The sequence below is a fragment of the Photorhabdus sp. RW14-46 genome, assembly GCF_963887965.1.
Classification (GTDB): Bacteria; Pseudomonadota; Gammaproteobacteria; order Enterobacterales; family Enterobacteriaceae; genus Photorhabdus; species Photorhabdus laumondii.
Genome location: NZ_CAWPHH010000012.1, coordinates 1 through 57,671, shown reverse-complemented (window position 1 = coordinate 57,671; position 57,671 = coordinate 1). Strand labels below are relative to the sequence as shown.

Annotated in this window: 43 protein-coding genes and 1 pseudogene (1 of these 44 running past the window's edge); 33 read left to right on the top strand and 11 right to left on the bottom strand. The window is 39.4% G+C overall.

Annotated elements, in window-relative coordinates; all coding sequences use genetic code 11:
* The 9 genes from AACQ38_RS12120 to AACQ38_RS12080 form a co-directional block, all read left to right on the top strand.
* On the top strand, window positions 1–25 hold the final stretch of the coding sequence (locus tag AACQ38_RS12120; protein WP_242685580.1) for a non-ribosomal peptide synthetase. 9,791 nt of this gene lie to the left of the window's left edge; only the last 25 of its 9,816 coding nucleotides appear in the window; its start codon lies beyond the left edge, outside the window; the stop codon is at window positions 23–25.
* Between the two features lie 2 nt (window positions 26–27).
* Complete coding sequence (locus AACQ38_RS12115) at window positions 28–3,429, top strand: non-ribosomal peptide synthetase (RefSeq protein WP_207631853.1); 3,402 nt, start codon at window positions 28–30, stop codon at window positions 3,427–3,429.
* Window positions 3,426–13,241 (top strand): non-ribosomal peptide synthetase, encoded by a 9,816-nt coding sequence (locus AACQ38_RS12110; protein ID WP_165578228.1) that lies wholly within the window; start codon window positions 3,426–3,428, stop codon window positions 13,239–13,241. The genes AACQ38_RS12115 and AACQ38_RS12110 overlap by 4 nt, the downstream gene beginning before the upstream one ends.
* Window positions 13,242–13,276: 35 nt before the next feature.
* The gene (locus AACQ38_RS12105; protein ID WP_165578227.1) at window positions 13,277–15,115 is read left to right on the top strand and encodes a thioesterase domain-containing protein; all 1,839 of its coding nucleotides are present in this window, start codon (window positions 13,277–13,279) and stop codon (window positions 15,113–15,115) included.
* 40 nt (window positions 15,116–15,155) lie between these two features.
* Window positions 15,156–16,832, top strand: a complete 1,677-nt coding sequence (locus tag AACQ38_RS12100) for a cyclic peptide export ABC transporter (protein WP_011147710.1) — start codon at window positions 15,156–15,158, stop codon at window positions 16,830–16,832.
* A 148-nt stretch (window positions 16,833–16,980) separates the two neighbouring features.
* Window positions 16,981–17,724 carry an aspartyl/asparaginyl beta-hydroxylase domain-containing protein gene (locus AACQ38_RS12095; protein WP_041380267.1) on the top strand — a complete coding sequence of 248 codons (744 nt, stop codon included), beginning with the start codon at window positions 16,981–16,983 and terminating at the stop codon, window positions 17,722–17,724.
* Window positions 17,725–17,913: 189 nt separating this feature from the next.
* Complete coding sequence (locus AACQ38_RS12090) at window positions 17,914–18,894, top strand: TauD/TfdA family dioxygenase (RefSeq protein ID WP_011147708.1); 981 nt, start codon at window positions 17,914–17,916, stop codon at window positions 18,892–18,894.
* Window positions 18,895–18,896: 2 nt separating this feature from the next.
* Window positions 18,897–21,320, top strand: coding sequence for an acylase (locus tag AACQ38_RS12085; protein WP_165578226.1), 2,424 nt, complete (start codon window positions 18,897–18,899; stop codon window positions 21,318–21,320).
* Window positions 21,321–21,439: 119 nt separating this feature from the next.
* Window positions 21,440–22,282 carry a cupin-like domain-containing protein gene (locus tag AACQ38_RS12080; protein ID WP_242685577.1) on the top strand — a complete coding sequence of 281 codons (843 nt, stop codon included), beginning with the start codon at window positions 21,440–21,442 and terminating at the stop codon, window positions 22,280–22,282.
* Between the two features lie 174 nt (window positions 22,283–22,456).
* On the opposite strand, the gene AACQ38_RS12075 is transcribed toward AACQ38_RS12080, so the two are convergent.
* Window positions 22,457–22,705 (bottom strand): hypothetical protein, encoded by a 249-nt coding sequence (locus AACQ38_RS12075; RefSeq protein WP_165578225.1) that lies wholly within the window; start codon window positions 22,703–22,705, stop codon window positions 22,457–22,459.
* Window positions 22,706–22,949: 244 nt separating this feature from the next.
* On the opposite strand from AACQ38_RS12075, the gene AACQ38_RS12070 reads away from it, so the two are divergent.
* The 6 genes from AACQ38_RS12070 to AACQ38_RS12045 all read left to right on the top strand — a co-directional run bounded on the left by AACQ38_RS12070 (window position 22,950) and on the right by AACQ38_RS12045 (window position 27,791).
* Window positions 22,950–23,072 (top strand): hypothetical protein, encoded by a 123-nt coding sequence (locus AACQ38_RS12070; protein ID WP_258152180.1) that lies wholly within the window; start codon window positions 22,950–22,952, stop codon window positions 23,070–23,072.
* A 258-nt stretch (window positions 23,073–23,330) separates the two neighbouring features.
* Window positions 23,331–24,068: a cobalamin-dependent protein gene (locus AACQ38_RS12065; protein WP_165578224.1), complete on the top strand. Its 738-nt coding sequence runs from the start codon at window positions 23,331–23,333 to the stop codon at window positions 24,066–24,068.
* 17 nt (window positions 24,069–24,085) lie between these two features.
* On the top strand, window positions 24,086–25,099 hold the full coding sequence (locus tag AACQ38_RS12060; RefSeq protein ID WP_165578253.1) for a radical SAM protein: 1,014 nt from the start codon (window positions 24,086–24,088) through the stop codon (window positions 25,097–25,099).
* Between the two features lie 40 nt (window positions 25,100–25,139).
* A complete protein-coding gene (locus tag AACQ38_RS12055) occupies window positions 25,140–26,003 on the top strand; it encodes a multinuclear nonheme iron-dependent oxidase (RefSeq protein WP_165578223.1) in 864 nt (287 codons plus the stop codon).
* Window positions 25,972–26,523, top strand: a complete 552-nt coding sequence (locus tag AACQ38_RS12050) for a hypothetical protein (protein WP_165578222.1) — start codon at window positions 25,972–25,974, stop codon at window positions 26,521–26,523. Before AACQ38_RS12055 ends, AACQ38_RS12050 begins: the two co-directional genes overlap by 32 nt.
* A gap of 2 nt (window positions 26,524–26,525) precedes the next feature.
* Window positions 26,526–27,791, top strand: a complete 1,266-nt coding sequence (locus AACQ38_RS12045) for a hypothetical protein (RefSeq protein ID WP_165578221.1) — start codon at window positions 26,526–26,528, stop codon at window positions 27,789–27,791.
* A gap of 553 nt (window positions 27,792–28,344) precedes the next feature.
* Here the strand turns inward: AACQ38_RS12045 and AACQ38_RS12040 are convergent.
* Together AACQ38_RS12040 and AACQ38_RS12035 are read right to left on the bottom strand one after the other, a co-directional pair.
* A complete protein-coding gene (locus AACQ38_RS12040; RefSeq protein ID WP_207631848.1) occupies window positions 28,345–28,761 on the bottom strand; it encodes a hypothetical protein in 417 nt (138 codons plus the stop codon).
* A gap of 194 nt (window positions 28,762–28,955) precedes the next feature.
* Window positions 28,956–29,930 carry a family 43 glycosylhydrolase gene (locus AACQ38_RS12035; RefSeq protein WP_165578219.1) on the bottom strand — a complete coding sequence of 325 codons (975 nt, stop codon included), beginning with the start codon at window positions 29,928–29,930 and terminating at the stop codon, window positions 28,956–28,958.
* A gap of 997 nt (window positions 29,931–30,927) precedes the next feature.
* On the opposite strand from AACQ38_RS12035, the gene AACQ38_RS12030 reads away from it, so the two are divergent.
* Complete coding sequence (locus tag AACQ38_RS12030) at window positions 30,928–31,434, top strand: DUF2946 domain-containing protein (RefSeq protein WP_112872045.1); 507 nt, start codon at window positions 30,928–30,930, stop codon at window positions 31,432–31,434.
* Between the two features lie 144 nt (window positions 31,435–31,578).
* Window positions 31,579–33,672: a TonB-dependent copper receptor gene (locus AACQ38_RS12025; protein WP_445260623.1), complete on the top strand. Its 2,094-nt coding sequence runs from the start codon at window positions 31,579–31,581 to the stop codon at window positions 33,670–33,672.
* 47 nt (window positions 33,673–33,719) lie between these two features.
* Here AACQ38_RS12025 and AACQ38_RS12020 read toward each other — a convergent pair whose 3' ends face one another.
* From AACQ38_RS12020 to AACQ38_RS12010, 3 genes are all read right to left on the bottom strand, one after another.
* The gene (locus tag AACQ38_RS12020) at window positions 33,720–34,514 is read right to left on the bottom strand and encodes a glycoside hydrolase family 16 protein (RefSeq protein WP_058588901.1); all 795 of its coding nucleotides are present in this window, start codon (window positions 34,512–34,514) and stop codon (window positions 33,720–33,722) included.
* Window positions 34,515–34,721: 207 nt separating this feature from the next.
* The gene (locus AACQ38_RS12015; RefSeq protein WP_165578218.1) at window positions 34,722–34,859 is read right to left on the bottom strand and encodes a hypothetical protein; all 138 of its coding nucleotides are present in this window, start codon (window positions 34,857–34,859) and stop codon (window positions 34,722–34,724) included.
* A 142-nt stretch (window positions 34,860–35,001) separates the two neighbouring features.
* The gene (locus AACQ38_RS12010; protein ID WP_011147697.1) at window positions 35,002–36,276 is read right to left on the bottom strand and encodes a bifunctional O-acetylhomoserine aminocarboxypropyltransferase/cysteine synthase; all 1,275 of its coding nucleotides are present in this window, start codon (window positions 36,274–36,276) and stop codon (window positions 35,002–35,004) included.
* 681 nt (window positions 36,277–36,957) lie between these two features.
* Here AACQ38_RS12010 and AACQ38_RS12005 point away from each other — a divergent pair.
* Window positions 36,958–38,319, top strand: a complete 1,362-nt coding sequence (locus AACQ38_RS12005; RefSeq protein ID WP_165578217.1) for an MATE family efflux transporter — start codon at window positions 36,958–36,960, stop codon at window positions 38,317–38,319.
* A 233-nt stretch (window positions 38,320–38,552) separates the two neighbouring features.
* Here AACQ38_RS12005 and AACQ38_RS12000 read toward each other — a convergent pair whose 3' ends face one another.
* Window positions 38,553–38,675: a hypothetical protein gene (locus AACQ38_RS12000; RefSeq protein WP_278249243.1), complete on the bottom strand. Its 123-nt coding sequence runs from the start codon at window positions 38,673–38,675 to the stop codon at window positions 38,553–38,555.
* Between the two features lie 531 nt (window positions 38,676–39,206).
* On the opposite strand from AACQ38_RS12000, the gene AACQ38_RS11995 reads away from it, so the two are divergent.
* The 5 genes from AACQ38_RS11995 to AACQ38_RS11975 all read left to right on the top strand — a co-directional run bounded on the left by AACQ38_RS11995 (window position 39,207) and on the right by AACQ38_RS11975 (window position 45,565).
* Window positions 39,207–39,953, top strand: a complete 747-nt coding sequence (locus AACQ38_RS11995; protein WP_011147695.1) for a Slam-dependent surface lipoprotein — start codon at window positions 39,207–39,209, stop codon at window positions 39,951–39,953.
* A gap of 94 nt (window positions 39,954–40,047) precedes the next feature.
* Complete coding sequence (locus AACQ38_RS11990) at window positions 40,048–41,535, top strand: surface lipoprotein assembly modifier (protein WP_165578216.1); 1,488 nt, start codon at window positions 40,048–40,050, stop codon at window positions 41,533–41,535.
* Entirely contained in the window at window positions 41,532–41,720 is a 189-nt protein-coding gene (locus tag AACQ38_RS11985) for a hypothetical protein (RefSeq protein WP_165578215.1), read from the top strand. Before AACQ38_RS11990 ends, AACQ38_RS11985 begins: the two co-directional genes overlap by 4 nt.
* A complete protein-coding gene (locus AACQ38_RS11980) occupies window positions 41,713–44,715 on the top strand; it encodes a TonB-dependent receptor domain-containing protein (RefSeq protein WP_242685576.1) in 3,003 nt (1,000 codons plus the stop codon). The genes AACQ38_RS11985 and AACQ38_RS11980 overlap by 8 nt, the downstream gene beginning before the upstream one ends.
* Before the next feature lie 85 nt (window positions 44,716–44,800).
* Window positions 44,801–45,565 carry an energy transducer TonB gene (locus tag AACQ38_RS11975; protein WP_242685574.1) on the top strand — a complete coding sequence of 255 codons (765 nt, stop codon included), beginning with the start codon at window positions 44,801–44,803 and terminating at the stop codon, window positions 45,563–45,565.
* Window positions 45,566–45,631: 66 nt separating this feature from the next.
* Here the strand turns inward: AACQ38_RS11975 and AACQ38_RS11970 are convergent, their stop codons facing one another.
* Window positions 45,632–46,087, bottom strand: coding sequence for a GNAT family N-acetyltransferase (locus AACQ38_RS11970; protein ID WP_041381049.1), 456 nt, complete (start codon window positions 46,085–46,087; stop codon window positions 45,632–45,634).
* Between the two features lie 439 nt (window positions 46,088–46,526).
* Between AACQ38_RS11970 and AACQ38_RS11965 the strand changes: the two genes are divergently transcribed.
* Window positions 46,527–48,476, top strand: a complete 1,950-nt coding sequence (locus tag AACQ38_RS11965) for an autotransporter outer membrane beta-barrel domain-containing protein (RefSeq protein ID WP_058588897.1) — start codon at window positions 46,527–46,529, stop codon at window positions 48,474–48,476.
* 125 nt (window positions 48,477–48,601) lie between these two features.
* Here AACQ38_RS11965 and AACQ38_RS11960 read toward each other — a convergent pair whose 3' ends face one another.
* From AACQ38_RS11960 to AACQ38_RS11950, 3 genes are all read right to left on the bottom strand, one after another.
* On the bottom strand, window positions 48,602–49,057 hold the full coding sequence (locus tag AACQ38_RS11960) for a GNAT family N-acetyltransferase (protein WP_011147689.1): 456 nt from the start codon (window positions 49,055–49,057) through the stop codon (window positions 48,602–48,604).
* A gap of 207 nt (window positions 49,058–49,264) precedes the next feature.
* Window positions 49,265–49,540, bottom strand: a complete 276-nt coding sequence (locus AACQ38_RS11955) for a FaeA/PapI family transcriptional regulator (protein ID WP_011147688.1) — start codon at window positions 49,538–49,540, stop codon at window positions 49,265–49,267.
* A gap of 1 nt (window position 49,541) precedes the next feature.
* On the bottom strand, window positions 49,542–49,739 hold the full coding sequence (locus AACQ38_RS11950; protein ID WP_165578213.1) for a hypothetical protein: 198 nt from the start codon (window positions 49,737–49,739) through the stop codon (window positions 49,542–49,544).
* 461 nt (window positions 49,740–50,200) lie between these two features.
* On the opposite strand from AACQ38_RS11950, the gene AACQ38_RS11945 reads away from it, so the two are divergent.
* The 9 genes and pseudogenes from AACQ38_RS11945 to AACQ38_RS11905 form a co-directional block, all read left to right on the top strand.
* A complete protein-coding gene (locus AACQ38_RS11945) occupies window positions 50,201–50,605 on the top strand; it encodes a hypothetical protein (protein WP_011147687.1) in 405 nt (134 codons plus the stop codon).
* A 1,047-nt stretch (window positions 50,606–51,652) separates the two neighbouring features.
* Complete coding sequence (locus AACQ38_RS11940) at window positions 51,653–52,138, top strand: bactofilin family protein (protein WP_228957339.1); 486 nt, start codon at window positions 51,653–51,655, stop codon at window positions 52,136–52,138.
* A gap of 334 nt (window positions 52,139–52,472) precedes the next feature.
* On the top strand, window positions 52,473–53,003 hold the full coding sequence (locus tag AACQ38_RS11935; protein ID WP_011147685.1) for a GNAT family N-acetyltransferase: 531 nt from the start codon (window positions 52,473–52,475) through the stop codon (window positions 53,001–53,003).
* A gap of 79 nt (window positions 53,004–53,082) precedes the next feature.
* The gene (locus tag AACQ38_RS11930) at window positions 53,083–53,565 is read left to right on the top strand and encodes a YhfG family protein (RefSeq protein ID WP_011147684.1); all 483 of its coding nucleotides are present in this window, start codon (window positions 53,083–53,085) and stop codon (window positions 53,563–53,565) included.
* Between the two features lie 7 nt (window positions 53,566–53,572).
* Window positions 53,573–54,157 (top strand): putative adenosine monophosphate-protein transferase Fic, encoded by a 585-nt coding sequence (locus AACQ38_RS11925; protein WP_113025041.1) that lies wholly within the window; start codon window positions 53,573–53,575, stop codon window positions 54,155–54,157.
* Between the two features lie 1,021 nt (window positions 54,158–55,178).
* Window positions 55,179–55,466 carry a gp53-like domain-containing protein gene (locus tag AACQ38_RS11920; protein ID WP_165578212.1) on the top strand — a complete coding sequence of 96 codons (288 nt, stop codon included), beginning with the start codon at window positions 55,179–55,181 and terminating at the stop codon, window positions 55,464–55,466.
* Between the two features lie 648 nt (window positions 55,467–56,114).
* Entirely contained in the window at window positions 56,115–56,285 is a 171-nt protein-coding gene (locus tag AACQ38_RS11915) for a hypothetical protein (protein WP_165578211.1), read from the top strand.
* Between the two features lie 673 nt (window positions 56,286–56,958).
* A complete protein-coding gene (locus AACQ38_RS11910; RefSeq protein WP_165578250.1) occupies window positions 56,959–57,366 on the top strand; it encodes a type II toxin-antitoxin system YafO family toxin in 408 nt (135 codons plus the stop codon).
* Between the two features lie 70 nt (window positions 57,367–57,436).
* Window positions 57,437–57,671: pseudogene (locus AACQ38_RS11905) on the top strand (hypothetical protein); the annotation flags it as partial.

Sequence of the window (57,671 nt, the reverse complement as noted above, 5' to 3'; positions counted from 1 at the left end):
AGAATATGAGGTAACCGAGTGGTGATTATGAACCTAAAAGGCTTTATTGATAGATTGTCCGAGCAGGAAGTTCGTCTTTTTGTTGAAAATGGGGCGCTAAAATCTCAGTCTGCTCCGGGTGCCATCACACCTGAACAGGGAAAATTTATTAAACAAAACAAACAAGCAATTATTGATTTTCTCTCTCATACAGAGGTGGCGGGGCAACAGAAGTTTTCGTTATTACAACGTCGGCACCTTACCAAGGCACCATTATCCTTTGCCCAGCGCCGTTTTTGGCTGGTCGAACAGGTTTCTACAGTTGAACGTCAGCATAAGATTTCAACTGCATTCAATTTATATGGTCAATTTTCCTTGGAAGCCGCGAGTCAGGCGATAGATGCCATTCTTAAGCGACATGAAATTTTACGAACGGTTTATCAGGAATCACAAGGCATGCCCGCACAAGTCGTGTTGAACGACTATGTTTTCCAGATTGACAAAGACACCCTTGCCGATGGTGTTGACCAACAGCAACACATAGAGGATTGGCTGGAGAGACAGAGACAGAGGAAATTTGATTTAAGTAGGGATTTACCGCTAAGAGTGGCCTATTTGGCCTCTGATCTAAAACCAGATACCTCAGATAAGCCGTTGACCGGCGTATTGTTTTTTGATTTGCACCATATTGCTGCTGATGGCTGGTCGCTGGCGATATTAGTTGATGAATTTACCCTTCTTTATCAACAAATTGTGCAGGGTAAACCCGCCTTACTGACTGAGCTTGAATTGCAATACTCGGATTATGCTTACTGGCAGAATCAAGCTGAAACTCAGCAAATGTTTGACGAGCAGTTGCAATATTGGCAACAACAGTTGGCTAACCTGCCATTGGTTCATGAATTGCCGTTAGATTATGCTCGCCCGCAAAAATTGGATATGCGTAGTGCAATGCACACGCAAAAGATACCAATGGAGACGGTGAGTAAACTTAAGCGATTAGCTGTAGATGCAAATGCCACTTTATTCATGTTGTTGCATACCGCTTTTGCGGTGATGCTGGCTCGCTACAGTGATAACCCGGATGTGGTTATTGGGACACCTATTACAAGTCGGCCGGTACAGAAACTGGAGTCGCTCATTGGCTGTTTCCTCAATACGCTCGTATTGCGTTTGGATTGTACACCGACGCTGACATTCAATGTGTTGTTGAACAATGCAAGGCAGGTGCACCTTGATGCACAGAGCAATCAGGCCATTCCATTCGAATTATTGGTCGAGAAATTGCTCGCTGAACAAAGCACCGCGTTTACTCCCTTATTCCAAGTGCTTTTCTCAATGCAAAATTATGAATCTCAACCGTTGGAACTTGCTGATGTTGAATTTAAAGAGCTTATGGAACAAAGGGGACAAACGCAGTTTGATTTGACCTTAACCGCAGCAGAAGATCAGGATGGACTGTCGCTGATTTTTGAGTTTAATCAAGGGCTTTTTAATTCGGACACCATCGCCCGTTTTGCCGAAAATATGCAGTTGTTGTTGGCACATATTGCGGTCAACGGTGATAGGCCAATTAATCAATTGGCGATTGTCAGTGAGCAGGAACAAGCTGTGTTGGACAAATCTCATCAATCAGCTTGGCAACTGCCTGAGGTGCAACCTTTTGTGCATCAGCTTATTCAACAGCGGGTGGCTGAGTATCCTGAACGAGTGGCAATTCGCTATCAGGAGCAAAGCCTCAGTTTTGCTGAACTTGATGCAAGGGCTAATCAGATCGCTCAATTATTGTTGACTAAAGGTGCTGACAACAACCCGTTGGTTGCTATTTTGATAGAGCCTGGCATTGACTTTGTCGTCAGCATGCTAGCGATATTGAAAGCAGGATGTGCTTATTTGCCATTAGATCCCACTTATTCTGTGGCACGGTTAAGTTTTATCTTGGCTGACAGCCATGTTGGTTTGGTTATCGTCGATAACAAGAGTATCGATAAGGTCAATTTACCAGCGGATAGCGTTTGCACTATCTTGCTTGATGAGACTGAAATTGCCGCCCAGCCCCGTACTGAACCGATGTTGACCTCAAGTGTGACAGCGGATTCCCTTGCCTATGTCATTTATACCTCGGGTTCAACGGGTAATCCTAAAGGGGTGATGATCCAGCATGGGGCGTTGAGCGCATCCACTGCTGGGCGGTTTAATTCATACTCGATAGTACCGGAGAAATTTTTACTGGTTTCCTCCTTTGCTTTCGATTCATCGATTCCGGCGATATATTGGGGGCTTGGCAGCGGTGCAACGTTGCATTTAATGGCCCCTCAAGATGCGAAAGATGCATCGTATGTGGCGAAGCTTATAGACAGTCAACAAATTAGCCACGTTCTTTTTATTCCCAGTTTCTACGATGCTGTTCTTGATTACCTTGTCGGGCATTCACTACGTAAAGTGATTTGCGCCGGCGAAAATTTGTCGGACAACGTAAAGACAAAACATTTCCAGTGTCAGCCTCAGGCAACGCTTGTCAACGAATATGGGCCAACGGAAACCACGGTATGGTCTTCGTTGAAAATCTTTGAAAAGGCGACGGAGCCAGTCACGATTGGTCGTCCCGCTCCCCATGTGTCACTTCATGTGTTGGCAAAAGATCGCTCCCAATGCCCGGTCGGCGTAGTGGGAGAACTGTATGTCGGTGGTGTCGGATTAGCAAAAGGGTACTTGAACCGCCCGGAACTGACGGCTGAACGTTTTATTGATCATTTGGATGCTAAAGGTAACCGCGAACGGCTATATCGCACCGGTGATTTAGTGAAAGTGTTGCCATCAGGCGAAATTGCCTACATTGGCCGAAATGATTTCCAAGTGAAATTGCGCGGTTTTCGGCTCGAATTGGGAGAAATTGAGCACTGTATCCGCACGCATTTTGATGTCGCGGATGTTGTGGTTTGTGTGAGACAGGATGACAAGCAGCGGCAATCCTTGGTGGCTTATTTGGTGGCCCCGTCGATGCTCGACATACGAGAACAGCGCGATAAAGTCGAGCGCATCTTACCGGAGTTTATGTGGCCCGGCTTCTATGTGTTATTGCCGGAAATGCCGCTGACTGAGAATGGCAAAGTTAATCGTAAAGCTCTGCCTGCGCCAAGCAGGGAAAATATCGCTAAGGAGCCTTTTACGTCACCAGAAACGGCAACTGAAAAGCAGTTAGCTGGATTGTTCCATAGAGAGCTTGGGTTGACGCCAATCAATATTGAGGCCCGGTTTGTACAGCTCGGTATTCACTCACTGCAATTTGTCAAACTCGGTAGTGCCATCAGCGAAGAATTAAAGATCGAACTGTCCGTGAAGGATTTTTACGTCTATGACACGCTGTTTGCTTTAGCGCAGTATGTTGAGCAGCAGTTTGCCGAACGACAGAAACAGATTGGGGGAGAAAGGGAGGTTGTTGAACTGTGAATATCGCCGCATTTTTAGCTGACTTAAAACAGCAAGACATTATGGTATACCTTGAATCTGACTCGCTTAAGTTAAACGCGCCTAAAGGCGCGGTATCGCAGAATATGCTGACTGAGTTGAGAACGCATAAGGTAGAAATTATTGCGTATCTGCAAGGGCAACAATCAAATCCATTACCGATCAAGACCGCCGACAGGGAATTGACTCGATTACCTCTCTCTTTTGCACAACAACGCCTGTGGTTCATCGACCAGCTCTTTGGCAGCAGCGAGCATTACAATATGGCGACGGTGTTGGAAGTAAATGGCGAGTTCGATTTAACGATTGCTGAAAAAGTCATGCAACGAATTGTCGAACGTCATGAAATATTGCGCTCGGTTTACCGAGAAGAGCAAGGAGAAGTATGGCAGGAGATTCAGTCAGCGGTTAAGGCTAAAATCAATGTTCGGCATTTGACATGTGAACCTGCCGAGCTGAAAGCGATATTTTATCAGTATGTTTCTGCTCCGTTTGATTTACAGAAAGATCTGATGATCCGGATCGACTTTTTTACCACTAATACTCAGCGGCAATTTCTTATCATCAACTTGCACCATATTGCTGGAGACGGATTGTCTTTTTCTCTCTTGATGGAAGAATTTGTCATCCACTACCAAGAGATTAAGCAGAATCTGCCAGAATCTTTGCCTGTATTACCTGTGCAATATGCAGATTATGCTTACACTCAGCAGTCATGGATTGCCGATGGGGTGTTTGATGAGCAACTTGATTATTGGCAACAAAAACTAGCGGATATACCGCAAGTTCACCAATTTCCATTGGATCTTCAGCGGCCGGTGAAACAGACCAACTACGGTGTTAAGGTGCGATTCCGATTGGATCGGCAATCTTCGTCGATGTTGCGTAAACATGCGGGCGATGCCGGTGCGACTCTGTTTATGTTATTGCACGCTGCATTTTCAGTATTTATCGCTCGTTACAGCCAGCAAACGGATATTGTCATTGGTACACCGGCCACTAACCGTAAACAAAAAGAGTTACAGTCACTGATCGGGTTGTTTGTCAATACGCTGGCGTTGAGAACCGAATATCAGGGCAAGGTTGATTTCATGCAGTTTGTGCAGCATGTAAAGCAAGTCAACATTGAAGCACAAATGAATCAGGATTTGCCGTTTGATGTTCTTGTGGAGAAATTGGCGGTGAGTCGGAATATCGCTTATTCACCGATATTCCAGTTCATGTTCACAATGGATACGACTGAGGCCGGTGAATCGAGACTGGATGACGTGGTGTTTACGCCGGTATCTTCGGGGGAAGCATTCTCTAAATTTGATTTGGAACTCGATGCGATTGATGACAGTGACACGATTCTGTTTGAAGTGGTGTACAACAGTAGCCTATTCCATGAACACACGATTGCAAGGTTACTCAAATCGTTTGAAGTCTTGTTGATTGATATCGCCGAAAATCCTTATAAAACATTAGACTCTTTAGCGTTGTTGGATGAAGACGAAAAGCGTCGTTTAGGGCAACAACTGGCGATACCATCTTCTATCGCAACAATGACAGAATCTGTGCAATGCCGGTTTGAACGTCAGGCAGCACAAAGATCCGATGCGACGGCTTTGGTATGGCAGGTTGCAGGCGAAACGCAAACCCTGACATATCGCGAATTAAACCAGCGGGCCAACCGATTGGCGCATCACCTAATCGAAAAGGGGGTTAGGCCGTGCAATATTGTTGCGTTATGTTTGCCTCGTTCCCCTGAGATGATTGTCAGTATATTGGCTGTACTGAAAGCCGGTGCCGCTTACACTCCTATTGACATTGACAACCCTCAATCCCGAATTAATCACATTATTACGGATTGTCAGCCGGTAGTTGTGTTGACGAACAACACATATGCAGACAAGTTTGCTGAACTGAATGTCATTGTTGAGCTGTTAACCTCGGAAATGGAACTGTTTTCAGGGACTGCATCGGATGATCCGAATATCAGCCATAGCTTGGATGAGCTTGCCTATGTCATGTATACCTCCGGATCAACGGGCAAACCTAAAGGGGTCATGGTAGAGCATACGCAGTTGAGCCATTTTGTGGCGGCAGCACTGGCAATGTATGCCGTTAAACCTGACGACAACATATTACAGTTTTCCTCATTTGCATTTGATATTTCCATTGAAGAGTGTTTTGTCACCCTATGTGCAGGGGCCACTCTGGTATTAAGGGACGATGATTGGCTCAACAGCGCTGACCTATTTTGGCAACAGTGTGGTCAGCACAACATCACTGTAATGAGCTTGCCTACCGCATTTTGGCATCAGGTGAGTAGTGGCGACGCTTTGGTGCCTGACACATTACGGTTGGTTATCGTTGGCGGTGAAGCCATTAATGCTGAAATTGTCAGGCATTGGTTCGCATCAGCAAACCGTCCTCCGGTGATGAATACCTACGGGCCGACCGAAACAACCGTCTTGGCGAGTTACTACTTGATTGAATCCGCGTTGCAGATTGAGCAGTCGGTTCCCATTGGCAGGGTAGGTGGTCATGTTAAAGCCTATATTGTTGATGAGCATTTGAATTTGGTGCCACAAGGTGTCATTGGTGAATTGGTTGTTGGTGGTAAAGGTGTCTCCCGAGGTTACTTAAACAGACCTGAGGAGCAGCAGAGAAGTTTTATCCAGGTTGCTTTTTTCGACGGTGAGGTTGAGCGGCTTTACCGGACCGGTGATCTGGTGAGGTTTAATGTTCATGGTGAGATTGAATATATCGGGCGCAAGGATAGCCAGATAAAAATTCGGGGTTTCCGTATTGAGCCAGGTGAGATTGAGAACCAACTTATTGCGATTGATGGGGTGAGACAGGCGGTTGTCACTGCTGATGAGATTAACGGTAACAAACAACTGATTGCATACTACGTTGCTGATGTGCCACTGGAGCCGGCCGCGCTAAAGGAACAAATAAGTCAAACCTTACCCGAATATATGGTCCCTAATGCCTTTATTTCGCTAGACAGCATTCCAATGACGGTAAACGGTAAAGTTGACTACAAAGCGCTATTGAGTGTAGAGACGCAAGAGCCGTTACCCGAGAACTATTGCCTCCCGCAGGGGGAACTGGAGGAACAACTGGCTGATATGTGGCAGCAGTTGTTAGGCCATCCTAAAGTGGGTCGTACCGATAACTTTTTCAAACTAGGGGGACATTCCCTGTTGGCGATTAAGTTGGTATCGGAAATCCAGAAAACCTTAGCTGTACAGATCTCTGTTCGGGCCGTCTTTGAAAGCCAAACTTTGGCTGAACTTGCACAATTGATCGTTGAACAACGGATAACAACTGGCGGTAATGCAGCGATAGCGCCAATTACACCTGTCGCTGAAATGGCGCGGCTTCCATTGTCATTTGCCCAGCAACGGCTTTGGTTTATTGACCAGTTAGATGGGCAAACGCCTCAATATAATATGCCGTTGGCATTAACCGTCAAAGGGGAGTTCAATCTCGCTATCGCTGAACGTGCGATAAACATCATTGTTCAACGCCACCAAGTGCTGCGAACGGTCTATCGGCATGATACCGCCGGTGCATGGCAGGAGGTGCTGGACAAGGTAACGGTGAAGATCGACCGTATTGACTATCGAAGCGTTGGGGAAAAAAGCGGCCAACAGCAGGTGCAAGAATTTATTCAGCAGCACGCGGAGCAGCCATTTGATTTAGCGAACGATGTCATGCTGCGAGCGGCCTATCTAAAGATAGCCGAAGATCAGTGTGTTATGGTCTTCAACATGCACCATATCGCATCAGATGGTTGGTCAATCAAAGTGCTTGCTGATGAGTTTGTCGACATATACCGCCAACTGCTTGAAGGCATTCAGCAACCGGCTTTGCCATCGCTAGCCATTCAATATAAAGATTATGCGGTCTGGCAACGGCAACAACTACAGGGTGAAACGTTACAAACGGATCTTAACTATTGGTTAACTCAGCTTAATGAATTGCCTCCTGTACACGACTTACCGTTGGATCATTCACGTCCATTGCAACTTGGCAGCCGTGGTGGGCTATTTGAATTTAGTGCTGACAAGTCTCTTTTGACTGGGCTCAAATCGCTTGCCGGTCAACATAATACGAGCCTGTTTGTGGTATTGCATGCGGCATTTACCCTGTTACTTGCCCGTCATGGACAAAGCCCGGATATTGTCATCGGGACGCCGGTTGCGAATCGTTTGCAGGCGGAAGTTGAGCCGCTTATCGGCTTTTTCGTCAATATGCTCGTGCTGCGCACCCAATACCAAGCCGATCTCACTTTTGCTGAATATCTATCGCATATTCGTCAGGTCAATATTGATGCTCAAGCGCATCAGTTACTGCCGTTTGAATTGTTGGTTGAAAAAATGCAGCCGGAGCGGAGTACAAGTTATTCGCCGCTATTCCAAATCGCATTCTCGATGGATACCAATGAATCTCAGGTATTGCAATTGAGCGACGTTGAATTTGAGTCCCTTGATAGCGAACATGTCACGGCCCAGTTCGATTTGACCTTAGATGCCGGTGAAAGTGAGAACGGTCTTGATTTTAGTTTTGAATACAACTGTGAACTGTTCGAACGGTCGACAATAACCCGATTCAGCCAACGGTTCCTGACTTTACTGTCTGCATTAGTGAGTGAGCAATATCAAACGGCTCCTTTGACGAAACTGCCGGTGTTAACTGAGCAGGAAAGACAATATCTGTTGGTCGATATTAATGACAACTGGCAGTCTTATCCGGTTGATAAGTGCATTCATCAATTGTTCGAAGAACAGGTGGAACGGAGCCCGGAACAAACAGCGGTTATTGACGGCGAGCTTCATCTCACTTATCGGCAAGTGAACGCTCAAGCGAATCAGGTCGCTCACTTTTTGTTGGACAAAGCTTATACCCCGGATTCCTTTATTGCGGTTTGTATGGAGCGAACTGCGGCTTCGGTGATTACCGTACTTGGCATCTTGAAGGCGGGTTTAGCCTATGTGCCATTTGATGCTGATCAGCCATTGCAGCGGATTGAATACATTCTTCAAGATAGCGGTGCGCCATTAGTTGTGGTTGATGATATTCAGTGTTTGCCTACTGAGGTGGCTTCGGCGTACAACGTCTGGAGATTGGATGAAATATTAAGCCGGTCACGGCTTAATACCAATATTGCGGTGACGCAGCGTCATTCAACCGCGACTAATTTGGCTTACATGACTTACACCTCAGGAACAACGGGCCATCCCAAGGGCGTGATGGTTGAGCACACGGCGATGATTGCGCGTTTTTATGGTTGGGATGCGGTATTTGGTTTATTTCAGCGGCCGCCAACCGTATTGCAAATGGCGGGTTTGGCTGTGGATATTTTTCTGGGTGATATCGTTAAGAGCTTGACCACCGGTGGCCGCTTGGTGATTTGTCGCAAGTCGGATTTAATTACCACGGAGGATTTGTATCAGCTTATCGAACAACAACACGTGACATTTGGTGATTTTGTGCCGGTCATTCTGAGAAATTTACTTGATTATGCTGAACAAAACAGAGTTCGATTGAATTCACTGCGCCATATATTAGTGGGTTCCGAAGCTTGGTATGGTCGTGATTTGAACCGTTTACAAAAGCTGATGCATACCGATGCCCGTTGTTTCAATATTTATGGACAAACAGAATCGGTGATTGATGCTAGTTACGGTGATGTGACGCATCTCTGTTTGCCTGATGATGCCTATGTTCCCATCGGTACGCCGTTTGCCAATACCCACATTTATATCCTTGATGCTTATGGCGAGCCTGTACCTATGGGGGTAGTGGGTGAAATTGCGGTAGGTGGCCCCGGTTTGGCAAGAGGTTACAACCGCAATCGCGAATTAACGCAACAAAAATTTGTTAAAGACAACCTTTCTGGTCGTTGTGGTTATATTTATCACACGGGTGATCAAGCGAGATTAAAATTTGATGGAACGCTGGAGTTTTTAGGGCGTAATGATGATCAAATAAAACTGCGAGGATTCCGTATTGAACTGGCTGAAATTGATGCCAAGCTTCGTGCATTGCCTGATGTGCAGAATGCTATTGCTGTGGTGCGGGAAATTGAGCCGGGCAATAAACAAATTATTGCTTATCTTCAAACGCCACAACCGTTATTAGTTGAACGGATCAGAGAACAGCTACGGCATCAATTACCTCATTACATGATCCCCAGTGCATTTGTCTGTCTGAATGCTTTCTCGGTGAGTATTACCGGAAAAGTGGATAAAGAAAAACTCCCTGTACCGGAAGCCAGTGCTTTTACCAGTACTGAATATGTTGCGCCACAAAATGACATTGAAAGAACATTAGCCTCTATTTTTGCCGTTGTTTTGAAACAGGAGAAAGTGAGTCGTTACGATAATTTCTTTGCTTTGGGGGGCGACTCAATATTAATTGTGCGTGTTGTTGCGATGGCTAAACAGGCGGGTTTGGCACTCAGTGTAAAAGATATTTTGGCCTATCAAAGTATTGATGAAATAACGCAGCAGTTACCTGATTTGAACCGCAACATTGTCTCTTCTAAAGAGGCTTATCACGCTTTTTCATTACTCACGGATGACGAACGGGCGGCATTGATTGAGCAGTCAACATTGGATGATGCATATTCATTGTCAAGTTTGCAAATGGGGTCTATTTATCATCAGCTAAAAGATGAAAGTTACCATATTGTAGAGCATTATTTGATTAATGCCGTGTGGAGTGAACAAGCATTTCGTCAAGCGTTTAATGCCATAGTACAACGCCATGAGTTATTGCGTGCGACATACAACTTCGAATTAGGGAGAGCGTTGCAATATATTCATAAAACGATTGCTTTGCCGGTTACATTCAATGATTGGCGTCACCTTTCTGTGCAGGAATTTGAGCATCAATTAGACCATTGTCTGGAGCAGGAAAATAGCAACTTTTTCGTTGAAAATGAATTGATGTGGCGAGTTAATGTATGTATTGATGCTAATAATACATTTGCACTGGTTTTATCTCATCAACATGCCATTCTTGACGGTTGGAGTGTTGCCAACCTGCAAGTTGAGTTTATGGAAAACTATTTATCGGTGTTGTCTGGCGGTTCTATTCCACCAAGAGCCAACTTACCGCATTACGGTGAATACATTGCTGAGGAGCTGGCGGCTATTGATGATCCTGAGCAAAAAGCTTATTGGCAGCACATTGCCAATGCTGCGGTGTTGCCTGACTGGACCGGAAAAGCGTCAACACAACATTATTCTGCTCGCCTTGAGTTATCTTATTTACATGATGATTTACAACAACTTGCTACGTGCTTAAAAGTACCGCTGCGCACCTTGTTATTGGCAATCCATGTTTATGTCTTGGCGAAAATCAATGGTACTGACTCGATAACCAGTTCGGTGGTAAGCCATGGAAGACTTGAAGTGAAGGGAGCTGAATCTTGTCTTGGATTATTCTTAAATACGCCGCCGGTTAATGCCGATATCCATCAACAAACCTGGGCGTCGTTGATTCAGCAATTAACCGAATATAGCACTGCAAGCTGGCCTTATCGATATTATCCGGTTGCTGTTATGCAAGAGGAATTCAAGTGTGATTACTCTGGCGCTCTGTTTAACTATGTCGATTTTCATGTGTCTGATGAGTTACAGACAACGCAAGATGCTGAGCCTGAGCAGGCTTATGATCATGAATATGAACGAGTTGATTATGGTTATGATTTTGTTTGCCATCATAGTTCAGCTAATCGTTTTCTGGTTCTGCAATTAGCGTTGACCCAATCGGTATTTGGGGCACATCAGGCGGGGCAAATATTAGCCTGTTATGAAACGGCGATAAAATCGATGTTAGCTTCACAACATCATCGCTTGGGGCATGCGGATTATCTGGCATCCGGTCAAATCCAACACTTGTATCAATTAGCCCATAATGCCTCATCTATTGCTAATGATTGCCCATCTGTGACGCAATTATTTGCCCGAATTGCGCGTCGGATACCTGATGAAGTGGCCTTGTCAGGGCCTTGGGGCAGCATGAATTATGCTCAGTTGGCGTTAGCGGCTGACAAACTGGCGACACTCCTTATTGCGCGGGGTATCGGGGTAAATGATACGGTGGGTATTTATTTATCCCGTACTCCTGAGGTAGTGATTAGCGTCTTGGCTATTTTGAAGGCGAACGCGACATTTGTACCATTGGCAACCGATTATCCAACAGAACGTATTGCCCATATTATTAATGATGCGGATATTCAGCTTATTGTTTCACAACGTTCTGAAAGCCACACTTTGCCTGTTGATGAACAATGTATTGTTATGGTTGATGAGATTGACTCGGTTGATACTGCGGTTGTGGCACGAGAAGTGGCATTATCAGCGCAAGAGCGTGTTGCTTACATCATGTATACCTCGGGTTCAACGGGTACGCCGAAGGGCATTAAGATCAGCCATCACAATTTACTGAGCTATTATCAGGCGGTTCAACGCTGTTATCCGGCAAATTCTGCCCACGCGGTATTGCAAATTGCCAACATTGGTTTTGATATTTTTATCGAAGAATTAATGTTGTCGGTATTTTCCGGTGGTCGTTTGGTTCTGGATAATCATAAAACAGCGTATAGCGTTAAACAGTTATGTCAGATCATTGATGCACAAAAAGTCACACTGATTTCAGTACCCACAGCCTTATGGCATGAGTGGACGTATCAGTTAACTGCTGACGATGTTGAACAACTGGTTGAGCATTTGAAGGTATGTATCGTCGGTGGTGAAGCCATGCGAATGGAGTTATTGGCGCTATGGCAACAAAAAACACAAGGAAAGATCCGTTTATTCAACACGTATGGACCGACAGAAACAACCATTGTGGCAACCGCTATTGATGTCACACAATTCGATACCTTAACAAATTCAGTGGTGCCGATAGGACGTCCTTTGGCCCATTGTCAGACCTATGTTTTGGATTCTCAGGGTGGATTGGTACCGCCAGATGTTATTGGTGAACTCTACATTGCGGGTGATGCTTTAAGTTTAGGCTATGTGAATAACCCGGAACAAAATGCGGCACAGTTTGTTGAAATGGCTATCTTGCCGGAACAAACAGTAGGTTTATATAAAACCGGTGATCGTGTTTATTGGAATAACGAGGGTGAACTGGTTTATGTCGGTCGTCTTGATAATCAGGTCAAGATCAGAGGTTTTCGTATCGAAACCCGCGAAATAGAGTCAGCATTGTCAGCTATTGATGGTGTGGCGACAAGTATTGTGCGGGTTACTGTCGATGCAACCAGCGAAAAACAACTATGTGCCTGGCTGGTGATGCCAGAGGGGACCGAAACGGATGCTGTCATCCCCCCGATAAGAGAGCAACTGAAAACCCGATTACCAGAGTATATGGTGCCAACCCTATATGCTGTGATAGCCACTATACCAACTACGGCTAATGGTAAAGTGAATTTTGCTGCCCTACCTGAGCCAAAACCTTGCATTACGCGAGGATTGGATCGTGTTGCGGAAACTGAAATTGAAAAACAGTTGGTACAACTGTGTGCCGACGCACTGAAATTACCGTCAAGCATGGTGAGTTTGGCCGCGTCTTTTATCGAATTGGGAGGGAACTCATTAACCTTGTTGAGGTTTTTACATCAGATACAACAGACTTTTGCTGTAGTGATAAGCATTGCCGATGTCATGACGGCCACTAATCTGGCAGTACTGGCACTGATGATTGAGCGTAAACAGTTGCAACAAACTGAACAAAGCCATCAGGGATGTAACACGGTGGCGGAAGAAGGCTGGTTATGATGATAAAAATAGGCGCTGATAAATAAGGTGGAATAATGCGAGTTATTGATATTATTCGGCAAGCTTCGGCTGCGGGCGTGCAGTTATTTGTTGAGCGCGGCAAATTGGGTTTTAAAGTTATATCGGGTTATGTTTTTACCCCTGAACTAAAAGCCTTGGTAGTGGCGAATAAAGCTGAAATTATTGCTTTTTTAGCGCCAGATGAAGCCATTAAATTGGTGTCATTGGGTACTGATCAAACGCCATTATTTTTGGTTCCTGGTGCTGATTCTTTAGCATCATCTTTTGTTGATTTGGCTGAGAAAATAAAAACCGATTTTTGCCTTAAGGTATTTGATGCAACCCCCCTATTATTGGGGGGTGAAACACTTTCTGTCAAAACATTGGCTGAACGTTATGCCGCATTACTTTTGCAAGCTTATCCACAAGAGCATTATCGACTGGCGGGTTATTGTGTGGGAGCATGTACAGCCTTTGAGGTTGCTTTGGTGCTGGAAAGTGAAGGGAAAACCGTTGACTTGATGGTTATTGAGAGTTTTCTTACCGCCTATGACCGACAACCTTATACCCATGAGGAGATCGATGATGTGAGCACCAGGTTGATTCAAGGTATTGAAGGTGAAGCTCTGGATCGCTTTATTGAGGCTTATAAAATCTACTCTATTATGGCTTGCAATTATGTACCATCGGCCAAATTAAACGGCAGGATGACATTTATTTATTGTGAAAGCTCCATACAACTACGGGCAGAAAAAAAGAAAATTATTGCATCGTTACAAGATTATGTCACACAAACGATTACTTATGGCATGGTAAGCGGTGATCATTACTCAGTATTAAAACCGGGTGCTGTTGAGACTCTGGCTGATGCCATATTATTACAGCATTACCGACCAGAACCCTCATTTAAAAAATTGAACTTAACCTATCAGGCGTTGCTTGACATGGTGCAATATCGGGCCGATATTTATCGGCCTATAGGTGATATCAATAGCTATCACCGGGTAGTAATATCGCAGGTCGGATGTTGGTTTATTGAAATAACGGATGAGCGTGTACATATTGATTTCAATGCTAATAATACAATGTGTGCGCAATATGATTTTTATAGTGAGATTGAAATCAGTGTGGATACATTAATAGCGTGCGTAACCAGTGAGGAGCCGTCCGCTGCTATTGCTAAGGCGATATTGGATAATAAAATTCAGGTACAACGAGGAGAAAATCTTTATCACTTATTATGGATTGTTTTTGGCGTCACGGAACCTGATGAGATTTTTGACTGGATTGAACAGCAAGACAGCCAAGATGAGCATTTAGGTGTTCAAACGAATGGAAGGATTTTTAACGATAAATGGCATATTGATTCTCATATTTGTACTCGCTATATGCCTGCTCATTACAGTGTGATTCATAAGGCATTAATGTCTCTACCGATCGAATACAGTGACTTTCAATTTATCGATTTGGGGTGTGGGAGAGGGCGAGCTATTATATGTGCATCCAGTTACAACTTTAGCAAGATTACCGGAGTAGAAATTGTTGAATCATTGGCATTAATTGCACAGCAAAATGTTAACGCGATAAAGCAAAAAAGTCATATTGAGATAATACAAGCTGATGTAAACGACTATCGATTTAATGAAAACCATGTAGTTATTTATAACTTTGATAGTTTTGTTAATGATCAACTTAAGCAACTTCTACAGTGGTTGAAAATCGATGTTTATGATAAAGGTTATAAAGTGTTGATTTTACAAATTAATGGTGATGATGCTATTTATCAACACTGTTTTTGGTTAACGCCGAAAATAATTAGCCGAGGTTTTATGGGGGGATGGAATATCACTCTGTGGCAAAGTGAAGGTTGTTAAAATCTGGCGATAATAAAATTTTACTTGGGAGTTAATATCGATGATCTCTGATTTGGTTAAAGCCAATCGGTTAAAAATTATTTTTAATAGTATTGTTGGTGCTTTTAGTGCTTTCTTTAGTATTTGGTTAATTTCCTTGATTACCGATGATGCATTAGAACAGATTAGCGCTGACTTAGTATCATGGACAGTTAAATTCTTCATCGGGCTTGCCTGCTTGTTTGTTGTGAGTTCTTTTGCTAATTACTTAATGACAAAGTTAAGCGTCAAAATTATTTTTGAAGTTCGTAGTACCTTAGTGAAACGTATCTTGAATACCCCTTATGCTATTTTGGAGCGGATTGGCGGGCATAAAGTCCAGGCCAGTTTAACATCTGATGTGAGTGATATTTCCAGAGCTATTTCTACTATGCCGCAGTTTATTTATCATGTGATTACAGTGATTGCATGTTTAGGTTTTCTGGCATTCAAATCGATTGAGCTGTTTATGGTCACGCTGGTCACTCTCCCGTTAGGGCTTTTGGTTTCGCGTTATTTTATTAGTAAAGCCGAAGCTTATGATGAGGTATATCGTGATGATTATGATAGCCTTCATGAACAGTTTAAAAGTCTGGTGGATGGAGTTAAAGAGCTTAATAATAATGAAAAGCGCAAACATTCGTTTTTTAATCGAGGTGTTTTACCATCATTAGAAAAGATTAATGACTCTGATCTTAAATCAGAAATTTTCTGGAAATTGAATGAAAACTGGGGGCAAATATTATTATTTCTGGTGCTTGGATCTATTTTATTTTCTCACGTTATGTGGGAGATAGGAGAAAGCAATGATATTCTTACCTTTATCTTTATTATGACCTTTTTGCTGGGCCCTGTTGATTTTATTTTGTCCTCACAGGAAACCATAGTAAAGGCACTCATATCTCTACGTAAGATTGATCGCTTAAGGTTTTCTGAAAACTTATCAATGGAGCCAACATTAACCAACACAGGAGAGTTTAAAGAATGGTCTCGAATTTCCCTGCGTTCCATAAGCTTTAAATATGCCGGTGAAGGGAATTGTTTTTCTGTTGGGCCGATTAATCTGGATATTCAGCGTGGCGAAATTATCATTATTAAAGGCGGTAATGGCAGTGGTAAATCAACTTTTGCTAAATTGTTGATTGGTCTATTGAATAAATCTGAAGGTGATATTTTCATAGATGATAAGGTGGTTAATGAAGATAATCGAGAGAATTATCTGAATATGTACAGTGTTATTCATTCAGATTTTTATCTATTTGATACAGTAATTAATCGAAAAGGTGAACTTGCCGATGATGAATTAACTCGTCAATATCTGAAAAAATTGGATTTAGCAGAAAAAGTCACGGTTAAAGATGGTAGATTATCCACAACTAAGCTTTCTCATGGTCAACGTAAACGCTTAGCTCTGGTTATCTCTTATATGGAAGATGCGCCTATTTATTTGTTTGATGAATGGGCAGCCGATCAAGATCCTAATTATAGAAGATTTTTCTATCATGAATTACTTTCTGAAATGAAGCGCAATGGAAAAACCGTCATCGTTATTAGCCATGACGATAAATATTTTCATATCGCCGACAGAGTTATCACTATGGATAATGGTTTGGTGGATAATATTGAAATAAACGTACACCCCGATAAAGTAGAAAATGCTGCTTTAGAGTCCGCTATTTCTACTATGTATACCCAATAGATTTCAAGTTGCAGTGCGGCGGCAAGAGAACGCATCCCCAGGAGCATAGATAACTATGTGACTGGGGTAAGTGAACGCAGCCAACAAAGCAGCAGCTTGAAAGATGAAGGGTATAGTTATAATCGCTCGTAGATATCAGGAGGTTATAATGTTAGAACTATTTGAAGATCAATTGGCTGGAATTAGAGAAAAATATGGGAGTGATTGTTTAAAAAGAGTAGAGGATATGTTTTATCCTTTACTACAACAAAGAGCGCCATTACAAGCAGATGCCAAGTATATCATGCCCGGGCTTTCTACCACGCCGTGGTTGGATACGAATTCTTTTCCGCAGTTGCAGCCGTTAGTCACCTCATTGATGAATAATGCGGATAAAATAAAACAGGAAATTAACGCGGTTATCAGCGGTGAGTCCCAATATATCACCGATTATGAGCACTATTTGGGAACTCAAAAAGATTGGAAGGCATTATATTTATTTAAAAATGGTCAGCCTAATAACGCGGTTGCCAATATTTTGCCCGCTACGTGGCATATTTTTAATAATGAATTAAGGGATTGGCATTGTCCTCTGTTGGAAGTTCACTTTTCGGTGTTGCAACCAGGTACGGTGATTAAACCGCATTGTGATTTATGGAATTTCACTCTTAATTTACATTTTGCGGTCGATATTCCTGCTAGCCATTGTGAGATCATTGTTGCCAATGAAGCCAGATGTTGGAAAGAAGGTGAATGTTTACTGTTTGATTATTCTTATCAGCATGAAGCTTATAACCGCTCAGATAAACATAGGATTTGTTTATTAATGGATATCTGGCATCCCAATTTATCATTTGCAGAACGGGAAGCATTGGTTTTGATCATTACCGGTATTCGTAAACTTTTCGGTTAGCTTATACCCTACGGATTTCAAGATGCATCGCGACGGCAAAGGAACGAATCCCCGGGAGCATAGATAACGATGTGACCGGGGTGAGTGAGTGCAGCCAACAAAGAGGCAACTTGAAAGATAACGGGTATATTTTTCTAGATATGGGTGTGTTGTTGGCTATTAGCAACACAGTTTAAAAGGATAGCCTTTATGAATAGAAAGAGGCAATACATGGTGTCTGATATTCAGGAGTCTAATGACTTCGTTTTTGAGCTTGACTCAACAGAGCAGACATATTTAAAGCAGCAATTTTTAGAGTCTACTCTAAAATATGACATTGATAATTTCGAGGAATTTTATTGGAAATGTTTTTATCAATCGTTTAATTTGCCTGTGCGTTTACAGAAAAAGTTATTTGACTTTCGTGCATTAGAAAATGAAAATTATTTGCTGATAAAGGGGTTGCCTATCCCTGATGATCTTTGCTTAACGCCTTTATCTTATGAACAAACAAATAGTTCTGAGGTGGCGGGGGTTCGTACTTTGATATCAACGATTTTATCTCGAATTGGATATATTTATTCGTTTGTTAATAAAAAGAACTTTAATTTTATCGATGATGTTTTTCCAATGGAAAAATATAAGGATATGCAGTTAGGGACAAACAAAGAGTTTTTAGAATGGCATGTTGAAGATGGTTTCCATGATGCAAAAGCGGATTGGGTTGCTTTATATTGTCTGCGTGGCGATAAAAATGCTGAAACCTACTTGTTTCAAACAAAGAATATTCATTTGGATGCTGAAACCATTGCTGAATTGCAAAAATCAAACTTTGAGATTGATGTCGATCCAACCTTTGTATCGAATGTCAGTGGCCGCCGTTGTGTTGCCGTATTAAGTCAACATAAAGAACCAGAAATGATATTTGATCCCGCTTATATGCGTTGTTTAACACCAAAGGCAGAAGCCGCGTTGGAAAAGTTGAATCAGTGTATTAATGAAAATAGAGAGGCTTTTATATTATCTCCTGGAGACATGTTGCTATTTGATAACCGTAAAGTTGCTCATGCACGCAGCGAGTATGAACCTCGATACGATGGTTATGATCGTTGGTTACTCAGAGCATTAATATTGGAATCAAAATTCAAAGCCAGAGATTACTTTTATACAGGTACTTTAAGGGCAAAATAAAAATGACATCATTTAAAACAATATTATTTAAAACAATATCATTTAAATCAATCACATTACTGTTGATTACCTTATTAACAATAAGTTGTAGCGGATTTAAAAGTTATTCAGAAAAGACGAAGACAGCATTTGAAGCGAAAATTGTTCGTACTCATTATGGTGTCCCTCATATTTATGCACACGACTTGGGAAGCTTGAGTTTTGGCAATGCCTATGCTCAGGCACAAGATAATATATGCATTATGGCGGATGATTATGTGCGCATTAGAGGGGAGCGTGCGCGTTTCTTTGGTGCTGATAGAGATAAGCAGGGGGACTCACTGAATTTAATTCAGGACTTCGGTTATAAAACGTTAGCTTTGGTGGAACAGGCGCGTGAAAAATGGCCGCAATTAAGTGCTGATTCACAGGTAATTATTGATGGATTTGTTGCAGGTTATAATACCTACCTGTCCCATGTTAAGGAAGGGCGTTATACCTTACCAAAAGCTTGTCGAGATCAAGAATGGGTAGCACCTATTCAACGTGAGGATGTACTGGCATATGTATTTTCTATTGCGGTATTTCCTGGTTCTGCTCAATTTCTTGCTGATTATTATGCGGCTGATCCCAATAAAGAAGATCAAAAACAATTGTCTTTAAATATATCTAGGAATAATGGTTATTCCATTGGTTCGAATGGTTGGGCATTAGGCCGTGACAAAGTTGAAGAAGTCAATGGTATGTTATTGGCTAATCCCCATTTTCCTTATGAAGGCAACATGCGTTTTTGGCAAGTGCATCATGTCATGAACGGAAAGATTGATGTTATGGGAGCGTCTTTAATTGGTTTTCCGGGTATTATTAATATTGGATTTAATCACAACATTGCCTGGACTCACACTTATTCATCGGCTGAACATGTCATTGTTTATAAAATGCAAACTGCTGCTAACAATCCGCTCAATTATGTGATTGATGGTGTTATTAAACCGGTAATGTCGAAGCCAATTCATATTGAAGTCAAAACCGATAGCGGTATTAAAACGGTCACGAAAGATCATTTTTATACTGATATTGGGCCCATTATTGAAAATGAAGACTTTGCTTGGTCCGAGTCTGAATTTTATGTCGTGAAAGATGTCAATCTTTACAATCTTGATATGATTGATCATTGGTTGGCGTTGAATCGAGCGGATAGTCTTGCTGATGCAAAACAATCTTATAAAGATTTTAATGGCTTGGCTTTTAATAACACTTTGTTAACTGGTAAAGAAGGCGTTGGTATTTTTATTGGTGATAAAGCTGTACCGGCATTGTCTCTTGAAGCTATTCAATTATTGAATGATAACGAAACTTTGGCGGCAGCACGTGAGAAGTATGGCGTGACTATTTTACCGGGTAACTCATCATCCATGATTTTTACCGAAGCCTTGGGTTATGATCAGATCCCACAGCTCGTGGAAACATCCTATGTACAAAATTCCAATGATTCTCACTGGGCAACGAACTTGGAACATTTACTCGAAGGTTTTTCCCCACTTCTGGGTAATGAACGAAAACCCCTGTCGTTCAGAACTCGTATGGGATTGCAACTAATACAGGATGCGGCGGGTGATAATAAGCGATTTTCTCTCATGGAGTTAGAACAGGCGTTATTCTCTGAGCGTTCATATTTAGCCGAACTGATATTAAAAGATGTGGTTGCCCTATGTGATAAAACACAGAACCGATTAATTAGATTGGTGAATGGCCTGAAGGTCGATATTACTCAGGCATGTCAATTGCTATCACAATGGAACGGTGAATTTAATGCGGATAGTCGGGGCGCTATTATATTCCGTGAATTAGCTTTTTTAATTGATCAGCAAAAACACTTTGCCGTACCGTTTGACATAGCCCACCCGGCAACAACGCCACGCCAATTAAAACAAAGTGAAGAGTTTGTCACCTTGTTAGCACGAGCGGTTGCCAATGTGAATAATGTGGGGCTGGCTTTAGATACTCCGGTGAGTAAGTTTCAATTTATTGAAAGTACCGCACCTGACGGTAAACCGGCCGATAATCGCATGAGTTGGCCGGGGTTGTTTGGAGAAGAAGGCGGCTTTAATAAGATCGCTGCATGGGATTGGGATGAAACCCTGTTTCCTAAACATCATTATACTGTGGGTAATGATGTGGTGACTGGTGAGGCATTGGAATCGGAGCTAACTGATCAAGGATATCATATTCGTTATGGTTCTAGTTGGATAATGCTGGTGGCATTTGATCAACAAGGGCCTAATGCGCGTGGGTTACTCACTTATTCGCAATCTTCTGATATTGATTCGCCTCATTTTGCAGATCAGAGCAGATTTTATTCTCATTATAAACAGCTATTGCCGTTGCCTTATCGGCCAAAAGAGATTAAACGATCAACTATTTCAGAATTGGTTATCAAACATTAAATTAAGATTGCTTGGTGCCGGTTCACAAGAAATTTTTTGATGTTTTTAACATAAGCATTATAACTGGCTGAAGTAACCAGCCAGTTATAGAAAATTTTATTTTTTGGAACGATATAAATATGATGGATTTTTCTAATTCTGGTTATCAGAAATGCGTAGAGTTCACCATGCCATCCATAGAGGATGTGTTTGCTTGTATGCTGAATAGAGTTCCTTTTATTATTCGAGGAGGCGCTGAACAGTGGGTAGCAAGAACAAAGTGGACATGGGACTATTTTCAGCAAAAATTTGGTCATCATCTGATAAAAGTATTTCGATCATCAAATAATAAAGATAATAAAGATAATAAATATATGTCTCTTGGTGACTATATTGATTATATAAAAGATATGGAAGAACCTGATCCTTATTATGCCTCTGCGTGGCCGTTTTCGCTCTATTTTAAAGAATTGGTGAGTGATTATGAGGTCCTTGACTATTTTTCTTGCTTAATTCGTCAGCGTGTTTCAGACAATATTTTGCATAATGAAGCGGCATTACTATTACTTCGCTGGATTTATATGGGGCCTAAAAACAGCGGCTCTCGTATGCACTTGGACATTGCTTCTACTCATGCTTGGAATGCGGTGATGAGTGGTCGAAAAGAGTGGGTATTTTATGGGCCGGAAGAAGCAATGAAAATAGGTTATGGCAACGTTGATGCTTTTAACCCTGATTTGGCTTTATATCCCGATTTCATTCAGGCTCAAGGTATTCATTGTATACAGAATCCTGGTGATATTGTTTTCACGCCTTGTACACACTATCATCAAGTTAAAAATTTGGAGGCAGGAATTTCAATCACTGAAAATTTTATTAATGACACGAACTTGGAGCTGGTTAAGCATTCCATAAACAACGACGATGATATATCACCGGAACAAGCAAATTTTATTCGGATGTTAATTCCTGAGTTAAGTTAATTCGAATTCTGCTTAAGCCGTCACTCCCGAATAGAAAAATTCAGTGGCGGTTTCTTTTTATTTAAATAATAAGTCCACCCAACACGGTTAATAAATCCCTCTTGCCAGAACATGGTCGTGAACGTTCTAATATTACGTCTACGACCATGATATAGTGTGGAAAACCCAGCATTATTAATAAATTGATGTGTGTAACGATGATTTATTATCTCTGCTTATCTTTATTCCACTTACTGGCCATTTAGCGGAATTGAGAAGAAACACGGCGGGTTGTCCTGTTGCACCAATAACGGGAGCGCCGACTTTTAATGAAGCACCATATGGAATGGCATGAAAAATTTCAGGTGTAATTTCAACGAAGTTCTTAGTTAAAAACTGAATTGATTGAATGGAATCAGCTTGGAAACGCGTAAAAGTTTCCACAAATAAAATCCAATAAAGACAATATGTTGGAGGATATTTTTGAGAGGTTTAATACTTAAGGTTCAGTGTATGATCGGTAATTACGAGTAATAGTTTCATGTAACGATAACCATGACTATTTGTATTTTGAATATTAACATTTAAATACAATAACGACTTGACAGCTAAAAAAAACCTACAATACTTATGTGTAATGAAAATTCCAATGTTGCATTACACATAAATAACAATGGAGGATGTATCTATGATCACTCAAGTAACAAACATAGAAATTCTTGAAGAAATTGCTTCTGATATGGATATTGAAACAGCTGTTGTTGAAGTAGATTATGAAGCAATCGGGGGTAAGACGGCACCTGAATTTTAATTTTTCAGCCTTACTTCTTTTTATAAGTAGTAAGGCTACACTAAAGGCTTGAAAATATGTATTTGAAAGTTAAGGATGATATTATCTGTTTGGAAGACTTAGGTTTTTGTTTCTTCCATAATGGTGAATTAATGGTAAAACTAAAAAAAATATTGGTTATGAAAAGTTTTGAGGATAGTAATTTGGCTATTCGACTTGCTGAAAGATATCCACTTTTTTTCATATTATGCCAAGTAACTCATGATAGAATATTTTCATATGAACAAAGTATTCAGAGATTTACATTGCCATAATATAGTGTCCTGTAAAAATAATATTCGCTTAGCATTAGTTGCATTGCCTTATGGAGAAGGGCCGCAGGTCATTATGCCTTTGGGTCTTCAGAATATTTCCGCATATATCAAGAAAAATACAAGTTTTGTCAAGACAAAAATATTTGATTATTCAGATTTAACTCAGGACAGAACAGAGGAATTAACTGATTTAATTGAATGGAAACCAGATATTGTTGGGATTTCGATTTATAGCAGCCATGTTGATACAGCATTAGTTTGGGGGAAAATAATTAAGAATTTAATTCCTAACTCTCTCCTTTTTTGCGGTGGTCCGCATATAAGTTTGGCCGCAGAAAATTTTATGCAAACTGGAAGAGATATTTATAGTGTGGCTTTTAAAGGAGAGGGAGAATATTCTGTAAAAATTCTGGCGGAGATTTTCCACCAGTTTAAAAAGCAGTATGGGGAATCAATACCAGCAGAGAATTATTTGTATTTTGAGTATCTTAGAAAAAATATAGTAAATGCTGTCTATTTCGATAGAAATGATCAGTTGCAGGTCAGTAGAGTTGAGAAATACCAACTTCCTTCAGAGGAGTGGGTAAATCCTCTTATGGAGTATGATTCAGAACGCTTGCAAAATTTGATTTTTACTGACAGACGGGATGGACGCAAAAGAAAAGCTATTGCCTTTACCAGTAGTCGAGGGGTTGTCCACTAACTTGTTCATTTTGTGCGATTATTGCCGCAGATGCAGAAGGCCCTAGATGGCGTGCTGTGGACGCTGATATTTTGGTTAACTGGATTAAAGAAGCACGCGAAAAATACGATTTCCAGCATGTCTATATGATGGATGCGAATTTTTTTGTGAAGAAAGATAGAGTATTAGCCTTTTCTAAAGGGTTATATCAGATTGGAAATGGTGATATTACATGGAGCTCTTCTTCTACAGTTCGCTATTTACTTCGTCTACGAGAAGAATTACCTACTCTGGTTAAAGAGGGATTAAGGTTAGTTGAGATGGGGGTTGAATCAGGCTCTCAAACTCAACTAAACTATATGAATAAACGTGTGACAGTACAGGATAATATCGATGCTATCAAGGCGTTACAAGAAAATAAAATTGATATTGGATTAGATTTTATCATGTTTTACCATGATCAAACAAAAACTGAGATTATCGAGAATCTGACATTTTTGATCAAATCTGGTATGGCAGAGCATGAGTCCCTCGATCATTATTTTAATTTAATGATGTTGTATCCTGGTACTCCAGTTAGAATTGATCTCGAAAAAAAACTGGGAAAATTATTCAGTTTAAATAGGCTGCCTAACAGCCGAGAGCTTATTAGTGATAATGGGGTAAAAAAGATTTATCATTTATTCATCGATAAATTTGCTAAGCCTTGGCTTCATCAGTTAGAAGAGGCGATATCATTAAATTTGGAGGTAATAAGAAACAATAGGAAAAATAAATTGTTATCTTCTTCTCTTTCGTTAAGGAATGTATATTTGAGGCACATTCCATTTAAAGTATTGTGGGAACTTTGTCATGCAGATGATCTCTATAATATGAATTCCGCAGTCAAAGATTTTAATATCTACACAGATGTGATAAGCAACACCATAAAAGAGAACACCCGTTTTTTGGGAATAAGTAAAAAATATTTTGGTATTGAAACAGTAGGTGTTGGTGGAAGAAGAGGCGAAATTGTGATGATACAAAGCGTGGACGGCAATAATACACAATGATAAGTTTTTTCTTAAATTAGATTAGTGATTGGGGGAATCAATGGATGAGATAAAAGACATGTGTATTGGTGTGAGTGGTGATATTGAAAAACTTCGTTTCGTTTATCATGAAAAAAATAAAGATAGGAATAGCATCTTTCATAAAATTGGGCATTTTAGTCTGGGGGCAAGGGTATGGGATGAGTTTGATGATGAAATTGTCGCGATGGCTAATATGGGTAACATGACGATCTCTTTTCATCCGGTTGATATCAATTTCTCAGGTAAGCTTATTAAGGAAGAAATGCTTCGTTTAAAAAAATTGATAAAAAAACTACCTATTTCTTATCTAGAAGAGGATATTGGTATATGGCGTTGTGGAGATCTTTTTTTAGGATCCCATCAAATGAATCCTGCACTTAATGAGGAAAGTATCCTAGTAACTGCAAAAAATATTTTGTTTGCACGAGAGTTTTTTGAAAAAGAGATTGCTTTGGAAAACCCACCCGTATATAGCGAATTAGGTGATATAAACTTTTGGGATTATTATATTAAACTTTGTGAAGAATCGAAAGCTTATTTTGCTTTCGATTTAGGACATTATATTGGGTATTGCCGAACACTTGAGTCTGATGCAACTGTTCTGCCTGATATGGATAATGTGATTTGGGATAAAATTATAACGATACATATTTCCGGGATGAAAAAATGGAAATGGAGAGGGGTATCGGTGTGGTTAGATCAGCATGCAGATCCGTTTGATGCGGATTTGATTTCGTTATATAAACAGTGTAAATCACGGTGCAAACGACTAGAAAACACGTTACTTGAACAAGAAGGTGCTAGCCATCAAGTTGAAAAACTAAACATTAATAGCATTTGGGAGGCTATCTATGAAACGTCGCCAAGATTTGCATATGAATGAAGATAGTTTAGAGAGAATGTCGAATCTTTATTCTGGAAGAGCTTTATTAGAGTTTAATATCAACCAAACCATTGCAGAAAATCACTTGCTATTTGATAGAGTCAGACGGTTTTTAGATATAACTCGTGCGCTTCATAAACGGTGGGTTTATGTTTCGAAATATATTCTTTCTCTTTCTGATGAATGTGTTTTGATTGATGTTTTTGATGAGTTTCATATAAAAGCTTCTATAAGCCATAGTATTTCAGTAGCATCATGTAATATTTTCTATAACAAGATAAAAAATTCAGGAAATGAACTCTTTGTGGAATTACTGGACTACGAGGATTATGTGAATCAACATCCAAGGAGACATTATATTTATAGTAAAGATAATAAGGATGAAAAAAATATTTTGGTACCTTATGATCTAGAGTCACTCTATTTGAGTATTATGTTTTACGCTCGTGCTTCTGCTCCTTCATTTTTATATAAAACAATACTGACTGAGCCGGGTGTAATTTACAAGGAGAGTGTGTAAAGATGGTTCTTCTCACTATTGCGCGAGCAGATGCTATGTATAGCAGTGTTGCTATGAGTGTAACGATACTTGAGCTGGCCCTTATTGCAACCAATGAACATTTAGGTAATTTTTCACTGGAATTTACACTTATTTCCCAATTGGTTATTTCGTTAATTATCGAGTTTGCCTCTGGTAGTCTGATGAGTTTTAATTTTGGGTTAGCGAAAACAACTATAATTGGATTTGGGTTAAAACTATTATCCGCATTTCTTCTTTTAGCGGGTTTTGCTTTATCTTATATTGGTTATTTTTATCTCGCTTGGTTTATTATTATTATGTCATTTGTGTGTGATGCGGCTGGAACAGGATGCTTAAAAACGACATTCAGACCTTCATACAATATGATGAGCATTTTTAAAATCGGAGAACCAGCAGATTATGTCAATTCTTTTAAATATTATCTTTCCATTAGATTGATATTGCCATTTGTTTTTCTTGGCATAACAATTATGTTGATTGGTTTTTTTAATGAGAAAGTGGCCGCAATAGCAATTTTTTCTATGATCATGATATTAAGGTTGATACAGATTTTCCAATCTAAAAAGGATCTTGATTGTATACATAAAGAAAAAAATAATAATAATGCATTGGGATTTTACAAATTAAAAGACTTTCTATCGGTAGTAAAATTAAACGTTCCGAATTCCCTGTTTTTTATTACAGGAAATATATTTGAATCTATAGTACTTATGTATTCCATTGGTTTATTATACAAATATCAAGTTTACCTTAATCTTCCCAATTACCTTGCATGGCTTGGCAGTTCATCTGTTGCATTTGTAATATATCTTTTTTCCGCAGTTATGGGTAATCAAATTATGGTCAGACTTAAGCGGTTCGAGACCAGTGTTCAGCTAAAACAGTCACTGGTCTTGGTTTCATTGCTTGCATCCACTTTATTGTTAATTTCTCCACTTGGGGCTAGTCAGTTTATTGCGCTTTCATTTTTTAGTCTGATAGGTGTATCCGTTGGTCTTATTATGACTCGTATTGCGATCAATACAGCCCTTTATGAGTTTGATGAAAGGAAAAGTGTTATTTTCTTCCTCTTTGTAGAAACGATGACTACTGGTTTCATTATATTATTTGCCATGGTAGGGAGTATATTTTTTAAAGAGGATAGCGTGATAAAGGCATTTTGCGTAGGACTTATTGTTTTTTTGTTGAGCTATTTTATCTACACCTTCTTTGTTAAATTTCCCTATTTTTATAAGAAGAATAGCTAATGAAAATGAAGTTGCTTCTTCGTTGGCTGCATTCGCTCACCCCGGCCACATAATTTGCTATGCTCCCGGGGATTCACTCCCTTGTCGTCGCGATGCATTTTGAAATCCATAGGGTATAGTTATTGGCTGTACTTAGGAAGGCAAAGATAATTTGGCCGTAATAATTTTTCATATCACTAGAAATCATTCGGAAAGTTATTTTTCAGTGAGTAGTTTTTCATAATATTGTGGCACTTTTATTTTTCTTTTTTGATTTATTGCAAGTGGATGGGTTGTATCAGCAAAATCTGGGACTAAATACTTCCAGGTATTAAACATTTTCATTTGATTAAGGGAGTGAGAGGAAATAGATAGGTTGTGAGATTTGGCTGAATCTAAGAATAACGAGTTTATATGTCATATGATTGAGATTTAAAATTGCGCTGAAATGGTGGCTTTATAATTGCCAGAATATGGTCGTGAACGTTCTAATATTACGTCTACGACCATGATATAGTGTGGAAAACCCAGCATTATCAATAAGCGGCTGTGTTTGACTCAGCTAGTGAAATGATTATTGCACCAAGTAGAGTGGGTATTTTGTTGGATAGGAATCGTACTCAGCTAACGGTACCATCTTAACAGATGATTTATTATCTCTGATTATCTTTATTCCATTTACTGGCCATTTAGCGGAATCAAGAAGAAATGCGGCGGGTTGTCCAGTTGTTCCAATAACGGGAGCACCGACTTTTAATGAAGCGCCATATGGAATGGCATGAAAAATCTCGGGTGTAACTTCAACGAAGTTCTTAGTTAAGAACTGAATTGATCGGATGGAATTAGCTTGAAAACGCGTTCCAGATACAACAAATGTTAAAGGTAAACCGGCTGCTTTAATTCCATAACCTTCGTAGATATTCGCGACCTGACTAGGAAGCATATTTTCACAGCTCATTCCAGCACTGATGTCGATACCAATATGTGCCAAGTTTGTAGGCGACCTACGAGGGAAATTACGCGCAGTCGCATTGATAACATCGATTGGCAGTGTATTGCACTGTCCGGTACTTGAGACAACTGAGTGCTTATCTGGTCTTGATACAATACCGGGACCTTCTACAGTGGAGGTGCTTAATTGGACATCATTGTAGATTTTCGTAGAGAAGTCTGGAGGATAAAAGCTTAAAGATAGTCTGGAGCCATGGCCACGATCCATGCATTGAGTGCATCAGAAAATTGCATATCGACGCTTACCCAATAGTTTTGCTGGTATCCGGTGTGATTCTCTTCCGTTTTTGTGACGAAGCCATTAGGAGTAAGTTCTTCCACTTCACTTTGAAAGGTTGGATCGGGAGATCTTAAGACATATTGCCCTCCGCCACCGTAAATTTTATCTAGGGAATCTGCTCCGGTCGTATCGGTGTACATAAGGTAAAACATACCATTGAGATAGGATATGGATGGTTGTCCTGCCCCATAAGGATTTCCATCTAGCTTCTTGTTAGCGGGTAAGATTATCGGATTACCATTATTTGCACGTGTCCAGTTAATTCCGTCAGTACTTGTTGCGAGGCCAACTTTTGTTATGCCTTCAGCATTAACGCGAACGCTGTCCCATCCACCATAGTACATATAATATGTACCATTAACCCGTATGACAGAGGGATCGCAAGTATGGACTTTATCGAATGCGTTTGCTTCCTTGTTAGGGGAAAAAACAATCTGGTATGGCTCCTTACCGCCGCGTGCGCGGAAAGGGCCATCAAGAGATGGCGATTCGGCATAGAAAATATGGTCACCGGGATGAGTGCGATCGGAACCACACCACCACATCCGATATACCCCGTCCAACATCACGGAAGGCGCATAGTTGTATACCCCTCCCTTAACCACAGGACCGATAGAAGTTCGAATATCTGATGTTGTTAAAGGTATCTCTGTTTGTGCTATTGATGGTGTTGCCAGTAATAACCCGTAGAGAAGAACTAAATTTGGGATGATTGATAAAACATTTTGATAAATCACACGTAAATGGCGAAACAGCAATCCACAATAATCCAAGGAGCAAACTAAAGCATCATTTAATGCAGATTTGCAATGATTTTTCCAAGCTGACATTTTAAGTGCATGGTTGTTTATGTTTAATTGTTTAGTCATGATTCCCCAAATTTTGGGGGCCGTTTTGGTACATAAAGTCACAATTTTCTCCAGAGTCGTAAGTTTTAAGTAAATGGAGCGAGTAAAGTTCTTAGTAAAACTTCCCTCAAATATGCTCCTAAAAGAGATGCAATGGCTGTTAACCCGCATTTGTAGCACTAAATCCAGTCGGTGATTGGTAACTTAACCTGCTATGCAACCGTGTTTTATTAGTACGTTGCATAAATTAGTGCTGGTTTATTTGAGCAGTTCTTGTGCTGGTCTTTTGGTGTGCCTTTATAGGCATCTTCTTACCAATGTTGCTATAGCAAAACATTGTCTATCGGCGCTGATGTAGTACAGTAACCTGCTGTCACATCGGTAGTTATAAAGGTAAATTTTTTGTATTTTTATCCTTATAACATAAAACTATCAGAATTAAATAAATCAGTATGAAAAATCATATGGTCATTATTTGTTTGTCGGTGAATAACTGTTCAGGGCAAAAAATGTTACATAAATCACAAAAAAATATCAATGAATTTATTTTTAGGACTATTCCTAATTAATCAGTCAAAAAATTCCGACTGAGGACTGGCTCTCTTATTCCGCTTTATCGTGTGTTGTATTATCAGCTATAGAAAACGTAGTCTGCGTGTTCACAACTGTAAAAAGTTGTATAACTTAAGGCTCTTCTAATGAGTGTTTTTTGTGGAGGATAAAAAATGCGGCTGTAATATGAAGGTCTATGGGTTATATGGATAAGAGTTGATGTGGAAACGGTATTATGTAGACATGCTGAGCCAAGTCTACCTTATTTGTACACAGGAAAATGCCTTTGTCCGTGACGTTAATCTCTGTGATTTTGATCGGTGTGCATGAAAATAATCCCGCAGATTTTATAAAAACAACAAATTTTGTCGCCAAAGCGACATTCCTGCATAAAGTGTTTTAACATTTGGTCGTTAAATACGTACAATCCCGTCCCTGAATGTGTTCTCTACAGAATAGGCTTAGTTTGTCGCTGATCCAATTTTACACATCGCGGAGTCGTCTGCCAGCTTGGCTCGGCATATTCGCGATACTGATGTTGTTCATTGCGCCAGTGATTTCCCGGTCACTGGAACATGCGCGCAGCATTAGTGAGGCTCATTCATCGAAAGTGGTCGATTGCCATAGGGTGATGTCATCTGACGATGATATACCTCGGAATATGTCTCATTCTGACGTTTCTTCCGCATCACATGTTACTAAGTTATATAGTACTAATAGTACTAACCATCATGATGGCATGCAGATGGGTATGCATAGTGTTGGTATGTCGATGTTGGAGGATATTGCCTGTGGATACTGCGTTTTTCTGATCCATGTACCTATGTTGGATTTGGCGAATACACCGCTATTTTGGTCAACTTCGCTGACTTCACGGCCACCACCGATTCAAACCGTAGCCTCCTTTTTGCCGCATTTCATCTTTTCTGATTCGTTGCCTCGTGCTCCGCCTGAACCGATCTCATCTCATTGATTTAAACATAATGAAATGTCCTGCTCATTGTTGAGTTAGGAACAGTTTGTTCATACCAAAAATGATTTGGTTGGATTCTATAACCTATTCCGTTGTTGATAGAAATATCACTTTGGAAGGTGGGTTTACATTTAAGGCAAGATGATGATGTTCGAAAAAAATTCTCCTCATAAAAAAAATAGGCTATCCCATTGTATCCGTTCGGCCATGCCACTTTTTTTGCTAGCGACTTTTAATGGCTATGCGGCTGAAACCGCAGCGGATGTACACGACCATGTAAAGGGTGCAAAAACTAATGATGGGGATGTGATTACCGTAACAGCACCTTTGTATTCTCCTTTGGCAATTGTTACCTCGCCAAAAACGCCTCGTCAGCCGGTTCCGGCAAGTGACGGCTCTGATTATTTAAAAACCATCCCCGGATTTTCTCAAATCCGTAATGGTGGCACCAATGGTGACCCAGTATTTCGGGGAATGTTTGGTTCGAGGATTAAGCTTTTGACTGATGGTGCAGAAATGCTAGGAGCTTGTCCCGGCAGAATGGATGCGCCTTCATCCTATATTTCGCCAGAAAGTTATGATTTGCTGACCGTCATTAAAGGGCCCCAAACGGTATTGTGGGGGGCTGGTGCTTCAGCAGGGACCATAAGGTTTGAACGTGAACATCCGCGATTTGATGAGCCGGGAGTCAAATTCAATGCCAGTGGATTGACGGGTTCAAATGAGCGTTGGGATGGCAATGTGGATGCCAGTATTGGCAATGAATTGGGATATTTACGTTTAATGGCAAATAAATCCCGTTCAAATGACTACAAAGATGGTGGTGGATATCGCGTTCCTTCACGTTGGGATAAATGGAATAGTGATCTGGCGTTAGGGTGGACGCCGGATAAAGACACATTGCTTGAGTTCACCGCAGGAAAAGGGGACGGAGAAGCGCGTTATGCTGGACGTAGCATGGACGGTTCGCAATTCAAACGTGAAAGTCTCGGTGTGCGTTTTGAGAAATCTAACCTCGGTGAGGTGCTTGATAAGGTTGAAGCCCAAGTTTATTACAACTATACCAACCATATTATGGACAATATCACTTTGCGTTCTCCGAATAGCGCCATGTCAATGGGGATGTCTTCTTCGGGTTGTAAGCATGGATGTGGTATGCACATGAATATGAACCACGGTATGTCGATGCAACTGGATCGTCGTGTTATCGGGGGGCGAGTCATGGGCACCTGGCTATGGCAAGACTTCAAATTGGAAAGTGGCGCAGATACGCAAACCAATACCCATCGTAATAAAGCCAGTAATGTATGGCAAAAGGATGCTCAATTCTACAACTATGGCCTATTTAGTGAGCTAACTTGGTATGCCACAGAACAGAGCGAATTGATAACCGGTGCCCGTCTTGATCGCAGCCGAGTAAAGAAATTTGCGGGTAATAGTGAAAAAGAGCGTAATGATACTTTACCGAGTGGTTTTATGCGCTTAGAGCATACTCTGGCGGCTATGCCAATGATGTTTTATGCCGGTATTGGTTACACCGAACGTTTCCCTGACTATTGGGAACTGTTCTCGCCTACCTATGGTCCGACGGGGAGTACCAGTGCTTTTGATGGGGTAAAAAGTGAGAAAACCACTCAGCTTGATATTGGTGCCCAATATACCGGGGAACGTTTTAATGGTTGGGTATCCGCCTATGTAGGGCGTGTAAGTGATTTCATTTTATTTAGATATAGCCCGACAAACGCCCGTATTAGCCAGGCTGATAATGTTAATGCCAATATCATGGGCGGAGAAATGGGCTTTGGTTATCAATTGACAGATCATTGGAAAACGGATGCCAGCCTAGCCTATGCTTGGGGAGAAAACCGGACGGATAACAAGCCGATGCCTCAGATCCCACCTCTGGAAGCCCGCTTCGGCTTGACCTATGAACGTGGTGATTGGAGCAGTACCGGTTTGTGGCGATTGGTGAGCAGCCAGCATCGGATTGCCGTGGGGCAGGGGAATGTTGTCGGCAAAGATTTTCAAGATAGTTCCGGTTTCGGCGTGCTCTCTGCCAATGTTGCCTATAAGGTTAACAAAGATATAAAAGTGAGCGCTGGCATTGACAATATCTTGGATAAAGAATATAGCGAACACCTTAACCTTGCCGGTAATAGCACCTTTGGTTATTCAGCGAATACCTCAGTGAATGAACCCGGCCGGACAGTGTGGGCGAAAGTAGATATAAAGTTTTAATGAGAAAGTGGCACCCAATTATTGGGTGCCCTTTTCCTGATCGAGAATTATTTCTTATTACCGATATACGGATAAACTTTTATATAATCAATATCGAATGTTGCGGTTGTTTCATTTATCGGGCCATAACCCTGTGCTGGATAACTGCGCGGCACTTCGGAGCTCAAAATAATATATTGGTTGGCGATTGAAATTGGAACTTGATCTAGTCCAGACAGATTTTGGGGAATATCATCAACATAAAATGTATAACCATTTGGTGTCCACGCCACAGCAAATTTATGGAATTGACCATCAGCAAGTTTATTTGTAGACAATCTCTTTGACCATTCTTTATGAGCGCTGCCATAACCATTCCAGTGAATTGCGTGATCATATTGATCCTGTGTCGCTTCAGCTAAATGTTCAAATACATCAATTTCGACACCTGATTTTTTTGGATTTGTTAAATCGAGGCCCATTGTCGGTGACTGGACCCAGAATGCAACTTGATTACCTTCCGCACGATTAAATCTGATAGCGGCTTCCCAATAGCCATATGATTGTAGAAAACTCTTTTGTGTTGAAATCATGCCGCAATAATTCTGTAGCTTGCCAGAAGAGCTATCGGAATAGGTTTTTATGGTTAAATGCCCATTTCGCACAATAACCGCTGATTGAGTATTAATACAATTTTTTCTGACACCTAGGCCACGGTAATCCCACTTTTGGGTATTAAGTATTGTGCCATCGAAATTATCTTCAAATGACGGTGTAGGGCTGAATTCATTGGGGATTTGTGCTAGAGCATATCCACTGAACAGTGTGCTTAATAGCAATGTATAAGTTAGCTGAATTTTCATCTATTTTCCTTGTATATTTAACATGAATATTTATCCGAGATCTATTACCGATTTCTATTCGAATCCTTGAACCTTATGGATATCAATTTAAAAAATGAATGTTATTAATTTCTCCTGTTTGTCGTGGAGAGATGCATTACTTTATCGAATATTCGCGACAGGGTTACTTATTTAATTTATTACCCCAACGCTTTTCGTTTTAGTTATTCAATATGGTGTTAATATTGGTTGATAAAAATGCAAGGTAATTAAAGTCGGCAACATGGGTTGGGAAAAAATAATTGAGATATACCCGTTATCCTTCAAGTTGCCTCTTTGTTGGCTGTACTCACTCACCCCGGTCACATAGTTATCTATGCTCCCGGGGATTCGCTCCCTTGCCGCCGCGATGCATCTTGAAATCCATAGGGTATAGGTAGAATAAAAAACAGTGAATATCGATGAATAAAACCCCGTTCACTGGAACGGGGTGTATGACAACTTTAAATTATTTCGATGCATCCAGAGCTTGGGCAAGATCGGCAATAATATCGTCGATATGTTCAATGCCGATTGATAAGCGAATCATATCCTGTGATATGCCAGCTTTAATTAACTCTTCATCATTTAATTGGCTATGTGTTGTTGACGCTGGATGACAGGCGAGTGATTTAGCATCGCCGATGTTAACCAGTCGCACAATTAATTTGAGTGCGTCAATAAATCGCGCGCCGGATTGTTGCCCGCCTTTAATACCAAAAGAGAGGAGCGCTGAGGGCTTTCCATTCATATACTGTTGAGCCAGTTGATGTTCTGGATGGTTTGGCAATCCGGCATATTTCACCCAACTAACTTGAGGATGCTCTTGCAGATAATGAGCGACTTTCAGTGCATTTTCAGTATGACGCTCCATTCTTAATGCCAGTGTTTCCAATCCTTGTAGAATAAGGAAAGCATTAAAAGGCGACAGTGCAGCGCCCATATTACGTAGCGGTACCACACGGCAATGCCCGATAAATGCAGCCTTGCCAAATTGCTCGGTATAAACGACGTTATGATAGGAGGGGTCCGGGGTAGTCAATATAGCAAACCGCTGCTTATATTTTTTCCAGGGGAAATTGCCGGAATCCACAATGATGCCGCCAATAGAGTTACCATGTCCTCCCATATATTTGGTTAAAGAGTGAATAACAATATCAGCGCCATACTCGAAGGGGCGGCAAAGCACAGGCGTGGCGACAGTGTTATCAACAATTAAGGGAACACCATGGCGATGGGCGACGTCGGCAAATTTTTTCAGATCAACAATATTACCGGCTGGATTACCAATAGATTCACAAAATACCGCCTTGGTACGATCATCAATCAGTGACTCCAATGCTGCAATATCATCGTGTTCAGCAAATCGTGTTTCAATACCGAATCGCGGCAATGTGTGAGCTAGCAGGTTATGAGTGCCGCCATATAACTTAGCAACAGATATAATGTTATCTCCAGCGCTAGCAATGGATTGAATTGCGCAAGTGACGGCCGCCATGCCAGATGCAACGGTCAAAGCGGCTATTCCTCCTTCGAGTAAAGCAACCCGTTTTTCCAATACATCATTGGTTGGGTTCATAATGCGGGAATAGATGTTACCCTCAACCTTTAAATCAAACAGATCGGCACCATGTTGAGTATCGTCAAACGCATAGGATGTTGTTTGATAGATAGGAACGGCAACGGCTTTAGTTGTTGGATCTGGGGAATATCCGCCGTGGATAGCAAGAGTTTCTGGTTTCATTTTCGATCTCTTCTTTTACGGTAAGATGACATATATCTTTGATGAATAGGTGTAAGCAGCTTTTGTTAAAACCATATACCCGTTATCTTTCAAATTGCCTCTTTGTTGGCTGCACTCACTCACCCCGGTCACATCGTTCGCTATGCTCCCGGGGATTCGCTCCCTTGCCGTCGCGATCCATCTTGAAATCCATTGGGTATAGCCTTACTTACTATTGCTCATAAATAATTTAATTGATATCTTTTTTTGATTGATGAACTATTAGAATCGGTATCATGTATAGACATGATATTTCCGCTAATTCTTTATTAATTAAAGAAATAATTTGAAAAAGTTACTAATTATTTGCTTTCGCTATGCTGGCATCTTTATTTTTTAAGAATGTGGATATTATCACAAAAGACTTCAACGATTTCAGCCAAGTAACATTAACTATTAAAATAAAAAATGAGAACAAAATATGCAAATAAATATCCAATCTTTTAGAAAGATCACAAAAATTTCCGTGAAATAGTTAGTTTTCGTTAGATTGGTTTAATTTATTTCTTCACTGTTGCCTGAACGAAAATAGAAGGTATACTCATCGTTCTAATTTTTTCGAACTTTTCTAAATGATTTTGGTCGTAATTTATTGTTAGTATGATCAATATTGGCACTAACCAATAAATTAGTGGGATTATTATGGCTAAGTTTTCAAACTGGCGGGAGTTAAAACAACTTTTATTTTTCTCTTTCCCTATCATCGTTAGTCAGATAGCACGCACAGCCATGAGTTTTGTGGATATTGTGATGTCTGGTCACTATGCTACGGCTGATTTAGCCGCCGTAACATTAGGAAGTAGTATTTGGTTTCCTATATTTGTATTAGGATATGGGACGATTATCATGCTGGCAGCAGATGTCGCTAAGCAGAAAGCGCAACATGATGATGAAGGGATTAAAGACAGTCTTAAAAATTACTTGTTTCTGGCGGTGATACTTTCGATACCAATAATTATTTTATTAATGTTAGTTAGCTGGCTACTTTCGTTTATAGGCATCGATGAGCATATTTTAGAAATTACCCAGGGCTATGTTATTGCTCTGGCTTGTGGTGTTCCTAGCGTTATGATATTTAATGTTTTTCGTTCATTTCTACAAGGATTGGAAGACACAAAAATCGCAATGTATTTGTCTGCTGGTGCTTTATTATTGAATATACCATTAAACTACATACTTATTTATGGAAAACTGGGTTTGCCAGAAATGGGCGGCATTGGAGCGGGTATTACAACTGCAATTATTAATAATCTAATTGCTGTATGCCTGATTATCTATTTTTTGCTAAAGAAGGAATATCGGCGATATAGGCCAGATTTCAGTTTACCAAAATATAATTCTTTAATTAGAACTTTTTATATTGGTATGCCAAGTGGATTGGCTCTTTTTGTTGAAATGGTTTTTCTGGATGTGATTGCGATAACCGCAGCTCCTTTGGGGGCGCAAGTCATTGCTGCACATAATATTATGCTTAATATTACCTCTATCATCTATACCATAACAGGGGGAATTGCAGCCGCGGTAACTGTGAGAGTCGGCTCCTATATTGGCAAGAGAGATAAAATATCATTAACAGGTACTATAAAAATCTCAATTGCTTTGATTTTATCTATTTCCGCAGTTATTGGTGTTTTAATCTATTATTTCGCAGGTTCATTTATTTCACTCTATACTAACGACAATGGCGTCATAATGATTGCGCTTAACATAATCTTTCTGTTATGCCTGTTCCAATTCTTTGACTCTTGTCAGGCGGCTTTATCCGGTATTTTACGAGGCTTTCATGATACCCGATCGGTATTTTACGCGCCGTTATTCGGTTATTGGTTGGTGGGTTTGCCATTAGGGTTTATTTTGGCTTTGACAGATTGGGTAACCGAGCGTATGGGAATTATCGGGTTTTGGTATGGGTTGGTTTTGGGTCTTTTTGTGAACGCTATTTTGCTGTTTATCATATTAAAGGTTAGACAGAGAGGAATGATTTCTCGGTTAATTTCATATTAATCGAAGAGCTATCATATCTACATAAATTCCCTGTCGAAAGGTAGGGGATTTTTCTGAATTTATTTAAATAACTGAATTCAACTCTTTAATCTTGGAGCTAAAAGAGTATCAATGTTACCATTTGACTATTTATTTTGTAAAAAATTACAGTTGATGAAAATTTACTCGATAAAACTGTGGTTATTTTATTTTCCATCAATGGGAGATGATATTTAGTTATAATTTAAGTCATGTTAGTAATATTTTTTTTTAGTGAGTTTACTAATTGATATATTAGTGATTATTCTCAGAATAAATATATACCCGTTATCCTTCAAGTTGCCTCTTTGTTGGCTGCACTCGCTCACCCCGGTCACATCGTTATCTATGCTCCCGGGGATTCACTCCCTTGCCGTCGCGATGCATCTTGAAATCCATAGGGTATATTTATATCTGTGGAAATAATTTTTCTATTTAAATCATTTAGATGGAATATATATTTTTTGTTTTTATTTCTCATTGTCAAATATTTCTTAATTAATGTGAAATAGCTAATTTGATATCATATAGTAACCATTTAAATAATAACCATTAAATTAGTTTATTATTGAAATAATTTCTTATTCATCTATCTATATGTATTGATTTTTTTACGCTCATTATTGGTGATTCACCTAATATTATATCCATCCTTATATTAAGGTTATGGCAAATATTTATTTAATAATTAAATAGTTATCTATATTAATTGCCATTCTATACAAATAGATACAATTGTTTTATGATAATGATTATCATTTCATTTTTTATTAAAAGTACGTTAGTATGCGCGCCAGTCTTCGGACGGTACTAAAACTATGTAATAAGCAATACTCTAACATTTAATTAGTTAACATAAGGAATATGCTATGAACAAAGTTAAAGTGTTAATTGCAGTATTAGGTACATGTGGGTTAGTAACACAAGCTATAGCGGCCCCAGGTTTTGGGCAAACTCAAAAGTTTGATGAGAATAAACCTAGCGTTAACGTAGGGGTGACTGAACCACGTGGTGGTGGTCACCCAACCTTAGGTGGAGAGCCGGGGATTGGGGTGCAATCTATTTCTAATGGTAGGATTATTAGCTTTTCAAGCCTTGCTGCTTATGTCAAGGCGGATACAAATGGAATTCATAAAATTTCTATGCCTGGATCGGGTAGTCATGGAGGCATGGGGGTATTCAACTTTAGTAAAGTGGCTGATGCTGATGTCTATTTTGGTGAATGGTCACAAACCGGTAAGGTGAATGATACTACTCATACTGCCTATTATTCCGGTAAAGATGTCACGACTAATTTGCCTACCGGTGGTATTGCAACTTATACGGTTAAAGGAATTAACCAATATAGTGGTAGCAATGCTTTACATGGAACATTTACTGCTGATTTCGGTCAGAAAAGACTTACTGGTTCAATAGCAAATAGCGCACTCACTGTCGGTATTAATTCTGTTATTAAATCTGATGGCTCATTTGTTGGTAGTGCGACTGCTGGAGGTGCTGTTGGTAGAAATAGCGGACATTTCTTTGGTGATAATGCCGCTAGTTTAGCAGGGACTGCTACGTTTGCTGCGGACCATAGTAAAGATACCGCCTTTGGTGGAACTAAGAACCCGTAATATGCGTTCTTAGTAACTGGATAAGGCAAAGCCATATGGGCTTTGTCTTATTTTTGTTTATTTTTGACTCGACGATTAAGCAGTGATATTACCGATGCTAAATACCTCAATTGTTCGTTTTACTTTACTCATTAGTTGTTTGTTTATAGAGCCATCTCTAGTGTTGGCAGATGAAGATACCGGTAGAAGATTGTGGTATAACGTACAGCGAAATTTGCAGGATCAAGAAAAAGCGTTGGTCACAGATGAAACCGTGGATAAAAAAACGGATCATTTATCGATAGTCCTTAATGGTCAAACGTTTAGTGTTGAAAACAATGTGAATGATATTGGTCAGGCGCTTTATTTAGCCATTAATCATCAACAAGTGCAGGATGTTGAGCGTTTTTTATCGATGTACCAGAAATTATCTGGGCACGATATCCAATTAGTCCATTTTGCTCAGGGGAATTTGGCGCGTTTACAAGGTGACTTAGTAGCAGCAGAACAGCATTATCAGGCTATCTTGCAGCAACAACCTGATTTTACCCGGGCTAAATTAGAGTTAGCCAGAGTCTATTATGAGAATCAAAAGAATAGAGAAGCCAGCTTACTATTTAATGAGATTTCAGCAGTTAGTCGCGATAATGAAAATAAATTACCACCAGCAGTCATTAAGAATATAACTAATTATCAGGAGGCGATTAATTTGCGCAATTCCTGGCGTGGATCTTTTTCCGTAGGATATATCTTTAACGATAACACGAATATGTCGTCAGATAAGCCTCCTGTTTGCACTCTCTATCGTGAAAATGGTGAGTGTGCGGTTGAACGTAAGCTGCCTATGGCAAAGAAAGCGAATGGTATTAGTTATGATGCTACGTTACGTAAGATATATCCGCTAAGTGGTCACCACGGTGTCTTTTTACGTTCGATGACTTATGGGGAAAGTTATCGTCATCATAGTGAGGAGAATGAAAATACGACTTCTGCTTATTTTGGTTATAGTTATAAAGCGCAAAAAAATGATTTCCTAATGGGGCCAGTTGTTGAGTTTAATTCTGTTGGTAACCATTCCCGTTATCGTACTACGGGAATAAAATCTGAATGGATGAATATTTTATCTGAAAATTTGGTATTGAATTTGGAAGGTGAATATAAGCAGTTTCGTTATCATAAACTTTATAATCATAATGACGGTAATATGGCCTCTGTTTATGCCACCTTATCTTATTATTTAACTGATCAGACAATTACCTTTGCGGGTGGTGATTGGGTTAATAAAACCAGTGTTGAGAAAGCTGACGATTATCAACAAAAAGGTGTGAGAGTAGGCATTTCAACTCAATTGTATCCGGGAATTAATGCAGTGGTATTTACTGTATTACGCCAGCGGCAATTTGGTGATTACAGTGTGCCTCTAAATGCACGTCGTAAAGATAATGAACAATTCTATGCGGCAATTGTGAGTATGCCTAAATTTGAAGTTTTCGGTTTAACCCCAGTAATTACTTATCGGTTTAGAAAAAATAATAGTAATGTTGATTGGCTCTATTCCTATAATAAGAATGAAGTGTTAGTCAAGTTTGAAAAGTATTTTTGATACTGATTGAAGTAACAAGTTATACCCAATGGATTTCAAGATGGATCGCGACGGCAAGGGGGCGAATCCCCGGGAGCATAGCAAACTATGTGACCGGGGTGAGCGAGTGCAGCCAACAAAGAGGCAACTTGAAAGATGACGGGTATATTTCAATCCCCACTATGGCAGATAATGATTATGTATAAATTAAATAATAAATATAGCAAAATAACATTCATGCTGGCATTGGCTTACAGTATGATGCCCTACCGTGTTGATGCCGAAACATCAATAGCTTCTGCTCAGCCATCTAAACAGTCCACTGAAAATAAAGCTGACCTTGGTAAAATTAACGTTTCAGCGACCAGTGAAAAAGATGAGGCAGGTTATGATGCGGTTTATGATAAAGATATTACCAATATTTACTTGGGTAAGGATTTGGTAGAACGCTATAAAGGCGCTTCACCGGCGGATGTTTTAAAAAGTGCAGTCGGCGTATTTAGTGGTGATTCGAGAAACAGTGGTGCATTAGATCCTAATATTCGAGGTATTCAGGGGCAAGGACGGGTGCCTGTTACCATTGATGGTACTGAGCAGGCAATTACCACCTGGCGTGGTTATAATGGTGCGAATAATCGTAATTATATTGATCCTAACTTGATCAGCAGTATTGAAATAGAAAAAGGTCCGTCACTGACGCGTGGGGTAAAAGGCTCAATCGGTGGGGCAATTATGATAAAAACTCTGGGTATCGATGATGTGGTACCAATAGATGAACGATTTGGTATTAACTTGAAATTGGAAACCAGTAGTAATGCGGTTAAAGAACGTGTACCGAGTTTGACATGGGGACAAGATTATCGAGATATTCCTGGTTTTACTAAGGGGTTTAATTATGTTGATCCGGCATTAGAAATTACCCCCAAGACTTCGAAAGATAATAAATTATTGGGTCTGAAAGATAATGCGATACGTCTGGCGATAGGTACCCGGCAGGAGTATTTTGATTTAATGGCAGCTTATAGTTACCGCAGTAAAGGAAACTATTTTGCCGGCAAGGGTGGTGCTCATCGCTATGATGATCCCATCAGTAAAAAGGATATAGAGATCCTTGATGGTGGTACCCGGTCGTATGATCCTTATTTGCCTTTTGTCGCACGTATATATCGCCCTGGCAATGAGGTACCTAATACCTCCAGTGAAATGGAATCTTGGTTAGTTAAAAATACTTGGTACTTGGCTAATCAACAGACGATTGGGCTTGGTATCCGCGACACTAAAACGATTTACGGGGAGATTATGCCTTCGCGGATTGGTTGGGTTCGTGCTAAAGATAATGTTGTATCGCAGTGGCCGTTGGCGAATGTACATCAGCAGGCATTTAATCTGGATTATAAGTGGAAACCTGATGGAAATAAGTGGGTTGATTTTGATATGAAATTTTGGATTACCCGTACTATCAGCGATACTAATACTGCCGGGGGATATCCACGTGAACCGCGAGAACGAGATGAAGTATGGGATGTGAATAATAAGCAAAGAGATCCGAATATTGATGGTCGTCTGGTAGAGACTGCTTCTACCAATGCTCATAATAACCGTTGGGGTGTTGATCTTTCTAATGCTTTTGCGTTGACCCCGGATCTGGATTTAACATTGTCAGCTAATCTACAACGGGAACGTTTAGGTTCTCATGATGATTATGAAGCAAAAAGCTTTTCTAGTTTTCGTTCGCTACCAAGAAAAGGGCGCCGTCAGGAGAATAATATTGCTTTTAATTTTGACTGGCGTCCTACTTCATGGTTGGCATTAAGTGCCGGAGCTAAACGAGTCAGTTATTGGTCTAAAGATGATTTTTTAAATGAACGTTTAGCTGCTCATGATCTTCGCTATAGTCAGGATAAGAAAGTGGTTGGTAAGGGACTGCAATATATGAGAACACTTACTGATCAGGAAGCTGTATTGTATAAAAAATATAGCAATTGCGCTGATGATTGTTTCGATGATTTAGATGAATTTCTCGAATATGAAGAAAAGAAGATCACAGAATCAGAAGAACGGGATTCAATTCTTCGCCCTATGGCACCGGTAGATGTGCTTTGGAAATATCATGACGATGGTAAGTTATATAAACAAGATAACCCTTATTTCAATGGGGAACTTGATATGAATGAGCGCGTTATTGATCCTGTGACGAATAAAGAAGTGTATAAATATGAATACAGTACTGCTCAACAGAATAGCCGTTATGTTGATGATTCTGGAGAGATATTGAGTAACAGTGATGGTGGTGTTTATAGAGAAAAAAGCGAACAAGAGCGTTGGTCTAAACAACCTAAACGTAAGGATCATGCTTGGGCTCCGGTATTTTCCGCAACAGCTTATATTTCTGATAATGCACGTATCTATACCCGTTATGCCGAAGCGGTACGTATGCCGAGTATTTTTGAAGATACTGTCGGTTTCTCCTTTGGTCTCATTGATAAACCTACACGTGCCTTTAAACCTGAACGTAGTAAAACCGTTGAGGTGGGTTATGTGCATGATTTAAGTCAGTTATTAGGTGCAGAGCGTAATGCAGACATTAAATTCGCTTATTATAATACAGTTATAGAAAATATCTTTGACCGTGACAGTAACTTTGTATTTACTCAGCTAGATAAACAGAAATTATCCGGTTTAGAACTACAGGGGCGTTATGATAACGGTAGTTTCTTTACCCATTTTGGCCTATCTTATAATCTTAAGAATAAAGTTTGCGATAAAACCGCATCGCTGATGTTAGATCCAAGAAACCAGTTTGGTGTCCCTGAATGTATTGATGGTGGTTTCCCCGGTGGTTTTTTAAGGACAGCTATTCCACCGCGTTATTCTCTTAATCTGAATATTGGCGGCCGGTTATTAAATGAAAATTTAGAAATCGGCAGTAGAGTATTATACCACAGTAGCGTTGAGAATAAGGATGAAAAATGGTTAATGAAGAAAATACCAGGCGCTTATAAAGGAATAAATAATAACCCGATGCGTTGGAATTCGGTCATGACTGTAGATGCTTATATTAATTATCAGGTTACGCCAGATGTAATCATTGAATTATCCGGCACTAACTTAACCGATCGCTATTATTTGGACCCGTTAACACGTTCCATGATGCCAGCGCCCGGACGGACGTTTAAGCTTAGTGTCACCAGTCGGTTCTGACTCTTTAAGGGAGATTAGTCGGTTGCCTGTTAAGAGCGCTGGCAATCTCCAGAGATAACGAACGGAAAGATGGCTTGAAGTTATGATGAAAAATCGTATTTATATTGGCTTATTTGCTTCCTTACTGTTACACGCGGGCATTCTCGTGTTTATGGCGTGGCATTTACTGCGTGATGACAGTGCGAATAATCAATCAGTGAATTCGCCAATAATCAGTATGTCAGTAGAAATGGTTGCTTCGGCAGCACCGGCCGGACAGGAGCAACCTGTGGACCCGGAACCTATTCCGTTACCGCCAGAGATAGCGGTAGCGGAATCACCTCATGAGGCAAAAATAGCTCTCAATAAGTCAGTGGATAGGCCACGGAAACAAGAACTGCCAAAAAAACAGGCAGATGCTAAACCGAAGAACAAGTCTCAGCCACAGAAAGAGCCGGTGGAAGATCCTCAGCCAAAATTGGCAGAGCAAACGGAAGGCAGCTCTCAATTAGCAGGGAGAGATGCTGTGGATTCACAAGCTGGTGCCCGTCAAGCGACGACCAGCCAACCGATGATTGGCATGGGGGCTGATGAGTTACAAAACTATCAGTCCGCCTTGCGTCGTGAAATTGAAAAACATAAACGCTATCCGCGTCGGGCTAAGAAGATGAAGCAACAGGGTATCGTACAGGTCAGGTTTAGCTTGCTGGATAGTGGCGATTTGACAAATCACCAATTAGTGCAGAGTTCAGGCGCTGATGAATTAGACCGCGCTGCCCTTGCGGCTATCCAACAGGCTCGGTCGGTAGGACTGAAACCGGCCGGTTTGCCAAGGGATCTCACTTTAGCAATAGAATTTAATTTGAAATAAAGGTTTGGGCAGCGAAGAGACTGTCGCTGCCCTGATAATAATGGTGCCATGTGAGTTTGGTACAAGTTAGGTAGCTTCGGTGTTCGGCCGTTCAATTCGCATATGTAATAACGGAAATGGATTACCTTGACCGTCAATTTCTGAGCGGTTAAAAACTTCAAATCCCAAGTGCTGATAGAAACCCACCCCTTGAACATTTTGTTCATTAACATCAAGTTCATTGATACCTAATTTGCTAATAGCAAAATTCAGCAATGTCTTGCCGATGCCTTTGCCACGGGAATCTAGAGAGATAAACAACATTTCAACTCGATGCTGATCAACGCTAATAAAACCTTCAATTTCGTGTTTATCATTTATCGCTTTATAAACCGTCAGCATCGGTAAATAGGTATGCAGAATCAATGGGCGTAGTTGATTAATATGTTCGTCAGATAAAAAGTCATGTGTTGCCCGTACCGAGGCTTCCCAGATTTCGATCAGTTTATTGAAATCGGCCTTTATCGCTTGCTGAATTCTCATATTCATTTTTCTTAATCTTTTATTTCTCTAAACCGATGATGAATTAACGCTATCACATTTGTTGTGATGGATCGCTTCAGATATTACTCAGACTTAGCCGTTATTCCTATCCATTATTCTTATCAGAATCTTATGCTGTCTGTTTTGTGATCTATTTCATGAAACAAAGGAGAGAATTCAATCTATTTGGTCTAATATTACTTTTTATAGATAGTTGAATTTTAACCAATTTGGTTAATTGAACAATCAAGCAACACTAAACTTTAAAACCTAAAAAAACAATGCGAGATTCTCCCTGTTGCTAACTATAATGAGGTATTGGTTAATCAGAAAGGGATTGAGTCATATCTCATTAACGTAGTTTCTATTTGGATTGATCATTTCAGTTGAGCGGCTAGTTCAATGATAAATATAAAATAACTTCTTGAGGATCATATTAATGAAAAGGGCATTTATATTTGCACCAGGCATGTTAGCACTTTCGATAAGTGCAATTTCGAACGCACACACTTATGACCATCTATATGTTTTTGGTGATAGCTTGAGTGATGGAGGAAATAAAGGTCGATATATGATCAATGGTACAACCAGTCAGTTGTATAACGATTTTATTGCTCAATATTTAGGGACTAAACTGACCCATTCCCAAAATGGGGGGACTAATTATGCAGTGGGTGGAGCGACTGCTGTTCCTGATTTAAACAAAGATAACAATACTCAAAATCAAGTAGATAATTATCTGGCAAGCCACGGTGGTCGTGCTGATCCTAATGGCATGTATGTTCACTGGATTGGTGGTAATGATCTTAAAGCTGTCATGTTAGGAGGCGATCCGAAAATTGTTAGAAATAGTGCGATGAACGCCTCGGCACAGGTGCATAAACTTCTTGATGCGGGAGCTGGGATCGTCATTGTACCTACTGTTCCCGATCTCGGAAAAACACCCATGATTATGAAAGCCGTCGTCTCTCAGGGACTCACTAAGCTCCCGATTTCTCTCACTCCTGACCAGGTTGAGGAATTAAAGGATATGATCCGTGCGGGCACTAATGAATATCCAACCATAAATGAAGATATTCGCTCTCAAGTTATCCAAGGGATCTTTGAAAAGCTTGCGACTAGGGCTTCAAAGGGAGATGCTAAAACAGCGGAAGAATATAAGCGACAATTACTTGATAAGTATAACGAAACAAGCAGCAAAGCCTCAGGATTGGTTGATAAGTACAATGAATTAGAAGATACCGCACTTAGCAAGAAGGGCGGCAATATTGTTAGGGTTGATGTTAATGCACTTTTACATGAAGTCATTGATAATCCTTTACGTTACGGTTTTTCCAATACCTTAGGCTATGCTTGTGTTCGGGATAAGGAGGCTAATTCTTGTCGTTCTGATGATACCGGTTTTGATGCCAGTAAATCCTTTTTGTTCTCTGATGATTTTCATCCGACTCCAGCCGCACAGCGTATGATTGGTGAGCAGACTATTTCAATCCTTAATGCTCCACATCAGGTTATGTCACTGACGAATACCAATAATGTGCCGGTGAAGGGGGCGCTTGCCTCTCTTGACGGCCGTTTGCAACAGCTACGCAGCGTGGGTAATGAGCAGAGTAAAATAGGCGTATTCGGTGGTTATAGTGGAAATCACAACAGTACATTGACACTGGGTAGTGACTATCAACTCACGGATAATATTTTGTTAGGCGGGATGATCTCGCGTTATCAGGATAAACGCTCAGTTAATCATTTCCGCGCTGATGGCCGTGGTTATCTATTCACCACTTATGGCTTATGGCGTTACTACGATAAAGGTTGGATTAGCGGCGATCTTCACTATTTGGACATGAAATATGAGGATATTACGCGTGGTATCGTGCTCAATGAGTGGCTGCGCAAAGAGCATGCTTCGACTACCGGTCATCAGTGGGGAGGACGCATTACCGCGGGTTGGGATATTCCGCTGACATCTACGGTGATGACCAGCCCGATTATCCAGTACGCTTGGGATAAGAGTTATGTTAAAGGTTATCGTGAATCAGGTAATAGCAGTACGGCTATGCATTTCGGTGATCAACGTTACGACTCACAGGTTGGAACATTAGGCTGGCGTTTTGACACCAATTTTAGTCGTTTTAACCCCTATGCTGAAGTTCGGTTTAACCATCAGTTCGGCGATAAGCGTTATCAGATTAGTAGTGCCATTAACTCAACTGAGACATCTTTCGTGAGTAAAAGCCAAAAGCAGGACACCAACTGGCGTGAATACGTTATCGGTATGAATGCTGCTATTACAAAAGATTGGGGCGCTTTTGCGTCAATATCACGCAATGATGGTGATGTTCAGAATCACACTTATGCGTTCAGCTTAGGTGTTAATGCCAGTTTCTAATTTCTGGTTAAAAGATACAAGTTGATAAAACAGTAGCGCCCTGTTTGTCGCACTTGTCGCAATAGTGTGGTTATTGTCGTAGTAATGCCCGACAAAGTGATCGGGCATTTTTCGTGATGATTGCCTCATATCTTGGGTTGTTTATAAATATCCGGCCGAACAATTTGCCAAACAAAGTTTTCTTCGTTCACTGGGGAATAACCCATTTTTTCATACAGCCACGGTGCCATCGAAGTGACAAGCATAATATGACGAAGTTGTGCTATTTGGGGATGTTCCAGGCAACATGTCATTAGCCAGCGCCCTAATCCCAATCCTCGATAGCCATCTAAAATAAAAACATCACTAAGATAACCAAAGGTTGTGAAGTCAGTCACGATACGAGCAAATCCTATTTGCTGAGTATTTTTATATAGACCAAAGTTCAAGCTATTTTCGATCGACAGCTTAACTGTCTCCTTGTCGATTCCTTCTGCCCAAATGGATTTCGTTAAAAACTGCTGTATGATCATAATATCTAATTTATTCTTATCTGTAGTGACAACATATCCATCCTTTTCCCAACGATGCAATTTTTCCATGCCAGGCTTCCTCTTAAGATAAAATGATAATAATGGGTTATGATATCTCTGTGCTTGAATGTTTTGCCGAGACTTTTGTCATGGAAAGAATATAGCGATTTGAATGAATAACGCCATAGGGCCGTATGTTGCTTCTTCAAGTTTTCGACTATATAGACAGGCCCTTTTGTACAGAACAGACATCCATTTATTCAGAATTGTTTGACATTAGATAGACTTAATTTTGTCTTCCGATATATACCATCGGAGAGAATTCTTAATGGGAGACGGAGTTACCATAACTAATCCTTTGTTAGCCAGTTTCAATAACAGATAACGTGCTTTGTAGATGGTGAAATCGCATTGTTCCGCTACATCACGCGTACTAGGCCATGATTCTGGTGGGGGAGCCGCTTGCATTTTCCGAATAGTACATAATTCGGATATGACATTGAGTATTTGATCCGTCTGGGAAGGTTGAGTCGAATCTTTCCGATTTTCCATATTAACTCCAGGCTTTATTGAACCCAGTTGGATATCTTGAACAATTATACCTGTCATCTTTCAAGTTGCTTCTTTGTTGGCTGCACTCACTCACCCCGGTCACAGAGTTATCTATGCTCCCGGGGATTCGCTCCCTTGCCGTCGCGATGCATCTTGAAATCCATTGGGTATAGGATAATCCAACGGTTAATTTCAACACATGAGGGCAATCTGAATGCTCTAGTCATAAAGAATTGCCGGGTATATCCTGTTTTGTCAAGGTTGGTTTTTATACTATGCAGAACGATTATATCGAAAAATTGAAATTTTAGATCTTTTAATTTGAAAAACAAATTGCATAAAGTATTTTATTCTTATATAGATATAATTTGCGACACTATAGATCGCAAATGATCGGATTGAAATGTTATCTAAGTATTTTGTTGTGAAATTATTTGAATTTGTATTTTTTGTTTTTATTAATTGAATTATTCTGTAATACTTGAAAGGTCGATAAGGTCATTGTTCATATATAAATATTTTTTATGATTTATTACTGGCATTAAATTTTTTCTCATCTTCATAAGATTAAAATAGGATTGATAATGAAATTATTTATTTAAAATATATTGTTGTTCTATGCTGGTATTGATTGTTATTAGATAATCGTAATAATTCGAAATGAAACTGAATAAAATTATAATAGCGGCCATGTTGATATTGGGTGTTGTTTCTATTGCATCTATAGCAAATAAAGCTGATCGAAGTTATATTACAGTGACCTTTAATGGTGCTATTATTGCTATACCTTATTCTACCGGGCAGGGTCTTTTTGGTAAAAGTGTAAATTCTGGGGAAATTTCCAACGTAATATTGAAAAGAGCAAGAGCTTCAATTCATAAGAGTCTTGAGAATCAATTGGTAAATTGCAGATCACAACCAGTAGTTCATCAGTTATTATCCCGGGCAACATTGAAAGTATTACTGGCTTTACCGTGGGTAGCTAATAAGACGGATAAATCTCCGAAGTTGTGCCAGCGAAAGAAGCTTCATATATTCAGATTAATGATAAATTTTACTTTTTAATAGCGATTTATTGATTATGAAAAAGTAAGGTCTGATTATTTTCAATAAAACTTTGGTGTTTAAGTTATCCCCATTATATGATTTTTTATTCATAATATCTCTCAATATTAAATTATTTTCACATCAGTCTTATCCTCTTTTTTATATTAATATAAAAAAGAGGATAAGTGGAATAGATAAAAAAGATTTGAATTTTAATTCATTTTTTCCAATGATATAGTTTAAATAAGTAAATTAGAATGATTTATTCAGTCTATAATTAATCTTATAAGTTTGTAATTGAATCATTTATTCATAAAAGTAATTGATTTATTGGATATTAGTTGTATATTGCCTGAGTAATAATATTGATATTTTTAATAAATTAATTCTATTGTATAAATAAGCAATATGTCTGTTAGATAAATATCAGTAAATATTAATTGAGAAATATTCTTGTAATAGATCATCTGTAAACAAAATTAAACATTAATAACGTGATTTTATTGTTGATTTATGTTAACAATTATAAAGATAAGATATCTACTTTAATGTTAATTTTTCCTTGCTAATTGCTAGTGAGTGTAGCCAACAAAAACAAAGAGGTAACTTGAAAGATGACGGGTATATATACCCAATAGATTTCAAGATGTATCGCGACGGCAAGGGAGTGAATCCCCGGGAGCATAGGTAACTATGTGACCGGGGTGAGCGAGTGCGGCCAACAAAGAGGCAACTTGAAAGATGACGGGTATAGGCTTTTAACCGTTTAATAACGTTGTAAATACCTGCTTTCCTTTAGCATTGATTGTTATCTGTTCTGTTAAAATAGTGATTTTGGTTTTGTATTTTCTAACGAAAAAAGCATGAAAAATAACAAAAACGTGAACAAACATGGCAAAACATCGTTTTTCGGACAACATTTTTTTGAGCTGTATATGGATCATGTGGAGCATTGCTCTGGGATTCTATCTGGCTGGTAATTTTTTTGGCTGTGCAGTGACAGCGATTCTCTCTTTTTTGGCTCTAATATTTTTCTTTATTCACATGAGGTCGAGATTAAAAACTATGTTTGGAAAAAAAGCAGAGGCAGCGGCTGTCGAGCCGGTATCTCAATTTGTTGATGATAAAAAGAACGCCGGTGCAGAAGCTCGTCGTTGCACGATTGTTGCCAAGAGCTCGGTATTTAAGGGCGATATTGATGTAGAAGGTGATATACAAATCTGGGGCAAAGTGATTGGCAATATCCGGGTGAAAGAGGGGGCGATCCGCATTATGCATGCTGGACGGGTCGAAGGTGAACTTAGCGCGCCAGAAATCATTATTGATGGTGACGTTGTGGGGACGTGCTGTGCAGCAACGTTGGATATTCTTGAACATGGCGAGCTGCGTGGAATCAGTCGTTGCAGCAGTATGTCTATCAAGCGCGGAGGCCTGTTTTTTGGGCAATCGGAACAGGTTGAAAACAAAACAGCATCCGAACGTGTTGTACCAATAAAAGATACCAATAATGATAAATCTAAAGATAAGGCCGCGGTAAAAACAAGTGCCTGATAAACCAGGCCCGTGTGACATCTGATTCAGAGACTTTTGGCACGGGCCACTTCCTTTTTAGTTTAAATTACGTTGTTCCATTTCCTCTTTAGTTTGCTCATTCTGGCAATCTATACCCTATGGATTTCAAGATGCATCGCGACGGCAAGGGAGTGAATCCCTGGGAGCATAGATAACTATGTGACCGGGGTGAGCGAGTGCAGCCAACAAAGAGGCAACTTGAAGGATAACGGGTATATACCCTATAATTGTTTTAATTACTCTGATTGAAGTATGTGGTTTGTCGCATAGTAGGTATCCTGTTTGCTAACTAATATTGAGGGAGAATAGGGTTATGGTGTTGGAAACAGACAGGTTAATTATGCGTTCATGGAGAGAAGAGGACAGATTACCATTTTATCATTTGAATAGTAACTCAGAAGTTATGGAATATTTTCCTGCCACTTTGACGATGGAACAGAGTAATACTATGGTGGATAGGATTATCCAAAGATTTGAGCAGCAGGGTGGTTGGGGATTATGGGCTGTAGAGCTGAAAGAGACCGGGGATTTTATTGGTTTTGTCGGTTTGAATATTCCTGTGGCGGAATTACCGTTTTCACCTTGTATCGAAATTGGATGGCGTCTTGATAAGCCATTTTGGGGTAAAGGTTACGCTAGTGAAGCCGCACGTAAAGCATTGGATTTTGCTTTCACCCAATTAAAACTTGAGGAAATAGTTGCATTTACGACAATTTCCAATTTGCGATCTCAAAAAGTTATGAAGCGGCTTGGCATGGTGAAAGATGAAAATACTTTCTTGCATCCTTCATTACCGAATGGGCATCCGCTTCATGAACATGTGCTTTACCGGATTCGTCAATAATAGCGCTATTCTCTTTTCTGGTTTTCGTTACTTTGATGCTTTATACTATTGTTGCATAGATTGTATCTTGGAAATTCAAATGAAATATGAATTAGCTGTTATGGCGGCCTTGACTAAACTAGATCATCCTAATACCCGTTCAATTGTAGAAGCGACAGGGATATCTGAACGTAAGGTGCAACAGGTTTTGCAAATATTGCAACAAGACTTAGAGGTAAAGATTAACCGTATTAGAAATGGGAAGATCAGTTATTTTGAAGTTATTTCTTGGGGAATATTTGAAAGTGGTCAGGCGATTAACTGTAAATTGATCGATTTGGATCTGGCTAAATTTAAATATTCCCGTCAGCAAGAAAAAGATATTAGAAACCAAAAGAACAGAAAAACAATAATGACAACTTATAGTGAAAAAAAACATTATTTTGACCGTGTAAAATTAAAAAACTATAGAGATAGTATGCGTCTTGAAGGGATGAATATTGTTATGAATAGTTTGCCTGAAACATCGAAAGAGCAAAAAAATCTTAAAGATAAACTAATTAGAAAATATAGTTTACAATGAGGTAGTTATGGTAGATAAATATGGAACAGGGCAAGATCCCTATACATATCCGGGCATCGATACACTTATTAATAAATTAGCTATTCGTGATCCCGTTATTCTTGAGCAGGCAGAAAGGGAACTTACTGAACTTGCTATATTGAATATTTCATTCCAGGAACCACCTTACGATTTAGTCTTTTGGCGTAAACTCCATAAACAGATATTTTCTGATTTATATGATTGGGCTGGTCAGCTAAGGATAATTGATATATCTAAAGGGGATACCCGTTTCTGTCATGCTAAATGTATTGAGATAGAAGGAAATAGGATATTTGATATGCTAGAGAATGAAAATTATCTTGTAGGATTAAACTATCAGGAACTTATTAAAAAACTTGCTGAATATTATGCGGAATTAAATGTAATTCATCCTTTTAGAGAAGGAAATGGGCGAACACAGCGACTATTATTTGAATATATTGTTATAAACTGTGGATATAAAATCTCTTTTGAGTCTATAAATGCTAAGCAGTGGATTGAAGCTAATATTTCTGCTTATCAATGTCACTATCAGCCATTAATAAGGATTTTTGAAAATTGTGTCTCTTAAATTATATAATTTTGAGATGATATAATGAATTATTTACTGGTATTTTTTATCTAAGATTTCTGGTGATTTCAACTTATGAGCTTGCCGATTAAGCATTCTACTTAATTTTGATTGAATTTATTTAAAGTGATTGACGGTTTAAAAAATATAAAATAAATAAAACCGCACAATGAAAGCGACAAGAACAAAAATATCCTTGTCACTTTGTTATTAAATATATTATTATCAATTGATTTAAAGGCAAATTGTCCAAAAGAAAAGGCTAATAATCATTACTGGCGTACATGTCTTAGCGCATTTACTCAGAGATTTCTGATTGTAATAACATAAATTTGCCGACGCGAAGTTAGGCGAGAAAGCAGTAATGCTCAATACTAAAAAACAAATTGATAGCTTTTTCATGGTTGGTACCTCATCAGGGGATTATGTAGAGTAAAATAATTTATCCTAGCTACTAATTATTGTTCAATAATAGGTAATAAGTTCTCTTTTCGTATAATTTTTTGTTGTATTGTTGAAAATCTGTTGAAGTAGCGCTGGTGGATTTGTGACAAAAGATGGGTAATAATTGCTTTTAATTAATAATAATGAATCATTCAATATTGATTTTTTGATGTTTTATCTTTAAGTATATTGTTTTTATTATTATTTTTTTGAATGGTGATACATTAATTTGATATTAATATTGTGAAAATTATAATAAAATTTTTTATTTATACGGTTGCATTCCTATTTATACGACAGGTGCAGCGGGACATCACATAAGATAAATAGTAGGAAGTGGGAAGGTAGGTTTCTGATATTATTAATAAATAACCTTTTATATTTTTCATCTTAAAAATTATTTATTAATATTAATTACTCAGTGATGATTAATCACTATTAGTGATTAATCATCATACTTCATTTAATAACTACTATAGTTAAAGTGTATTATCAATGTATGATTTATGTAATTAAATGATTTAGTCGGTAGATCTCTTTTGAAGAAAATATTAATTATTAACCTTAAGGAGAGTCCATGATTAATATCACTGAAAATACTGCCTTAAAAGCCGTAAACGGTTGGTGGAAATGTGGCGATACCGGAATAATTTATCAATGGGGATATAATCCGAAAGGAGGTCCTGGACAAATTACAATAACGTATCCAATCCCGTTTCCTACAGCGTGCTTATCTATGCAAGTTAGCGTTTATTCCAATGCGATTCCTGCGGATAACTATTCAACAGTTTATGAATTTAATTCTACCAGCGCTGTAATCGGGCGTGATAACTTAGGTTCGTATTGGTTTGCAATAGGATATTAAGTAATATGTTATTACGGAAAGAATTAATATATTCTAGCTTTGGAATTGAAGAGAAATTATATTGAAAGCTACTTGGTAAACTGCTCCCATAATATTGGATATCAATCAATACATAGGGAGCAGTTTTTATAGAGTGTTCGCCGGAAATTAAATTAACTACTGTCCGTTATTATCCGGTTGAGTATGAGGGAAAAAAGACTACGGCTAGAAAAATGGTTCACTTAGACATAATATTCATTGAGATAGATATTTTTACTAAGGATTGTAAAGAGTTATTAAGTGATGATGAATATCATGAATTTAAGTAATGCCTTGTAGATAACTCCACGGCTGGAAATATTTTCAACGTATTGTTGCATAAGGGATGATACCATTTTCTGAGACTTGCTCTTAAGCTTTTGGAATAAGGATTCTATACGTCTATAATTATCGTTTACTACGTGGTTGTAAGGTTAAGAATAGTGATTTAACATGATATATAGTGATGCATTATGACTGTTTATGACTTACTATAACTAATTATTTGATAAGGTAGAACGTCATGAATCTATCATTAAGACATTGTTTAGCAGGAATTTTATCTGAAGAGGTGCTATCGGTTTCTTTATTCGCTGCTGATCATGTGGATTCTAGGAACGACGGTGCGGTATGTTTAGCTTTAAGGTAAGTGAAATTATCTATGATCTGGATGATTTGAAAGCTCAATATCAAGAAAGAAGAGAGATTGTTGATTCATTCGCTAATGAAATTAGCCAATATTATTTAAATCTCCTAAGTCTTGATGAAAGTCAAGTTCGTGGTATTATGTTTCAAAGATAGACAATCAGCTTCGGCCATTGGTTCAGGGCATACGTGATCGCCGTGCCGATGGCACTTTTCGGTAACTCGTCAAGAAGAATGGCGGGGGGTTCCCTTTTAAGGGTTGCGCTATTGTTCACGTAGTGAGCTATCCCACCTGTTAAGCCTTTTTTATTATGTGTATTAATCTAATTCCAATACTCTATTACATAATAAATACGCAATTGCCATGTCAAGCGAAAACATCCGCGATCAATAAAGAGGGTAAAGATTCCATTTAAGACCTATAGCTAGCTTTAGATTTTAATATTTTTATGCTGTGATTAAATCCATTATACTGCAAGAAATTAATGATGTCATTCTCTTTGAATTTACTCTTTGGACCTAATATTATTTCTGAAATGGCATGTTTGGGGAAGGTAAATTCATAGTAAGATGTTAATTGATCATTGGATATTCTGTAAGAAAAACAAGAAATGAGGATATATCTGAGATCTATAGCAAAGGCCAGATTTGAGATAACTCGTCTTAATGATTTTTTTCGTCAATTATTTACTTTACCTAAGATTTATAAAAGCGATATAAATAAAGCTGCTCTATCAGAGTTGGCTGCCTATACAACCAAAAAGATTGAGTCTGGGAATTTTTCATTTACTGGGTGATAAATGGAACAAGTGGGCGTATTAGTAAATGAATATACAAGGAAAGATTTTTTGATGACGTCTTCCTAAAGCATCCAGATCTTGAGCAGGCTATTCTGCAAGATTTTAAGCACTATAAAGAAACTGGAGAAGTCCCTGATTATTTTGGTAGGGATGTTGCCTACACTCAGCCAGAAGCAGCATATAAATCATGTATGATGCATATTCATCTTTGTTTTCCGCCTGATTCATTCCCTACAAATAGGGTCCAGTGTTATAGAACGTGTAAATCAAATAGCCCAGAAAATGATGCTTGTCTGGTATATGTTCAAGGTTTATTGGAAGAAAACAAATATTCTTTATTAGCAATAATGTATCCTGATGCTCACGGAAAAGCTAGAAATCCCAAGATAATGAGTTATCTGGCAAGAATAGCGCAGGATTTCAGAGATAATAACTAAACCCGTCCAGTACGGTTTTTTTCATATTTGGCCGCTTAATTGCGGTTTTTTATTTCCATAGGAATCGAAAATGCGAACTTGTTCACTTCTGCTTGATACCGAGTCATGGGATTTAATGTTAGATGATTCTAGAAATATCGCCATTACTGATAATATCTATTCTGTAGCGCAGGATGTTGCTAGAGTAATCTGGAAGAAAAAGCCTCCAGGTATTCCTACGAACGGAAATACAACTCACACAATTGTGGATGATGAAAACTATGTTCAGCCTTATCCCGAATATGAAATTAACTATGTGATACCAG

Bases quoted from the DNA above. Each gene is read 5' to 3' on its own strand.
- AACQ38_RS11945 (WP_011147687.1), top strand. From the start codon at position 50,201: ATGAAACTGAATAAAATTATAATAGCGGCCATGTTGATATTGGGTGTT.
- AACQ38_RS11975 (WP_242685574.1), top strand. From the start codon at position 44,801: ATGAAAAATCGTATTTATATTGGCTTATTTGCTTCCTTACTGTTACAC.
- AACQ38_RS11990 (WP_165578216.1), top strand. From the start codon at position 40,048: ATGCTAAATACCTCAATTGTTCGTTTTACTTTACTCATTAGTTGTTTG.
- AACQ38_RS12055 (WP_165578223.1), top strand. From the start codon at position 25,140: ATGGATGAGATAAAAGACATGTGTATTGGTGTGAGTGGTGATATTGAA.
- AACQ38_RS11925 (WP_113025041.1), top strand. From the start codon at position 53,573: ATGGTAGATAAATATGGAACAGGGCAAGATCCCTATACATATCCGGGC.
- AACQ38_RS11940 (WP_228957339.1), top strand. From the start codon at position 51,653: ATGTTTGGAAAAAAAGCAGAGGCAGCGGCTGTCGAGCCGGTATCTCAA.
- AACQ38_RS12035 (WP_165578219.1), bottom strand. From the start codon at position 29,930: ATGACTAAACAATTAAACATAAACAACCATGCACTTAAAATGTCAGCT.
- AACQ38_RS12025 (WP_445260623.1), top strand. From the start codon at position 31,579: ATGATGTTCGAAAAAAATTCTCCTCATAAAAAAAATAGGCTATCCCAT.
- AACQ38_RS12050 (WP_165578222.1), top strand. From the start codon at position 25,972: ATGAAACGTCGCCAAGATTTGCATATGAATGAAGATAGTTTAGAGAGA.
- AACQ38_RS12065 (WP_165578224.1), top strand. From the start codon at position 23,331: ATGAACAAAGTATTCAGAGATTTACATTGCCATAATATAGTGTCCTGT.
- AACQ38_RS11960 (WP_011147689.1), bottom strand. From the start codon at position 49,057: ATGGAAAAATTGCATCGTTGGGAAAAGGATGGATATGTTGTCACTACA.
- AACQ38_RS12020 (WP_058588901.1), bottom strand. From the start codon at position 34,514: ATGAAAATTCAGCTAACTTATACATTGCTATTAAGCACACTGTTCAGT.
- AACQ38_RS11935 (WP_011147685.1), top strand. From the start codon at position 52,473: ATGGTGTTGGAAACAGACAGGTTAATTATGCGTTCATGGAGAGAAGAG.
- AACQ38_RS11915 (WP_165578211.1), top strand. From the start codon at position 56,115: ATGTTTAGCTTTAAGGTAAGTGAAATTATCTATGATCTGGATGATTTG.
- AACQ38_RS12080 (WP_242685577.1), top strand. From the start codon at position 21,440: ATGATGGATTTTTCTAATTCTGGTTATCAGAAATGCGTAGAGTTCACC.
- AACQ38_RS11980 (WP_242685576.1), top strand. From the start codon at position 41,713: ATGTATAAATTAAATAATAAATATAGCAAAATAACATTCATGCTGGCA.
- AACQ38_RS12005 (WP_165578217.1), top strand. From the start codon at position 36,958: ATGGCTAAGTTTTCAAACTGGCGGGAGTTAAAACAACTTTTATTTTTC.
- AACQ38_RS11930 (WP_011147684.1), top strand. From the start codon at position 53,083: ATGAAATATGAATTAGCTGTTATGGCGGCCTTGACTAAACTAGATCAT.
- AACQ38_RS12010 (WP_011147697.1), bottom strand. From the start codon at position 36,276: ATGAAACCAGAAACTCTTGCTATCCACGGCGGATATTCCCCAGATCCA.
- AACQ38_RS11920 (WP_165578212.1), top strand. From the start codon at position 55,179: ATGATTAATATCACTGAAAATACTGCCTTAAAAGCCGTAAACGGTTGG.
- AACQ38_RS11955 (WP_011147688.1), bottom strand. From the start codon at position 49,540: ATGGAAAATCGGAAAGATTCGACTCAACCTTCCCAGACGGATCAAATA.
- AACQ38_RS12115 (WP_207631853.1), top strand. From the start codon at position 28: ATGAACCTAAAAGGCTTTATTGATAGATTGTCCGAGCAGGAAGTTCGT.
- AACQ38_RS12105 (WP_165578227.1), top strand. From the start codon at position 13,277: ATGCGAGTTATTGATATTATTCGGCAAGCTTCGGCTGCGGGCGTGCAG.
- AACQ38_RS12085 (WP_165578226.1), top strand. From the start codon at position 18,897: ATGACATCATTTAAAACAATATTATTTAAAACAATATCATTTAAATCA.
- AACQ38_RS11995 (WP_011147695.1), top strand. From the start codon at position 39,207: ATGAACAAAGTTAAAGTGTTAATTGCAGTATTAGGTACATGTGGGTTA.
- AACQ38_RS12045 (WP_165578221.1), top strand. From the start codon at position 26,526: ATGGTTCTTCTCACTATTGCGCGAGCAGATGCTATGTATAGCAGTGTT.
- AACQ38_RS12100 (WP_011147710.1), top strand. From the start codon at position 15,156: ATGATCTCTGATTTGGTTAAAGCCAATCGGTTAAAAATTATTTTTAAT.
- AACQ38_RS12095 (WP_041380267.1), top strand. From the start codon at position 16,981: ATGTTAGAACTATTTGAAGATCAATTGGCTGGAATTAGAGAAAAATAT.
- AACQ38_RS12090 (WP_011147708.1), top strand. From the start codon at position 17,914: ATGAATAGAAAGAGGCAATACATGGTGTCTGATATTCAGGAGTCTAAT.
- AACQ38_RS12070 (WP_258152180.1), top strand. From the start codon at position 22,950: ATGATCACTCAAGTAACAAACATAGAAATTCTTGAAGAAATTGCTTCT.
- AACQ38_RS11965 (WP_058588897.1), top strand. From the start codon at position 46,527: ATGAAAAGGGCATTTATATTTGCACCAGGCATGTTAGCACTTTCGATA.
- AACQ38_RS11970 (WP_041381049.1), bottom strand. From the start codon at position 46,087: ATGAGAATTCAGCAAGCGATAAAGGCCGATTTCAATAAACTGATCGAA.